Origin of the sequence: Phreatobacter sp. (assembly GCF_027532945.1) — a bacterium.
GTDB lineage: Bacteria > Pseudomonadota > Alphaproteobacteria > Rhizobiales > Phreatobacteraceae > Phreatobacter.
Window position 1 is genome coordinate 1 of sequence record NZ_JAPZTZ010000003.1, and the last position, 56,943, is coordinate 56,943.

Sequence of the window (56,943 nt, forward strand, 5' to 3'; positions counted from 1 at the left end):
CTAGAGCGCCATTCGATCAGGCTGCATCGTACCCTGCTGCGTTGAAGTAGTTCCGGCATTCGGCGGGCTGGAAGTGGTCGATGAGGCGGCCGATCGCGGCCCATAGCCCGTCCACGGTTCGCTCGGCGGCCTTTCTGAGCAGCGCCTTGAGTTTGGCGAAGGCGTTTTCGATTGGATTGAAGTCGGGGCTGTAGGGCGGGAGGTATTTGAGCTCGGCGCCGGCGGCCTCGATCATCTCTCGTACGCGCGGGCCCTTGTGGCTCGACAGGTTGTCCATGACGACGATGTCGCCTGGCCTCAGCTCCGGCACGAGGATCCTGGCGACATAAGTCTCGAAGGCGTCGCGGTTGATTGGCCCGTCGAGCACCCAGGGCGCGATGAAGCCGCGAAGGGTCAGCGCGCCCATGAAGGTCGTTGTCTTCCAGTGGCCATGAGGAACGCCGATCCGAAGCCGCTCACCGCGCCGGCAGCGACCGTGCCGACGAGCCATGTTGGTGGAGGCCCAGGTCTCGTCGATGAAGACGAGGCGCTCCGGATCGAGGTCGAGTTGGCCCTCGAACCAGGCCTCGCGTTGCCTCAGGATGTCCGGGCGGTTTTGCTCCGTGGCGTGCGCCGTCTTTTTTTGCGCGTGACGGCGTGGCGTTTGAAGAAGCGCTGGATCGCGCCGAAGCCGAACACCAGGCCCTTTTCGTCACGCAGGATGGCACGCACTTCATCGATCGTACGGTCACGCTCCGGGCCGAGAGCCGCGAGTATCGCCTCCTTGTGGGCGTCGACGCGATGAGATCTCTGATCCCCACCCATGGCCTTGGGCCGGGCGTCGCCTTGCTCGCGCTCCAAAGCGCGCCAGCGGCTGATGCTCGCCGCGCTCACGGCAAAACGCTCGCCCGCGGCACGATGCGACAGCCCTTCGGCGACCGCGGCCAAAACCCTGCGACGAAGATCAAACGAAAGCGAAGCTGCCATCCCTGCTGGCCTCCGCCCAGCAGGAAGCTTGAATCAGATCGTCACCGATTTGGGAATCTCGAACGATTCAGCCAGGACGATTCCGGCTCTAGTGCGGCTGGCCCGCGTCCTGCACTTCTTGCATGGCGAGGAACTGGGAAACTGGAACCGCAGCAAAGACGGTCTTCAGACGGCTATTGCGGCATCCGAAGACGACGCTAGCCTTAAGGCGCACCTTGGAAACCTCAAGATCCGGCAGCTCGACCTTGATGTCCCATTGATGTCGGTCGATGACCCCAAGAAGTCTGGGGATGTCGAGGTTTCCGCTAAAGCTTGTTCGGCGCGGACTTTGCTGCGCCTCGTGAACATGTACGAGGCCGGGGGACGAAACGCATCCGCGCTCTGTCCGCGGTTCCCCGCCCGCGGCAACCGGCGGATGCGCGTTCACCCCATTGCGCATGCAGCCGCCCGCAAGATCGCGGCTCTGTACCTCGACCCGAAGAAGCCCTCGAAGAAGGCGGTCTACGTCCTGCTGAAGGACGAGATCAGGGATATCAACGAGGTGCGGCTCCAGAACGGCGAGGAGGCGCTGCCGGTCCCATCGAGAACCTACCTTTCGCAGCTGATCGACGAGTTCGATGCCTACGAGGTCACCTTCTACCGCGAGGGCAAGGAGGCTGCCGACAAGAAGTTTGCGTCCGTCGGTGCCGGCAAAATGGTCGAACGGATTGGCGAGCGGGTGGAGGGCGACGAGTGGAAAATCCATGCGTTTGCCCTGCTGGTCAGGCACGACCTGTGGCGTCATCTCAACGCAGAGCAGCGCGAGAAGGCGCTCGTCGCCAGGTACTCCCTGACAGTCTTCATCGATGTGGCCAGCCGGGTCATTCTCGGCATCCACCTGTCCCCGTCGCCAACAACTGAGGCGGCGCTCCGCGCCTTCTCGCTGATCGGCCAGGACAAGACGTCTCTCGCCAACTCGTTCGGATGCGCTGCCGAATGGGACTTTGCATGCGGGGTCGAGAAGGTTGTCGTCGATAACGGCAGTCAGTTCCTGTCTTACGAGTTCCAGGAGGCCGTCACTGGCCTCGGGACGGAAATCCAGTACGCGATTGCGGGTATCCCTCGACTGCGTGGAACGATCGAACGGTGGTTTCGCCGGATCCATGTTGACCTGATCGGCCGTCTCCCTGGCAAGACCTTTTCGAAGGCCAGTGAGCGCGATGAGTACAAGTCAAAGGAGCTCGCCAGCCTCTCTGTAGAGGAGATACTGCGTGTCATCTTTCGCTGGATCGCTGACGAGTACCATCACACTCCTCACGAGGGCCTTGGGGGGCGAACCCCCGCCCAGGAATTTCAGCGGCTCGCCGACAAGTACGGGGTTCCTGCCCCGCCGTCTTACGACCAGCGCCGGCTCGCGCTCGGCCGCCGCCTGACGCGGACGCTCGGGGCCACCGGCGTTCGCGTGGCGAACATTGACTACAACTCCGAGGAACTCGGCGATCACTTCAGCAAGCATGATCGCTGCAAGGTCGAGGTCTGTCTCGATACAGACCGCCTTGACGAAGTGTCCGTTCTCATCGGCGGCCGATGGGTAACCGTACCTCAGCGGGTGCCGGGGCTCGCAAGCGGCCTGTCGCTGGAGCAGTGGAACGAGGTGCTTGCCGAGGTGCGGCGCCGCTACGGCGAAAACATCGAGATCCACTACGACCAGGTCCGCAAGGCTCGGGAGGACGTGGCGGCGATCATCCACCAGTCCCGCACCCGCGCCGTGCTCCTCGAGGAACGCCCGACCGCAAAGGCAATCCGGTTCCACGAGGCTCAGATGGGCAGCGGGTTCCGTGTGACCGGGGATCCGACGCTGGTGGAAACCATGCCCGCCCTTTCCATCGGCAAGGTCTTCAAGACCGGTGCGCTGGCCCCGAAGACCCCGGTGAAGCCGCCCACGGGCCACGATGACACGCCGTCTGATGCCAACCCGGCTCCCGCTCCGCTGACGACGACCGTCCGCATCGAGTCCGAAGGACCCGATGTTCCGGCCCCGGGATCGGACGACGTGACAGTTTCCCAGCCCAGCACCGAGGAGGATGACGGTGACCTCAACTTCATTTGACGGCGAGCCGATGCCGATGCCGCCCAACATCAACGAGATCGTGGGGGGCCTCAGGGCCCTCCATGTCCAGTCACCGCTGGATGACAAGGCCAGGACCGCCTTGGATCAGGCCCTGAACAACCACGCCACCGGCTCCCGCAAGCTGGTGCTGGCGGCTCTCGGCCCGTCTGGGGCTGGCAAGACGAAGACGGTGAAGCGCCTTCTGTCGGAGGAGCGCTTCGCGGGAAAGGTGCTCTCCGTCGTTGCGACGTCTCCTGCCTCGGTCAAGACGCTTGCCCGTGATGCGCTTCATGCCCTGGGCCATACCATCGTGCGCGGTCAGATGGATGAGCAGGCGTACCTCAATCAGTTGAAGCTGGGACTGGGCGCTTCGGGGACGATGATTTTCCACATCGACGAGGCTCAGCATCTACTGACGTCCAATGGTGAAGTTACCATCGCTCGGACGCTCGATACCCTGAAGCTCCTCGTGCAGGATCCCTACAAGGTCGTGCTGATCCTTACCGGCACCGACAGGGTGGCCGAAGTCTTCGAGCGCGACGACCAGCTCCATGAGCGCACCATCTACGTGGAAGCCAAGCGGCTTTCGATCGATGCCAACTCGGTCCTGACAGGAAAGATGCTTCGCAACTTCTGTCAGAGGGCTGGCCTTGAGCAGGGCTGGGTGGATGCTGATCGACTGCCTCAGCGCATCACGCACGCTGGTCGAACGTTCGGCCTGGCTGTCAGCCTCATCATTGATGCCATCGAACTCGAGCTGAGGTCTGGCGGGAAAACCCTTTCCCCGGAGAGCTTTGCCAAGGTCTACGCGCGAGACCGCGACGTGGGGGCCTACCTCAACCCCTTCGTGGCGGAGGATTTCATGGATATCGATCCTTCCCGGCGCACCGAAGCTACGGAAGAGGATGCATGTCGTCCGGCGAGGAAGAGCCGCGGCCGCAGGAAGAAGGGGGCGAGGCGATGAGCCGCCTCTTTCTCCCCCTGCGCGTCTTTGAGACAGCCTATTCCTATGTGGGGCGCCTGGCTGCTCGTTTGGGCCGGGCGATGGGCGAGTATCTGGTCGACGTTGGTCTCCCAGCGGCAGAGTTCACTGCCGGTGAGCCAAAGGTCTTGCAGCGGATCGCCGAGATCGGCGGGTGCGATGTGGAGATGCTCGCGTGGAGTACACCGCGCCGGGCGTCCGACGGCACGGATTCCGTGTTCCTGGGCCATACGTGGCCTCGCTCGTCGCTTCTCCGCGAAACCGTCCGCTGGTGTCCCGTCTGTACCGCGGAGGATCGCAAAAATGCCTCCGGTAACGTCTGGCCTTCCTTCGCGGCGTACGGTCGGGCTTCCTGGCTCTGCTCCTCGATCCGAACCTGCGTCGAACACGGGGTCGAGCTTGCCGAGCAGCGGCTCCCCCGGGTCCGGCAGCTCGACGTCGTATTCGCCATGGCGGCGCCGCAGGCGGCAGAACCGGTTCATCGGAACCCATCCCCACTGGAGATCTACCTTGTCGAGCGTCTGACGGGTAATGGCTCGACCGCCTCGTTCCCCGACGCCATGCCGCCCTGGGCCGTCGCAAAGTTCTCCGAGCAGTTCGGAGCGACCATCGCGTTCGGCCGCGATGTGGGTTTCGACACGTTGACGGAGGCGCAACTGGCCCTCGCTGGAGGCGCTGGTTTCACGGCGGTCGAGACTGCTGAGAACCTGCGTGCCCAACTCGCTTCCTTGGTCGCGACTTTCAAGGGCCCATCGAACGCCGGCCCTCAGGCGATCTTCGGCCGCAGCTTCTGGGTTTGGCTCTCAAAGGAAGCCGACAACCCCGCATATGCGCCACTGGTTGAAATCATCCGCGATTTTATCGTCGACGCGCTGCCGCTCCCGCCGGACGCCATCGTCCTCGGTGAGAAGGTGACGCCAAAGCACATGTCGGTGGTGGCGGCGGCCAAGCACTATGGGCTGCATCCCAAGACGCTCGGGAACGTTCTCGTCAGTGCTGGTATCCTGCCCGAGCGCGCAGAGGTCGGCGTCGCCCCTTCGATTGACGTTTCGGCACTCCACCAGTCCCTCTGTGACCTGAAGGACTCGCTCGGACCGAAAGACCTTCAGACCTATCTGAATTGCCCCAGGGTCCAGACCAAGCTTCTGATCGAAGGGGGCCACCTGAAGCCGGTTTTCGAGACTGCCGAGGCCGAGCGCAGATACGCCCGGAGGATGGCCGATGAGTTCATGGCATCGATCTGTTCGGGCGCCCAGGCAGTCGACATCCCCTCGCCCGGCTGGTTCCACCTGGTCGCCGCCACCAAGCGAGCGAACTGCAAACTCGTCGAGACCGTCGATCTCATCCGGTCCGGACAACTGCCTGTTCAGGCAGTGAAGGTGATGCCCGGCTTCATGGGCGCCCACGTTGAACTGGAAGCACTGAAGAAGCTCACCCGCGGGGAGCCTCTCCCTGGTTTCACCAAGCGCGAGTTTATCCAGTTGCTCTCGCTCAGCGATCGCGTGGCCAACGCACTCATCGAGAATGGGATCGTTCCCACGATCCCGGCGCGGCATCCGGTGCACCGCGGAACCATCGACGTTGTCCCAACCGAAGCGGTCGAAGCCTTCGCCCAGACTTTTGTCACGCTGCACAACCTCGCCGCGGAACGGGGCCAACATTTCCTGAGCGTCAAAAAGGACCTCGAGCAGCGAGCTGTCGCTCCGGCCTTTGATCCCGCGACTGTCTTCGCCACGATCTATCGCCGATGCTAAACATGAAGCCGCAGCTCGTTGTGTCTCTCCCAAAACGCCCGCGTACCTCGCGGGCGTTTTGCGCTTTTGGGGCAATCGATGGCATGGCCTGGCGCCAGGTTATGGGTGGATTCTGCCCCACGCTAAGTGAAGCGAGCCGACCGCCAGTGACAGGTTATGCCTGCGGTGCGCCACCATTTGCTTCGAGAATCGGCCCAAAACCCCGGTTTTTGGTGACAAGAATTGCTTGCCTCTACAGGGGTGGAGCTGTGGAGCGACGCATAACTTGGCACCAAAAGCCGGGTTAGCGTGGCGCCATCCACCCATAACGTGACATTCTCATCAATGGGCCTCGCCGAACGGCGGGGCCTTTGTCATTTCAGAAAGCTAGTGGCGGTGACGTTGCCCCTCTGAGCTAATCCAGCTTGAAGTTCGTTCTGGCTCGTGGTGGTGGGGAAGGTCGAACGTCAGCTCTTGGGCTAGAAGCAAACGACGGCAATGGCGGCGCCAAGCTGACTCTGCATCGCATTCGCCTCTTGGGCCCATTGCCGACATCCCCAACGTCCGCTTCGAGCGGCCCGACGGGACATAGCTGGTAACCGGTCAAGGCAGCGAACGATACGGCATCCTCAGGTTTGATCCCCTCAAAGAATACCTGCAAGGGACCCGCTGATGGCGGCTGGCCGTTTTGTGCTGCTCACTAAAGCTAGACAAACTGAACGGAGACGCTGCCAAGCGGACCGAAATCAGCGTGCAGCGTATCACCTTTCGCCGCCCAGACCGGCCGGGTGAATGATCCCGACAGCATCAGATGGCCGGGCTCGAGCACCGTCCCGAATCGCCCGACCTTGTTGGCGAGCCATGCGATCGCCATGGCGGGATGGCCAAGGACACCAGCCGCCAGGCCCGTCTCCTCGATCTCGGAATTCCGGTAGAAGATGGCACCCACCCAGCGCAGATCCACGGCGTCCGGCCGAACGGGGCGCCCACCGAGGACGATCCCTGCGGCTGCGCCGTTATCGGCCACGGTGTCCTGGATCTTGCGAGGGTTCTGAACACGCGCATCGATGATCTCGATGGAGGGCACCACCCACTCCGTCGCCCGCAGAACATCGACGAGGCCGATCCCCGGCCCTTTGAGGGGCTCCTTCAGGATGAAGGTGAGTTCCGGCTCGACCCGCGGCACGCAGTAGTTCTCGAACGGGACCTTCGCTCCATCATTCAGGAGCATCGTATCCAGGAGGTGCCCATAGTCAGGCTCGTCGATCTGCGAGGAAGCCTGCATGGCCTTGGATGTGAGGCCGATCTTGTGGCCGATGAGGCGGGCACCGTCAGCGATCTTCCGCTCTGTCACGAGCGAGGAAATGGCGTAGGAATCCTCGATCTCGATATCAGGCATGGTCTTGGTGAGCTGGAGCGCAGGCGTGCGGATGCGCTCGGCTTCGAGCAGGATATCTGCGGCTTTGCGGCGATCGGCATCGGACAGCATGACGGTGGCTCAGGGCTTCTCAAAGGTTGTTGCGTGGTCCGGGAAGAGGCCCGTCAGGACCTCACCGGCAAGATTGAAGGCCGCGACGCCGCGAAACAGTGCAGCGACGCCCGCGGCAGCGTGAAGTTCGTCGAGGCTGGCGCCCGCCTTGATGGCCGCCTTTGCGTGATTGGTGGCAGCTTCCGACGTCTGAGTGAGCAGGATGGCAAAGGCCATCAGCTGGACCGTCTTCTGGTCGAGAGCGTCAGGGGTCAGGGCCGCAATTCGCCAGTCCTCGAGTGCTGTCACGAGCGCCGGGTCGACATTCATCCCAAGCTCAAGCCGCTTGGCGATCCGTGGAGGCGTGAAGCCAATCATGTCCTCGTATCGCTTCTTGAGTTCGCTGAGCGTGGGCAAGGACTTGCCTGGTTCCGACATGGGACGATCTCGTTCGGTTGCGTTTCTGCAGCGCTGGCTTCACTGCGGATTGAGACCCGCGGTCTTGGCGATGGCTGACCACTTGTCGGCCTCGGATCGCAGGTAGGTGGCGAAGGCGGGGCCAGCCAAGGACCCGGGTTCTGCGCCGAGTTCGGCGAACTTCGCGACCATCGCGGGTTCCTTCAGGAGACGCTCTGTCGTCTCGACGAGGACCTTCATGATGGCGGGAGGCGTGCCAGCGGGTGCGACGAGGCCAAACCAGGCACTTGCCTCGAAACCCGCAACACCTGCCTCGGCCATCGTAGGCAGTTCGGGATAGAGCGATGAGCGGGTTGCACCTGCGACGGCAAGGGCGCGCACCTTGCCGCCTTCGACCTGGGGGCGAACCGCCGGCATGTTGTCGAACATGAACGGGATGTGGCCTGCAACGAGATCATTCATGGCGGGGGCAGCGCCACGATAGGGGACGTGGACAATGTTGATGCTGGCGCGCGCCTTGAAGAGTTCCCCCGCCAGATGGTTGGTTGATCCGGCGCCAGAAGACCCGAAATGCAGCTTTCCCGGCTCGGCTCTCGCAAGCACGATGAGCTCGGCGACCGAATTGGCGCGAACTTGGGGGTGAACGGCAAGAACGATGGGCACAGAGGCGATGAGCGACACGGGCGCAAAATCCTTCGCCGGATCGAAGCTCATCTGCTTGAACAGCGAGGTGTTGATCGCCAGAGGCCCGGGCGCCGAAAGCAGCAGGGTATATCCATCAGGATCGGCCTTTGCGACGACCTCCGCGCCAATATTGCCCCCGGCCCCTCCCCTGTTCTCGATGACGACAGGCTGGCTCCAGACCTCGGACAGCCGCTGACCGAGAATGCGGGCAATCACGTCGTTGGACCCACCTGCTGGGAACGGCACAACGATCCGCACTGCGCGTTCTGGAAACGCTGCCAACGGGGTGTGGGACACGGCCAGTCCGAGAAGCGCGAGACCCATCGCGCACCACCGAGCCAACATCACTAACCTCCCTAAAATCGATTTTACTACGATCATCGATGATTTATAAGGACACACCTGATGAGGTCGGTCAATGCCGGCTGGTCGAAGGATGGAGGCGACATTGGCTCAGACAGCAGGGGGCAAGGCGGCGCCTGTTTGTGCGGGCCCAGACCGATCGCCCCGCGAGCCGCGCTACCGCATGCCCCGGGGTGCCTGTGACACCCATGTGCATGTCTTCGGCCCCTCGGATCGTTTCCCGTTCAGCACGGAGCGGAGCTACACCCCCGAGGACTGCACCTTCGAAGACCTGAACGCCCTCCACGCCGTTCTCGGCATCGATCGGGCCGTCATCGTGCACGGGGGAGCACACGGTACCGACAATCGCGCCACCCTCGACGCCCTCGGACGCGACCCGGTCCGTCTGCGCGGTGTTGCCGTTATTCCGTCGGGCCTCTCCTTTGCCGAGCGCGAGAACATGCATGTCTCGGGCATACGAGGATGCCGGATGTCGACGGTCGTCGCAGGAGGTGCATCGTTCGACCATCTGCCGCGGCTTGCGGCAGAGGCCGACGAGTTTGGCTGGCACCTCGTCCTGCATTTCCATCGCGCCGCCGAACTTCTGGACGTCGAGAATGAGCTTGTCGCCTGCAGGGCGGACTTCGTCCTCGATCACCTTGCGCGGATCACCGCCCTGGAGGGCACGGGCTCAGCGCCGTTCCAGGCCGTCCTGCGATTGCTCGACACCGACCGGTGCTGGGTGAAGCTCGCAAGCCTTTATCGTCTGTCGGCCGAGCCCTACCCCCACCGCGACATGCTCCCCCTGATCCACAAAGTCGCTACACACCGGCCTGACCGGATCATCTGGGGGAGCAATTGGCCGCATCCGATCTGTCCCGTCGCGATGCCGGACGACGGTGACCTGGTCGACCTCATTCCGATGTGGCTCCCCGAGGTCGCCCAGCAACAACAGGTCCTTGTCGATAACCCGGCAAGGCTCTACGGCTTCGAAGCGATCGCCGAACCACATCACGCCTCATGAGCCACCGCAGCGGCCCCCTGCCCTCCAGCGCAACGTTGACGACAACCCTTTCCGCGAGGCTGAGAGGGGCAATCCTGCGCGGAGAATTCGAGCCGGGGTCAAAGCTCGTCCTTGATCGCGTCCGGGAGGCCTACCAGGTCAGTCTGAGCCCGCTTCGCGAGGCCTTGTGCAGACTTGAGAGCGAAGGGCTTGTGGTCGCCGAGGATCAGCGCGGCTACCGGGTCACGCCGGTCTCTGCCGACAATCTCACGGAAGTCATTCGTCTGCGCTGCGACCTTGAGGCCATGGCAGCAAAGGAGGCCATGATCCATGGCGATGCTGCTTGGGAAGGCCGTATCCTCGCAGCGCTCCACCAATTGAACCGCGTCAAGCGGATCGAAGGTGGAGATAGCGCACGGGAAGAGTGGGAGCGCTGCCATCGCGCATTCCACGCCGAACTCATCGCCCCATGCCGGATGCCGATCCTCCAGAGCTTCTGCGAGACGCTCCACGATCAGAGCGATCGGTATCGTCGCATCTTCCTGAAGAACCATACGCCCGATCGTGACGTGCCTGCCGAGCATGCGGCTATAGCGGAAGCCATGATCGAACGGCGAGCCGATCAGGCCGTGCAGATGCTGCGCGATCACATCGAACGAACCGGCCGCAATATCCAGCTGGCCTTGGGCGGAAAATACGCTCGCTAACAGCCCGTGATTGCGCTGATCAAAGGCTTTCCGACGCCCCCGCCGGCGCGAGCCTTAACCCCGCAAAATTCCAGCTCAGGCTGGTCTAGGATCGGGTAGCGCTTCAGCGAAACCCAGCACTCTCCCTCAGGCCGGGGAGAAGAGGGTCTCAGGTCATTCCCCCCTACACTTTTCGCCCCGAAGACCCCACTGCAAACCCTCGCTGGGTTACTGCTGAACTGGAGTCGAGGAGCTTTGTGCCCCGTGCCTTGGCTCGAAAAGAAGACGCTTGGGTATGGGCCGACGATGACAATCGCCGCAGCTTTTCTGGCAAGCGTGACAGCGTGGATCGCTCGTCCGGAGAAGACATCGATCAATCAGCACTTTGCCAAAGACATCGCCGGCTGAGGGGCAACTCGCAGACGAGACGAGACGTCAAAAACGGGAGGATGACCAATGCGCAAGATAATGCTCGCCGCCTTCTCGGCCTTTGCCATGTTATTGCCAGGCTCTGCCATGGCACAGGGCAATCCACCCATCAGGATCGGCATCCTGGTCGCGCTGGAAGGCGCCTTCGCCGCCGGTGGCGCAGATGGTGTCCGCAACGTCGAACTGGCACTGAAGCAGATCAACAGCACGGTTGGCGGTCGGCGTATCGAGACCGTCGTCGCGCCGACAGATACCAGGCCAGACACCACCGTCCGCATGGCGCGCAAGCTCATCGAGCAGGATAAGGTCGACATCATCATCGGGCCACTCTCCGGCTCCGAGGGCATCGCGATGCGCGACTTCGCCAAGACGATCCCGGGCAATGTCGTGATCAACGGCATTTCCGGCGCGCTTGAGACGACCTGGGTCGACCCGGCACCGAATTTCTACCGCTTCAACCTGGACGGCGCCCAGTGGGGTTTCGGCCTCGGCAGCTACGTGGTCCGGCAGAAGAACTGGCGCCGCGTGGTGAGCATCGCGGGCGACTATTCGTTCGGCTACACCAACTTCATGGGCTTTGCGATCGACTTCTGCAGGGCCGGCGGTGACATCGTCCAGCGCTTCTGGCATCCGCTCGGCCAGGCTGATTTCGGCGCCATCATCGCCCAGCTTCCCGACAACGTCGACGCGATCTATCTCGGTCTCGGCGGCACCGATGCCATCAACTTCCTCAACCAGTATCAGCAGGCAGGCGAGCGCACGCGCCTCATCGGCGGCACCATCATGGCCGACCAGACGGTGCTGACCGCCCGCGGCCGCGCGAAGGACGTGCTGCGGGGCACGCCGACCTCCGGGCCCTTCGCCGTCGACAATCCCGACGCCGCCTGGCAGGCCTATGTGAAGCTCTATCAGGACAGCTTCCCGGCCAACCAGCGTTTCCCGACGCCCTCGCTCTTCGGCCTCGGCTACTATATCGCAACCCTCGCCGCGATCCGGGGTCTGGAAGCGGTCGGTGGTGACCTCAGCAACAGCCAGGCGCGCTTCAAGGAGGCGCTGAACAAGATCCAGCTGGACAGCCCGATCGGCCGGATCACCCTCAACGAGAACCGCCAGGCCACCGGCACCGTCTTCATCAATGAGGTGGTCGAAGGCACCGATGGCAACCTGACGAACAAGATGGTCGGCAGGACGGACAACGTGACCCAGACTCTCGGCATGACCGCCGAGCAGTACCGGGCGATCGGACTGCCTTCCCGCAACGTCGTCGACTGCGCCCGGTTGCGCGCCGGCGGCTGAAACGCCTCCGTCAAGGCAGGGGCCGGCGTCATGCCGGCCCCACTTCATCGGCTCTTCATGCGTCTGCCCACGGGCAGCGAGGACCGACGGGGCGACCTCGATGACGTTGATCGGGTACCTTGCGCCAACGCTGTTCGCGGACGGCGCCATTGATGACGCACTGCCGGAAGAAGCCTCTCGATTGGGCAAGGCTCTGGTGGTCATCGACTCCGAGCCGGGAGCGGCGGAAGCCCTGGCGCGCGTCGTTGATGCCCTGCCGCGCACACGGCTCGCATCGCTGCAGATTGCCGGCGGCGCACCGCGACGCAGCGACGCTGGCCAGGTGCTCGTCGCACTCGACCGCGCCGAGTCCTCGACCATCATCGCCATAGGCGGAGCAGGGGCGATCGGCCGTGCCCGCCTCGCTTCGGCAGCTGCCCAGAGGCGCGGAACGGATTGCTCCGTCATCGCGATCCCCGTCGGCCTGTTCGACCTTGGGCTCGGCAGGCATGTACGGCTGCGCGACGGCGAACCCTTGCTGTGCCCCCGCCCCCACCGGGTCATCGCCGACCCGACGACCCTGGCCCATGCCCCACCGCGCCGGCTCGCCGCAGCCGGCATGGAGCTCCTTGTCCATGCCATCGAGGCCTATGCCAGCCCGAGCTACAATCCGCCTGCGGACGCGCTGGCGCTGGACGCGATCCGTCGCCTCGCGCGCTGGCTGCCAATCGTCGTGGAGCGGCCTGGTCAAGCGGAGGCGCGGCGCGAGACTCTCGCCGGCGCACTGACCGCGGGCCTCGCACTGGAGAAGGCCGTGGGCGGTGTCGACGCCCTCGCCCACCCGCTGGAGGACGCACTGGCTGAACGGGCCCTGCCGGGGGAATTGCATACTCCCGTCCTGGCGGCTTTCGTCGGCTTCAACGCCCGCGCCGTCGGCGAGCGATACGGCGCCCTGTCCCAGACCCTCGGCGAGAGCGTGTCGTCAGGGGGCCTCGACATCCAGGTCACCGCCTTCGCCCGCGCGCTTGGGCTCCCCGCCGCCCTGCGCGAAACCGCAACGGATCCCCGTCACTTCGCTGGCGTCGCGGAGCAGGCGGCCAATACGCCCGCGGCGCTGGCCAACCCGCGCCTTCTGACCCCGGGCGACTGCCAGCAAATCCTGGAGGCCGCATGGTGATGCCCGGCCCCATGCCTGCCCAGACCCTCTGTTCGGCGGCACAGGCGGCGTCCTCGCCGGTGTCTCTGTGCCGCGTCGAATCGTCCGTTGCCAGCCGGGCGGGCTGCGATAAGGTCCAAAAGAAAAAACGGACACGACACCAAGAAAAAACGCCCGTTCATCAGGGAGGAGCGTTGTGAGTGTTGCTCACGCTGTTGCGCACGGCGTGTTTGGTCGCGCCTGTCTCTACGTGATGGACAAGGCCATGGCGCCACACGCCCATCGGGAAGGACATCTGATCTTTCACCTTCTGGGCCCCCCGGCGGAACTAGTCGTGGACGGTCGCCCGTTCCCTTTGTCACCCGGCCGAGCGGTGGCCATCAGCCCGTGGCAGCCCCACTTCTACCGACCGCTGACGACGCGCGACAACGTCCTGGTGCTGGTGCTCTACATCCGTCCGGGCTGGTTCGTTCACGCCAGCCGCCAGGCGTCGGAAATACTTCGCTTCGGCCGCGTCGGCGTTGAGGTCTCGGATCGTCTGGCACGCCTTGTGTGCGACACCGGGCACCTGCTCGGCGCGCATGGTGGAACCGATGGCGGGTTCGAGGATCGCCTGAGTGCCCTGACCCAGGCCTGTTTCGACCAGACATGGCAGTGGACGGCGGAGGGGTCCCAGTTCATTGGGCAGGAGCGCTCGTTGCGCGACTTTCGCATCCGCAGGGCCCTGCGTCTGCTCGACGAGTGCCTGGGCGAGCCGATCGACCTCGCCCGCCTTTCCCGTGCCGCCGGTCTTTCCAGGCCTCACTTCTTCAAGCTGTTTCGTGAGCAGATCGGTTTGCCGCCGAACATCTACTTCAACGCCCTGCGCATGGAGCGGGCGATCGAGAGATTGGCCCTGGGCAAGGAGACGGTCGCCGATATCGGGCTCGACCTCGGCTTTTCCACACCGGCCAGCTTTTCACGGTTCTTCATCGCCAACGGGGTGGTGCCGCCAAGCACCTATCGCCGCAGTGTCCTGGCTCACGCGATGCAGTGATGAACCGCGAAAGAAAAGACCCTCGGTAAAGCCCCGCTGCGCGCGGCGGGCCTAGCCTGTTCAAGCGGCACCCCCGCCGCAGAGCTGCAAGTGTCGACGGTGCGATGGACAAGTTCGCGAAGACCAATCCTGCCTGGGCTTTGGTGATCGCGCTCGTCGTGGTGGCTTTCCTGTGGCTCGTCCTGGCGCCTTGGCCCACCGAACTGGAGGCCGCGATCGGCCGCAAGCGGGTCTTTCTGAACGCCCTCCTCGGCGGCATTACCCTCGGTGCGCTCTACTTCCTCGTCGCCTCGGGATTCACGCTGATCTTTGGCCTGTTGCGCATCGTCAATCTGGCGCACGGTTCGCTGTTCCTGCTTGGGGGATATATCGGCTACGAGGTCACCAACTACACCGGCTCGTGGTTCCTGGCCTTCCCCATCGTCTTTGTCGCCGTTGGCCTGGTAGGCCTCGCGATGCAGCGCTTCATCTTCGCCTACATGGAGGGCGAGGAGCTCCGCCAGACCTTGGTCAGTATCGGGCTCTCCGTCGTGCTCGCGGATGTCATGCTCTGGTACTGGGGCGGCCAGTCCTACACGACGCTTGCGCCCGGCTTCCTGCGCGGGCCCATGGAACTGCCGCTGATCTCGTCCATCAACACGACCAGCGGCGAGGCCATCTTCATCCGCTATCCCTCGGTCCGCATCTGGATCCTGATTGCGGCGATCGTGATCGGCGTAGCGATGTGGCTCGTGCTCAACCGCACCTCGCTGGGCATGCTCATCCGCGCTGGCGTCGACGATCGCGAGATGCTGGCGGCCTCCGGCGTTCGAATCCAGTTGGTCTTCCTCGCTGTCTTCGTCTTCGGCGCAGGCCTCGCCGGCATGGCCGGCGTGGTTGGCGGAACCTTCCAGTCGCTGTCGCCCGGAGAGGACACGCGCTTCCTGCTGGCCAGCCTCGTCGTGGTCATCGTCGGGGGAATGGGGTCGATCGTGGGCGCGGCCATCGGCGCCCTCGTCATCGGCATCGCGGAGCAGATGGGGCTCGTCTATGCCCCGACCTATTCGGTGGTCTTCACCTTCCTCATCATGGCGGCTGTGCTGGCCTTCCGGCCGCAGGGCTTTCTCGGCGCGGGGCGGTGAGCGATGGCACTGGCTGACCAGGCCCCCAGAGCGGCGCGCATGGCCCCCGCGAGGGCGCCGGACCGTCTCTGGTTCGAGCGTATCCCGATGGCCTGGTGGATCGTCGTCGCCGTCCTGCTCACCATGCCTCTGTTCGCCAATAACTTCTGGCTATTCCAGGTGATGGGCTGGAGTTTCATTCTCGGCACCATCGCCGTGAGCCTGACCTTCCTGGCCGGGTATGGCGGGATGGTGAGCCTGCTCCAGATGAGCATCGCCGGCCTTGCGGGCTACATGGTGGCCATCCTCGGCCCCTCCGGCACGACCTCGATCAGCCTCGGCCTCGCATGGTGGATCGTGCTGCCCGCGGCCTTCCTCATCGCAGCGGTTTTCGCCACGCTTTGCGGCGCGCTCGCGGTGCGGACCGAGGGCATCTATACGATAATGATCACCCTGGCGATCGCCGCTGCCTTCTTCTACTTCACCCGCCAGAATTACACGATCTTCAATGGCTATTCGGGCTTCAACCTGGTTCTGCCGCCGCAGCTCTTCGGCGTGAATTGGCGCGACCCTGCCCCGTTCTACTACCTGTGCCTGGGCTGCGCTGCGCTTTGCTACGGCGCCGTGGTCTATATCACCCGCTCGCCCTTCGGCCTGGCCTTGCAGGGGGTCCGAGACAACCCCCGCCGCATGGCGGCGCTCGGCTTCAACGTCACCGCCCACCGGGTGGCGGCCCATGCTCTCGCCAGCGTCTTCGCCTCGGTCGGCGGCATCCTTCTCGTGTGGCAGAACGCCCAGATCGCGCCTGGCACCATCGGCATTCCCGCAGCCATCGACATCCTCGTCGTTGCGGTGATCGGTGGCATCAGGCGCCCCCTCGGCGCCTTCGTTGGCGCCTTCATCTACGTGATCCTCCAGGTCTTCTCGCCGGACATTCTGGGCACCTTCGGCTTCTCCGCCGAGCGCTTCAAGCTGATCATCGGTCTTGGCTTCCTGGCGGTGGTTCTGTTCTCGCCAGACGGAGTGCTGGGCCTGTGGGACCGCTGGCGGGCCCGTCGGGCGCGTCGCGTCGATCCATTGACAGGAGCGCCGCGATGACACTCGCCGCGCCCGACGATCGCCTGACGCAGATGAACAGCGGCAATGCGCTGGAACTGCGCGGCATCACCAAGATGTTCGGCGCACTTGCGGCCATCGCCGACGTGACGCTGACGGTTCGCCCGGGCGAGCGACGGGCCGTGCTCGGGTCCAACGGCGCCGGCAAGACGACGCTGTTCAACTGCATCACCGGTGACTTCCCCGCCACCTCGGGCATCATCCGCTTCTTCGGCGAGGATGTGACGGCCTTCCCGCCATACGAGCGCATCCGCCGTGGTCTGCGCCGCACCTACCAGATTTCGTCGCTTTTCGCCGGCTTGACGGTCATGGACAACGTCTACCTGGCGTGCCGCGGCGTCTCCCGGAACCGCTACTCGCTGCTTCGCCCGCGCAGCGACGACGCTCTTGTTCACGCCGCCGAGACCCTGGTGGAGGCGGTGAACCTGACCGCCGTGCGCGACCAGCTCGTGGGTGAACTCGCCTATGGCCAGCAGCGCCAGCTCGAGATCGCGCTAGCGCTGTCGGGTGCGCCGCGCTTCATCCTTTTCGACGAACCAGCGGCAGGTCTGTCCCCGACCGAGCGGCGGGACCTCGTCACCATCCTCACGTCGCTACCCTCCCATATCGGCTACATCATCATCGAGCACGACATGGACGTTGCACTGCGCGTCGTCGAGAGCGTGACGATGATGCACAACGGGCGCATCTTCAAGGAAGGCCTGCCGAGCGAAATCGAAGACGATCCGGAGGTACAGGAACTCTACCTTGGGGGCGGCCATGGCTGAGCGCTTCGCCCCGCCGCCCAAGGCCGGTGTCCCCGTGCTGCAATTGCAGGGCGTCAACGTCTTCTACGGCCGCAGCCACGCTGTGCAGGGCATCGACCTGACGCTGCAATCCGGCGTGCTGTCGGTGGTTGGCCGCAATGGCATGGGCAAGACGACCATGTGCAAGGCGATCATGGGTCTCGTACCCATCGCCTCCGGGTCGATCCGCTTCATGGGCGAGGAAATCGGCGGCCGGGCGCCCGCCGAGATTGCCCGCCTCGGCATCGGCTACGTGCCCCAGGGCCGCCGCCTGTGGCGATCCCTCACCGTGCACGAGCACCTTCGTCTCATGGCTAAACCCAAGGGGCGCTGGACACCGGAGCGGATCTACGAAGTGTTCCCCCGCCTCGCCGAGCGCCGCAACAACGGCGGCGCCCAGCTCTCGGGCGGCGAGCAGCAGATGCTGGCCATCAGCCGAGCGTTGCTGATGAATCCGCGGCTGCTGGTGATGGACGAGCCGACGGAGGGTCTCGCGCCGGTCATTGTGGCCCATGTGGAAGAGACGCTGGTTCGCCTCGCGGCGGAGGGCGACGTCTCCATCCTGGTCATCGAGCAGAACATCGGCGTGGCAACGCAGATGTCTGACCCCATCGCCATCATGGTCAATGGGCGGATCAACCGTGTCATCGCTTCGGCGACGCTCGCCGCCGACCGTGACCTCCAGCAACGCCTGCTTGGCGTCGGCCGTCACGGCCATGACGAAACCGAGCCCAAGAGCCCGGACCCTGGAACCGGTCGGCCACAGGCCACCGCAGCCCCCGCGGCCAGTCAGGGCCCGATCCGGGTCTACATGGCCAACCCCACGCCACCAACCCGCTGGTCGAAGGACGTCCCTGCCGCCCAGATCGAGGCCGCGGCGCGCACCGTCTCCCGCCCGACCCTGGCCACCATCGACGGCCGGCGGATCGGTGATACCTCGGCCATCGCCGCGCGCGGCCCGACCGAACCTCACGTCGTCATTGCCGGCACGCTCGACACCAAGGGCGATGAACTGCGCTACATCCGCGACATCATCCGCTCCACGGGCCTGCGCACCCGCCTCGTCGATCTGTCGACGCAAGGCCGGAACCAGGGAGCCGACGTCTCGGCCCAGGAAGTGGCGCTCGCCTCGCCCCGCGGTTCGGCCGGCCTCGGCTCCGGCGACCGGGGTACGGCCGTCGCCGCCATGACCGAGGCCTTCCGCGCCTGGACAGAGGCGCAACAAGGCATCATCGGCCTGATCTCGGCGGGAGGTTCCGGAGGAACGGCCATCGCCACCGCGGCAATGCGGGTTCTCCCGGTCGGCGTCCCGAAGCTCATGGTCTCCACCATGGCAGCCGGAAACATCGCCGATTATGTCGGCTCCACCGACATCACCATGATGCATTCGGTCACCGACGTTCAGGGACTGAACCGCATCTCGCGCACCGTCCTCGGCAACGCCGCCCATGCCATGGCGGCGATGGCCTCTGCTCATCTGGCGAGCGCGTCGGGCACCCGCCCCGCCGCCGCGCAGGACCGCCCGCTCGCCGGCCTCACCATGTTCGGGGTAACGACGCCCTGCGTGCAGCAAGTGGCGCGGCTGATCGAGGCGGAATGGGAGCCGGTCGTGTTCCACGCCACCGGTGTCGGCGGCCGGTCGATGGAGACGCTGATCGACAGCCGTCTTCTTCAGGGCGTCATCGATGTCTCGACGACGGAAGTCTGCGACATGCTGATGGGCGGCATCCTGCCGGCCACCGAGGATCGCTTCGGCGCGGTGATCCGCACTAAGATCCCCTATGTCGGCTCGGTCGGCGCCCTCGACATGGTCAACTTCGCGGCGCCCGAGACGGTCCCAGAGCGCTATCGCGGCCGCAAGCTCTATCCCCACAATCCGCAGGTGACGCTAATGCGCACAACCGCGGACGAGAACGCACGGATGGGCCGCTGGATCGGCGAGAGGCTCAACCTGATGGAAGGTCCCGTTCGCTTCCTCATCCCCGAGGGCGGTGTGTCGGCACTCGATGCGCCGGGCAAACCGTTCCATGACCCCGATGCCGATGCCGCGCTGTTCCAGGCCCTCGCCGCGACCGTGCGGGTCACCGCCAGCCGCCAGCTCATCCGTCTGCCCCATCACATCAATGATCCCGCCTTCGCCCAGGCCCTGGTGCGCGAGTTCCTCGCGCTGCATCAGGGCCGCCGCGGCACTGCGCGCAGGAGGACCTGACCCATGGCCCGCTTTGCGAAGCAGGACCTCCTCGCGCGTTACCGCGCCATGATCGACCGGGGCGAGGCCATCGTCGGCGGCGGCGCCGGCACCGGCCTCTCCGCCAAATGCGAGGAGGCCGGCGGCATCGACCTCATCGTCATCTACAATTCCGGCCGCTTCCGCATGGCCGGCCGCGGGTCCCTTTCGGGCCTCATGCCCTATGGCGACGCCAACCAGATCGTCATGGAGATGGCGGGAGAGGTTCTGCCGGTGGTGAAGAACACGCCCGTCATCGCGGGGGTCTGCGCCACCGACCCCTTCCGCCAGATGGATGTCTTCCTCGACGAGGTGAAGCGCATCGGCTTTGCGGGCGTGCAGAACTTCCCGACCGTCGGGCTGATCGACGGCGTCTTCCGGGCGAACCTCGAGGAGACCGGCATGGGCTATGGGCTCGAGGTCGAGATGGTGGCGCTCGCCAATGCCAAGGGCCTCCTGACCACACCTTACGTCTTCTCCGAGGACGACGCGGCGAAGATGGCCGGCGCAGGCGCCGACATCATCGTCTGCCATCTCGGACTGACGAGCGGTGGCTCCATCGGCGCCGAGACCGCGCTGAAACTGGCCGACTGCCCCGCCATCGTCGACGACTGGGCGGCGGCGGCGCGGGCCGTGAAGCCCGACGCCATCATTCTCGTCCACGGCGGCCCAGTGGCCCAGCCGGCCGATGCCGACTTCATCCTGAAAAACACCCGCTACTGCCACGGCTTCTACGGCGCGTCATCGATGGAACGTTTGCCTGTCGAGGTGGCGATCCGTGACCAGACGCGGGCCTTCAAGGCGATTAGCCGCTGATGTGGCGCAGCACGACCAACGACGAGACCGGAAAAGAAGCGTCGGGAGGAACATGACATGACGGGACAGCTCATCGGAGCCCTGATCCTCTGGCTGATCGTCGCGGTCATCGCCATCGCGATCATCGTTTATCTCGTGAACTGGCTGTACCGGCGATCCTCGAAGGAGGTGTCCTTCGTCCGCACGGGCCTGTTCGGCGAGAAGGTGGTGATCAATGGCGGCGCCTTCGTGCTGCCGATCATTCACGACGTCACACCCGTGAACATGAACGTCCTGCAAATGGCAGTGACCCGGGCCAAGGACACGGCGCTGATCACCCGGGACCGGATGCGGGTCGATATCGACGCCGAGTTCTATGTGCGGGTGAGACCCGACAAGCCCTCCGTCGCGATTGCTGCCGCCACGCTCGGCAGGCGCACATTGCAGCCGGATCAACTCAACACGCTGCTCTCCGGCAAGTTCATCTCGGCGCTACGCACGGTTGCTGCGGCGATGAGCATGGAGGAGATGCACGAGCAGCGCGGCGACTATGTCCAGCGCGTCAAGGACGCTGCAGCCGAAGCGCTCGATCAGAATGGCCTTGTGCTCGAATCCGTCGCCATCACCGACCTCGACCAGACAGACCTGCAATACTTCAATCCGTCCAACCGCTTCGATGCGGAAGGCCTCACCCGGATCATCGAGGAGATCGAGGAGAAGCGGAAGGTGCGCAACGACATCGAGCAGGATTCGATGATCCGCATCCGCACACGCAATCTCGAAGCCGAGCGTCAGGCGCTGGACATCGAGCGGGAGAGCGAGGCCGCCCGTCTGGAACAGCAGCGAGAAATCGAGATCAAGCGCGCCATGCAGCGGACCGAGATCGCGCGCGAGCGCGCCGTCCGCGACACCGAGGCCGAGCAGGCGCAAATCTCGTCGCGCGAGGAGATCGAGAAGTCGCGCATCGCCAACGAGCGCGCCATCAGCGAGGCGCGCATCGCCTCCGAGCGCGACATCCGCCAGCAGGAGATCGCCCGAACGAAGGCGGTGGAGGCGGCCGAGATCGCCGCGCGCGAGGAGATCGAGAAGGCCCGGATCGCCAACGAGCAGGCCATCCAGACCGCCCGCATCGCCTCCGATCGCGACACCCGCCAGAAGGAGATCGAGCGGACCAAGGCCCTCGAGCAGGCAGAGATCGCAGCACGCGAGGCGGTGGAGCGGTCGCGCATCCTGCAGGAGGCCCAGGTCAGCGCCGAGCGCATCGACCGCGAGAAGGAGATCAAGAACCTCGAGATCGCCCGCAACAAGGCCCTCGACGAGGCAGAGATCGCCGCACGCGAGGCGGTGGAGAAGGCCCGCATCGCCCAGGACATTGCGCTCACCGCCGAGCGCATTGCCTCCGACGAGGGCAAGCGCAAGCTCGAGATCGCCCGCAATCGCGCTCTCGAGGAAGCCGAGATCGCCGCCCGCGAGGCCACGGAAAGCGCCCGCATCGCCCAGGAGAAGGCGACGGCCGCCGAGCGGATCGCATCGGAACTCTCAACCCGGCAGCTGGAAATCGAGCGCGCCGAGCAGCTGGAGGCTGCCGAGATCAAGCGGCGCGACGCCGTCGAGCGGCAGCGCATCGCCGCAGAGCTCAAGATCGAGGAAGAGCGGATCGCCTCGTCTCGCGCGCGCGAAGTCCTGCAGATCGAGCAGAAGAAGGCTGTCGAGGTGGCGGAAGAGGATCGCGCCATCGTCATCGCCGCCAAGCGCGCCGAGCGCACGGATGCCGACAAGACGCTGCGGCAGACGGAGATCGTTGCCAAGCAGGAGGTCGAGAAGGCCGACGTCGCCCGCGAACAGGCGCTGGAAGCGGCCCGGCTGGAGCGCCGTCGCGCCATCGAGCAGCTTGAGGTCGCCCGCTCTCAGGCCCTGCAGGAATCGCAGATCGCCTCCAACGAGGAGATCGAGCGCGCCCGCATCGCCGCCGACCGCGGCCTGGACGAGGCGCGGGTCGGCCGCCAGCGCGACCTGCGCCGCCTCGAGATCGAGCGCGAGCGCGACGTCGAGAACGCCGCCATGGAAAAGGCCATCGCGCTCTACGCGAAGTCGCTCGAGGAGAGCGCCGCGGCCGTCAAGGCGGAGATGGCGAAGGCCAAGGCGGTCGAGGCCGCCGAGCTCGTCCAGACGGTCAAGGAGAGCGAGGGCGCCAAGCGCCGCAAGACCGTCGAGGTCATCAATGCCGAGCGCGAGGCCGAGGAGGTGCGCATCGCCGCCGAGGCCGACAAGCTGCGCAAGGCGGTCGATGCCGAGGCGCAGAAGCTTCTCTACGAGGCCGAGAACGTGCTCACCGACGGCGCCCGTTACGGTCTCTTCCGCCGCCGGCTGCTCGACCGCATCGAGGGCATCGTCCGCGAGAGCGTCAAGCCCATGGAGAAGATCGAAGGCATCCGCATCCTCCACGTCGACGGCCTCCAGGGCATGGGCGGCGCGGGCGGTGGCGGCTCGTCCCGCACCCCCACCGACGAGGTGATCGAGTCCGCGCTGCGCTACCGCGTGCAGGCGCCGCTCATCGACCAGGTGCTGAAGGAGATCGGCATCGAGGGCGGCAACCTCGCCAAGATGGGGGGCCTGATGCGCGAGGCCTCCGACATGCAGCGCGTCGCCAAGGACGCTCAGCCTCCCAAGCCGAAAGACGGCGGCGAGAAGAAGTGAGGCAGATCGATCATGGCCCGCGTCTATGTCTCCAGCGTCATCAACGCCCCCGCCGCCCGGGTCTGGGCTCGGGTTCGCGACTTCAACGGCCTGCCGAACTGGGTCCCCGCCGTGGCGGAGAGCCGGATCGAGAACGGCGAGCCGGCTGACAAGGTCGGTTGCGTCCGGGCCTTCTCGCTGCGCAACGGCGACAAGCTGCGCGAGAAGCTGCTGGGCCTGTCGGATTTCGACATGTTCTGCACCTACTCGATCCTCGACAGCCCCATGCCGCTAACGGACTACGTGGCGACACTCCGGCTCACGCCCGTCACCGACCAGGACCGCACCTTCGTCGAGTGGTCGGCCGAGTTCGACTGCGCCCCCGACAAGGAGCAGGACCTCGTCTCCAACATCGGTGCGAATGTCTTCCAGGCGGGCTTCGACTCGCTCAAGCGCGCTTTCGGAGGGTGATGTGCCGAAGGTCGTGCGCAGCACCATCATCGACGCGCCGGTGGACCGCCTCTGGTCCGTGCTGCGCGACTTCAACGGCCACGACCAGTACCACCCGATCGTGGCGGAGAGCGCCATCGAGCGTGGCTATTCCTCCGACAAGATCGGCTGCGTCCGCCGCTTCACCCTGGCCGACGGCAGCGAGTTGCGCGAGCAGCTCCTGTCCCTGTCCGACCTCGAGATGACCTACAGCTACTGCCTGCTCGACACGCCCATCCCGCTGTTCAACTACGTCGCCCATATTCGCCTGCTGCCGGTGACCGATGGCAACCGCAGCTTCTGGCATTGGGAAAGCCGCTTCACGACGCCTCCGGGCCGTGAGGCGGAACTGGCGGAGAAGGTCGGCAACGACGTCTATTCCGCCGGCATGGAGGCCGTCCGCCGCCTGCCGGAACTCGAAGGTGCGGGGATCTGAGCCATGCCGATCGAGATCCGCACCGCCTCCACCGCATCGGAAGCCGCCGGGCTCCTCGCCGGCGACAGGCAGGCGCGCCTCCTGTCCGGCGGCACCCTGCTGATGCGCGATCTCAACGAAGGTCGCCTGACGGATGGCGTGCTTGTGAGGCTCACGGACCCGGCCTATCGCCAGATCGGCGTGTCCGGCAGCCGGGTCGAGCTTGGTGCCGGTGTCACCATGGCGATGATCCTGAAGCGCCGGGAACTCGCCTGCCTCCATGGCGCCGCCCGCGCCATCGGCGGGCCGGCCGTGCGCAACATGGCGACCGTCGGCGGCAACCTCTTCGCCGAGACGCCGTATGGCGATTTCACCGTCGCACTCCTCGCGCTCGACGCTCAGGTGATGGTTCTGCAGGGCTATGGCGCGCCGCGCGCCGTGGGGCTGGAGGAGTTCCTGGCGGGGCGCGGGCGGGCGTCCTCGGGCCTCGTGACCGCTGTGCAGGTAACGCTTCCCCAAAACCCCCTGGACTTGCGGTTCCGGAAAGTCAGCCGCGTGAGGCCCAAGGGCATTGCCGTCCTGTCGATCGCCGCCCTCCTGCCAACGTCCGGAGGCCGCGTGACCGGCGCGCGCGTCGCCTACGGCGCCATGGCGCCGACGCCTATCCGCGCCAAGGCAGTGGAAAGGGCCCTCGACGGCAAGGCGCTGGACGCCGCCACCATCGCGGCGGTGCGCGCCGTCGCGACCGAAGGCACACGTCCTGCGACGGACGCGGTCGCCAGCGACTGGTACCGCCGCGAGGTTCTACCGGTTCATCTGGCGCGGCTCCTGTCCGGTCAAGAGTGAGGAGAGGCACGTGGCGAAAGTACCCGTCCAGTTCCGCCTGAACGGCTCCGACCGCGCCGCCTTCGTGGCGCCGGCCGACAACCTCCTCACCCTTCTGCGCCGGGGGCTGAACGAGTTCGGCCCGAAATATGGCTGTGGTCAGGGAACCTGCGGTACATGCACCGTGCTCATCGACGGCGAGTTGCAGCTCTCCTGCCTCACCCTCGCCGCCACCTGCGAGGGCCGCCACGTCGAGACCGTGTCAGGCATGGCGAACGGGCCGACGCTCCATCCGATCCAGCAGGCCTTCATGGAGCATTTCGCCGCCCAGTGCGGCTTCTGCACGCCGGGCATGCTCACCGCCGCCCGAGCGCTCCTCGAAGCCAACCCTACCCCCTCGCGCGAAGAGGTCATCGACGGCATATCCGGCAACATCTGCCGTTGCACCGGCTATGAGGCGATCATTGAGGCCATCCTGGCCGCCGCCCGGTCTGGGCAGGTCAGGCGCGCCTGAGGAGGGCACCATGCTGGAATTCCGCAAGGACCTCTTCGCCGCGGAACGGGACGACAACCTCAACGTCGTGGGCAAGGGCGCGCAGCGCCAGGACATGCCCGGCCATGTCACCGGCCGCTCGCCGTTCTTCGATGATCACGCCTTTGAGGGGCTGCTGCACCTGAAGGTGGTGCGCAGCCCACACCATCACGCCCGCATCCGTCATATCGACACATCGGCCGCCGAGCGCGCACCGGGCGTCAAGCGCGTCCTGCGCGGCGCCGACGTGCCGGTGAACAAGAACACCCTGCTCAGTCTCATCAATTTCGGCAAGGACGACGAGCCGACGCTGGCGGTCAGCAAGGTCTCCTACAAGGGCGAGCCGGTCGTCGCGATCATTGCCGAGACCGAGCATCAGGCTCTCGCCGCGCGGGCGCTGGTGCGGGTCGATTACGAGGTCATCCCGCACGTTTTCGATGTTGAGGAAGCGCTGAAGCCCGGCGCACCCGTCGTCAACGAGACCTACCCGAACAACTACTTCGATTATCACGACCGTTACGACCATTCGAAGCTGCGGTTCGGCGATGTCGAGCGGGCGTTTGCCGGCGCCGACTTCATCGTCGACGACCGCTACCAGATGTCGCCGATCGAGCACGCGCCGACCGAGACCAACGGTTCGATCGCAGCGCCCGAGCAAAACGATCGGTTTGTCGTCCACTCATGCGCCCAGGGCTTGTTTTTCTCGCTTGGCACCGCCGCCAAGATCCTCAACCTCGAATCCAACCGTCTCCACTTCGTTGGCGGTACCGTCGGCGGCGGTTTTGGCGGCAAGGTCGATTCTCTTACCGAACCGCTGTCGATCCTCGGCGCGATGATGACGGGCCAACCGGTCCGCTACGTGCTCGATCGCGAGGAGGAGATGCTCTACGGCTCGCCGCGCGGCGCCGAGCGCATCTACATCAAGGATGGCATCATGCGCGACGGGCGCATCGTCGCCCGCCGCATCCGCAGCTACTTCGACGCCGGTGCCTATACGCGCCTGTCGAGCTACGCCGCCATCAAGTGCACCGCCCACCTGCCCGGCCCCTACACGATCCCGAACGTCAGCGCCGACATCTACGTCGCCTATACCAACCGCTGCCCGTCCACCGCCATGCGCGGCTTCGGTATCACTGCGGTCGACTTCGCGCTGGAGGTCCACATGGACAAGGGCGCCGAGGCCTGCGGCATGGACCCGATGGAGTTCCGGATCCTGAATGCCTATCGCGACGGCGACATGAAGGCGCATCGCCGCGTCGCCAAGAACACCGCCCTCATCGAATGCGTGCAGGTGGTGGCGGACAAGACCGGCTGGCCGCTTTCGGATCAGGCGCGACGGCAGAGCTCGCTGACCGGGGGCGGCGGCGCCCGCGCCGACATTCCCGCGACCGTCCTCGACGACAACGGCCGCATCGGCCGCCCGGAGACGCGCACCGGCCCTGTGACCGAGACGCTGCCGGCGGGCACCATGCGCATTCCGATGACGAAACAGCCGATCATGGAAGGCTCCGCCGAGGCCCGGCCGACACCGCCCGCCGTGCCGCAATACGAGCCCTATCGCCCGACCCCGCCGGCGAACCAGCCCGCATATCAGCCTCAGCCCTATCAGCCGACACCGACGGCCCCGCCGCCCACCCAGGCGGCGCCTCCATCGCCGCCCTCGGCACCGCCGCCCGCATCCGCGCCGCCGACGCAGCATGGCGCGGTGCGGTTTTCCTCCGTCTTCGGCACGAGGAGGCGCTGACATGGCCCGCCACCGGGGACGCGGCATGGCGTCCGTCAACTATCCCATCGGCATGAACCTCGGCGGCGATCCGAGCCAGGCGCTGATCCACTCCAATCCCGACGGCAAGTTCACCGTCGCGCTGTCGGCCATCGATCTCGGCCAGGGGATGAAACAGGTGACGCGGCAGGTGGCCGCCGAGACCCTGGGCGTCCCCATGGAAGACGTCTATGTCGACACCGCCGACAGCGATACCGGCCCGCACGACATGGGCAGCTTCGCCTCGCGCGGCACCCACCGCATGGGCAATGCCGTCATCGCCGCCGCCCGCGAGGCGCGCGGCGTCCTCCTGGAGGCCGCCGCTGAGGAACTCGAGGTCAATGCCGGCGACCTCGTCACCGACGGGCGCGGCAACATCCACGTGAAGGGCGCGCCCTCGCGCTCCATCACCGTCAAGGCCACCGCCCAGGCGGCGCAGTTCAAGCAGGGCAAGACCATTGCCGGGCGCGGCATCTTCCTGATCCCACTGTCGACCGTTGACCCGCAGACCGGCGAGATGAATCCCAACACCGCCTTCGCCCATGCGAGCCTCGTCGCCGATGTCGAGGTGGACGACGAGACCGGCGAGGTGACGGTCCTGAAGATGGCCTCGGCCTATGAGCTGGGGCGGGCGATCAATCCGAAGATGGTCGAGCAGCAGCTCGTCGGCGGGGCCTGGATGGGCATCAGCCACGCGCTCTACGAGACGCCTGAGCCCTACTATCCGGACCCGAGCCACGGGCCGCGCGACTTCAACGAATATCTCATGCCGGGCCCCGGCGACATCGCGCCCTATTCCATCACGGTGCTGGAGCGGCCGGCGCCTGACGGCCCCTTCGGCGGCAAGGGTCCGGGGGAGATGTGCGCCAACCCCGTGCTCCCGGCCATCGCCAACGCCGTCTACAACGCGGTTGGCGTGCGCGTGAACGACCTGCCGATCACACCGGAGAAGATCCTGCGCGGCATCAAGGCCAATGGTGGAGCGCGGCCACAGCCGCGCCGCGGCGGGGGCTGACGGCCATGGCGCTGCAACCGCCCATCGCCGGCCTGTCGAGCCCTGAGGCGCTGGCCGAGGCGCTGCGCTCGGCGCTCTATCTCGCCGACGACGGCATCGCCACCGCAGGCTTCCTGTCGCTCGCCCTCGGCAAACCGCTGCTGCTGGAAGGCGCGCCGGGCGTCGGTAAGACCGAGGCCGCCAAGGCGCTCGCCGGGATCCTCGGGCGGCAGCTCATCCGTCTGCAGTGCTTTGAGGGCATCGACGCCTCCGCCGCCCTCTACGAGTGGAACTATCCGCGCCAGATGCTCGCCATCCGCCAGGCGCGCGAGGGCGAGAGCGTCGACATCTATCGGGACGACTTCCTCATCGAGCGCCCGATGCTGGCGGCCCTGCGGCGGCCCGACTCCACCGTGCTGCTCATCGACGAAATCGACCGCTCTGACCACGAGTTCGAGGCCTTCCTGCTGGAATTCCTCTCCGATTTCTCCATCTCCATCCCCGAGCGTGGCACGCTAAGGGCCGCCGACCGGCCGGTCGTCGTGCTCACCTCCAACCGAACCCGCGACCTCCACGAGGCTCTCCGGCGTCGGTGCGTCTACCACTACATCCCCTACCCCGACCCGGCCCGGGAGGCGGCCATCATCATGCTGCGGTCCTCGGCCGTCGCCGAGAGCACGGCCCGCGCCATTGTCCACGCCGTCGGCCTCCTGCGGCAGGAGCCGCTGACCAAGCCGCCGGGCGTCGCCGAGGCCGTCGACTGGGCGGAGGCGGCCACCGCCCTTGCCCGCACCGGCGCATCCTGGCCCGAGGCCTTCCGCCGCTCCATCGGCACGGCGCTGAAGGACGAGGAGGATCTCGCCCTGATGCGCCCGCGCATGGACGCCTTCATCCGTGCGGTGGCGGCATGAGCGAGCGCCCCGCCAACGCGAGGTTGCCAGCTGCGACGCGGCCGCTCGTCGCCTTCGCGACGCTCCTGCGCGGCAACGGCTTCGCGGTGGCGCCGGAACAGACGGTCGCCTTCCTCGCTGCCGTGGACCTGCTCGGACCGCGGTCGATTGAGGACATCCGTCGCGCGGCGGCCGCGACGCTCGCCCCGCCCCACGAGCGGCGAGACATGTTCGACGCCCTTTTCGACGCGCATTTCCTCGGCGCGGCGGGCGAGCCCGGCGAGGATGACGACTTCCAGCCGGACGACGAGATGAAGGTCGAGGAGGAAGGCGCCCACCAAGAGATCCTGATCGGCGAGGAGATCCACGAGACCGGCCGCGAGGCGACGGCGGCGGAAGCCCTCGCCGTCCGCCGGCTCACTCCGCCGGACGACGGCGAGATGCTGCGCCGGTTCACCCGAGACCTTCCCGACGCCCTGCCCCGCCGCCGCGGCTATCGCCGCCGCCGCGCCCGGCGCGGCCCTGGCTTCGACCTGGCGGCGAGCCTCAAGGCCGCGATCCGCAACGACGGCGAGGTCATGTCTCTGAAGCGCTGGCGTCACGCTACGCGGGTGCGGCCGATCCTGCTGCTCGTCGACGTCTCCGGCTCGATGAAACAGCGCACCGATGCTCATCTCGCCCTCGCCCATGCGCTTGTTCACGGCGCACCGCGCGTCGAGGTCTTCACCTTCGGCACCCGGCTGACGCGCCTCACCACGGTGCTGAAGCACCGAAACCGGGCCCGCGCCCTGGCGCTCGCCGCCGATCTCGTCGCCGACTGGGACGGCGGCACCCGCATCGGCGACGCGCTGCAGGCCTTCCTCGGCGTGCCGCGCTTTGCCGGCTACGCCCGCGGCGCCGTGGTCGTCGTCCTGTCCGATGGCCTGGAGCGGGGCGACCCCCGCGCCATGATCCAGGCGGTGGGGCGCCTCGCCGCCCGCGCCCACCGCATCGACTGGCTCTCGCCGCTCGCCGCCGACAGCGCCTACCGGCCGGAAACCGAGGGTCTCGCTGCCATCAGGCCGCTCCTCGGCTCCCTCAGCAATGGCGGCACGACCGCCGCCGTCTGCCGGCACATCCTTTCACTCGGCAGGGAGCGCGCGGCATGATCGACGCCCATTTCCACATCTGGCGCCAGGCGGACCTGCCCTGGCTGACCGGGCCGATGCAACCGCGCATCTTCGGCCCCTACGAGCCGATCCGCCGGGACTATCCGATCGCCGAATACACGGCCGACGCCAACTCCGCCGGCATCACCGGCGCGGTCTATGTCCAGGCCAACTGGCCGGTCGACCGCTATTGCGACGAGGCAGCCTTCGTCTCGCAGGCCTCCGAGGAGAGCGGCTTTCCCATCGCCATCGTCGCCTATGCGGACATGCTGGCAGCTGACGCGCGACCTCAACTCGACGCGCTCGCCCGCAACGCGCTCGTCCGCGGCGTGCGCATGCAACTTCACTGGCACGAGAACCCGCTCTACCGCTTTGCCAGCGGGCCCGACCTCGCGCGCGATCCTGTTCTGCAGCGCAACGTCGCGAGCCTCACCGCCTATGGCTGGAGCTTCGACCTGCAGGTCTTTGCAGGCCAGATGGCGGGGGCCGCCGCCCTCGCCGAGGCCTGTCCCGGGGTGACCTTCGTGCTCCAGCACGCCGGCATGCTGGAGGATATCTCGCCGGCCGGCATCGCCGCCTGGCGCTCGGGCATGGCGCTGCTCGCAGCCCGCCCCAACGTCGTCAGCAAGCTGTCGGGCCTTGGCACCTTCCTGCGCCGCAACGACGAGGCCCACGTCGCCATGATCGTCCGCGAGACGCTGGGGCTGTTCGGCGCAGACCGCTGCCTGTTCGGCTCGAACTTTCCCATCGAAAAGCTCTGGACGAGCTATCCCGCGCTTTTCGCCGCCCATTGGGCCGCTGTTCCGCCTGGGGACCGGTCCGCCGTCTTCTCTTCAACCGCCAAGCGGGTCTACCGGCTGGCCTGACACATTCGGAGGAAACCATGCCACTCGAGATCAAGGTCCTCGACTACGGCGACATCGAACTGGAATCGAGCTTCCTGGTGCTCGGCCGGGGCTGCGGCCAGGTACGCCGCACCTACACTTACGGTTTCCTCATCCTCGGCGGCCCCTGGCCGGTGGTGGTCGACACCGGCTACCGCCACAACCAGATCATGGAGAGCCTAGGCATGCGCGGGCTCCAGTTCCACGAGAACATGATCGAGAACCAGCTGATGAAATTCGGCGTCCGCATGGGCGATGTGCGCTATGTCGCGCACACCCACCTGCATATCGACCACGCCGGCAAGGACGAACTCTTCCCGATGAACACGACGGTGATCATCAACCGTCGTGAACTCGAATACTCCGTCTCCGGCCTCATGCACCCGCAATATCCGGCGCCGGACATCAAACACCTCATCGACCGGCTGCACACCAAGCACGCGCTGCGCCTCGAAGATCTGGAGCTGACCGGCATGGTCGAGCTCTTCCCCGGTTGTTACCTGGAGGCGGCCGGCGCTCACACCGAGGGCTCGATGAACGTCCACGTCGACACCGCCGAGGGCCGGGCGACGATCTGCGGCGACGTCATCTATGACTTCAACGACCAGATCGTGAACCCTTTCCACGAGATCCACGCGAATGAGCCGCGCGTCACAGGCAACCACGGCACCTCCAAGCGCGCCGAGAAGGCCGCGATCAAGAAGCTGCTGAACTCCTCGCGATTCCTGCTCCCTGTCCACGACAAGCCGGCGAAGATCGAGGCCGGCCAAGTCGTGGCGCGGCTCGATATGGCCGTTCCGGGACCCATCACCCAGACCCTGCCGTCACGGCCCTGGTTCCCGGTCTGACGCCAGCCTCGCAGTCCATGCCTCACGGAGCCCAGCTGAGCGAGAGCCCCCCATGACAACCCATGTCGCCATAAGGCCGGCCTTCGAAGACCTCATCGATCTCTGGGCGCCGGTGCGTCAGCTCGGCACGGGGTTCCAGTTCACCGAGGGGCCGATCTGGAATCCGAAGGACGAGTTCCTGCTGTTCTCGGACATGCCCGGTGACGTACGTCGGCGCTGGGACAGGACCGGCATCCGCGAGGTCATGCGCCCCGCCAACAAGTGCAACGGCATGACCTATGACGGCGATCTCACCCTCGTCGTCTGCGAGCACGCGACCTCGACGCTGGTGCGCGAACGGCCGGACGGACGGCGTGAGGTTCTGGCCTCCCACTTCGACGGCCGCGAGCTCAACAGCCCCAACGACGTCGTGGTGAAATCCGACGGTGCCATCTATTTCTCCGACCCCTGGTACGGCCGCATGCCGGTCTATGGCGTCGAGCGGCCGCGCCAGCTCGGTTTCCAGGGTGTCTATCGCATCGCCCCGGGCGGTGGTCCGCCGCAACTGCTGGTCGACCGCTACCTGTTCGAACAGCCGAACGGCCTCTGTTTCTCGCCCGACGAGAAATGGCTCTACGTCAACGACACGGTGCAGCAGCTGATCCGCGCCTTCGAGGTCCTGCCGAACGGCAGCCTCGGAGCCGGCCATGTCTTCGCCTCTGGCATCGCCTCGCCGTCGGAACCCGGCGTGCCGGACGGCATGAAGTGCGATGCCGGTGGCAATATCTGGGTCTGCTGCCCCGGCGGCGTCTGGGTCTATGCGCCGGGCGGCGACCTCATCGGCAAGGTCAGGGTGCCGGAACTGGTCGGCAATCTCACCTGGGGCGGTCCGGGTTTCCGGACACTCTTCCTCACCGCCACCCATTCCCTCTATGCCGTCGACACCAAGGTTGGCCCGCGCGCCGAGCCCTACATGGTCGCTGGCGGTGCGCACCGCGCCGCGGCGGGTGGCGCGCCGAAGACCACAGCCGCCGCATCCGTTGGGCGCAACGGCGCGCTGAAATGCGCCCCCGGCTACGTCCTCGACGCCAGCCGCTGTGCCGTCATCGTCCAAGACATGCAGAACGACGTGGTGATGGAGGGCGGCGCCTTCGCCTCCTCCGGTTCGCCCGCCCATTGCCGCGAGCAGAGCGCCATTGCCAATGGCGTCCGCCTGACAGCGGCTGCCAGATCCAAAGGCGTGCCCGTCATCCATGTCTGGTTCATCGTCGAGCCGGGATGCCCGGGAGTGACGATGAACGCGCCGCTCTTCGAAGGGCTCGCCGACGCCAAGGCCATGGTGCGCGGCACCTGGGGAGCGGCGCCTGTTCCGGGGCTGGAGGCGCAGACCGGCGACCACGTCGTCGAGAAGCAACGCATGAGCGCATGGGAGGGTTCGCGGCTGGAGACGGTGCTCAAGGCTCTCGGCCGCGACATCATTATCGTCACCGGCGCCTGGACCAACATGTCCATCGAGCACACCGCCCGGACGGGGGCGGATAAAGGCTATTACATGGTGGTGCCTGAGGATTGCTGCTCGACGATGAACGCCGAATGGCACACCGCCTCGGTCAATTATGCACTGCAGAATGTCTCTGTGGTCACCGATGCTGACGCGGTCATCGCCGCCTGGGCCTAGAATGGCGTCACTCTGAGGTCTTAACCTTAGGCGACTCGTCGCAATCGTCTTCAGGGCGCAAGCCGGCTCAAGCTTAGGTCCGGCGCCCGTAAGTGGACCCTATTGAAGCCGGGCCCGCTTCTGTGCGTCGGCAGGAGGTCTCGTTCTGAGGCAAAAAACTCATGGGCAACGAGCTGACCGGCCGGGAGATTTTGCGGGTCGGCACCAAGGGCTTCCTGACACACATATCCGCTTAGGGCGCCATGACAAACGTCCACTATGCAGGGCGTGAAGCGGACACTCGCAGACGTTTGCGGGTCCTAGTCGAGAGGTGAGACATCGAGCGGAGCGGTTCACCTTACTCCGCGGCGTCTCGTGGATCGAAAACGCTACGCCACGCTTCCAGGCTTGGGGATGAAGGGCCCCCTGCAGCAAGCTGCCTGAGCGCGACCCGTAGAGCGTGACGTTCGAACTTCCCCAAGGGCGCAGCGAAGGTGTGCGGATCCTGCGCGGCCGATACCCCTCGGCGGGCAGCGTTCTTCACGTCTTGCAAGCTGGGACATCCGAAGCGGGAGAGCAGGTCTTCAAAGCACCCATGTGCAGCGGCGTTGTATGGGCGGGCATAGCCCATGGCGTCCCTGACGGGATGAGCGGGAATGAGATGAGCGCAAGGCACGAAGCCCTCGGGAACCGGCTCCGTTGCTGCATGAGTGCGACCGCTTTTGATCAGCTCCGGCAGGACATGCGTGTGCGGCCCCGGGGGGCTCCGGCCCTCGGCGGGAGGAATCCCCTGATAGACCTCGCAGCGCGCGAACCGAGCGATGAAGACCCGATGTGGACCCGCAGCGATGACAGCGCTCATGACGGGATTGCCGGGTTCGAACAGGGACCTCCCCAAATGGTCCCGAAGCAGCCCACAAAGAGTGGAATCGGACACGCGGATGCAGACATCAACCTGCCGCGTTCCGAGCCCCATGTCGAAAAGGATAGCGGCCCGGTCCTCCGGTCGGATGGCTGCGTCATCGGCTCCCATCTCGGTCAGGACGGTGCGGCGGCTCGTCTCGCATTGAGCGTCCCGCAAACACAGGGAGACGCGATGGCCCCACATGGAGCCGGTCGCTGACTCCGAGGCAAATGCCTTCACGCCGTCGAGTGAACCAAAACTGATGCCGCCACGGCTGGTGGATACCGACATCTGACGCGGCTCGTCCACGATGACGACGGGCTCGCTTTGATCACGCATGAATTCGGCGATAGCGCCAAACGTGCCGACAGTCCACTGGCTATCGGGATCGCCAAGGTGGTCCCGAACGAGCTGCCGAACATCTTCCGGATCATTCATCGGGAGCCACCGCCGCGTTGAGGCTGAGTTGGTCAAGGCAAGCCGGCGACAATGGCATCCGAGTCGCTGACGGCACCGAAAACACCGCCCTGCATCTTGACCATCTTGATCGCAGCCAGGTGGTTTCCATGGTCAGTGGCACCACAGCAATCTTCCAGCAACAGACACTCGAAGCCGCGATCATTGGCCTCCCGCATCGTGGTGTGCACGCAGACATCAGTCGTGATGCCCGTCAGGATCAGGTTGCGGATGCCCCGCTGGCGCAGGATCAGTTCGAGATCCGTGGCGCAGAACGAACCCTTGCCGGGCTTGTCGATGATCGTCTCGCCGGGAAGCGGCTTGAGCTCGTCAATGATCTCCCAGCCCGGCTCACCACGGACCAGGATTTTCCCGCAGGGCCCGGGGTCGCCGATTCCGGCGCCGATCTGCTGCGACCGCCATCGCTTGTTGGCGGGTAGGTCGGCCAAATCAGGGCGGTGTCCCTCGCGGGTGTGGATGATCCAGTAGCCCTTCTCACGCATGACCGCGAGCACCCGCTTGATGGGCTCGATCGGCGCCCGGGTGAGCGACAGGTCGTAACCCATGGCATCGACATAGCCACCCTTGCCGCAAAAATCGGTCTGCATATCGATCACGATCAGGGCGGTGTTGGCAGGCCCGAGAGCGCCGTCAAACGGCCAGGCATAGGGGTCGGAGGGGATGGTCGGCATGGGGCGGTCCTCGATGAGGCGGCATTGTTCGTGACCAGCGAGCAAGGGCCATGCCTGTTGGCATCCCTCTTGCGGACCTCAGCAATCAAGCACTGCCCAACTGTATGCACCGGGCCGCCGATGCACAACATTTGCGCGGAATCGCAAAATTCAAGGAGCAGTTGTATGCAATCTGACCGACTCACACGCTATGCCTGGATGGCGGTGGGTCCGCTCGCACTGTTCCTCGTCTGGTATGCCGTCCATCTCGCCGGCCTCGTGACGCCGAAGCTTCTGCCCTCCCCTGTGCGCACTCTGCAATCCGTGTGGACCAATGCCATCTCCGGCGGTCTCGGTCCGGATTTCCTCCGCACGCTGTGGCGGACATTGCAGGCTTTCGGCATCGCTGCTGCCTTCGGGGTTCCCATCGGTATCGTCATCGGCGCGAACGAGAAGCTCTATCGCTCGATTGAATTCCTCATCGACTTCTTTCGGTCCACGCCGGCGACCGCGATGTTCCCGCTTTTCATGATCATCTTCGGCCTTGGGGACTTCTCGAAGATCGCGGTGGCTGCCTTCGCCGCCTGGCTCGTTGTGCTGTTCAACGTCGCCTACGGGGTCATGAACGCCCGGCAGACGCGCATTCTGGCGGCCAAGGTGATGGGCGCGTCCCGGGCCCGCATCTTCAAGGACGTGATGTTCTACGAATGCCTGCCGCAGACCTTCGTTGGTCTGCGCACCGCAGTGTCGCTGGCGCTTGTCGTCATCGTCGTGGCCGAGATGTTCATTGGCTCGGACGACGGCCTCGGCAAGCGCATCATCGACAGCCAGATCACCTTCGACCTGCCGCAGCTATACGGGACGATCCTCGTCAGCGGCATCCTCGGCTACGGCCTCAATCTCATCTTCCTCGGCCTCGAGAAGTGGCTGGTCCATTGGTCCGGCCGCGCCTGATCCGCACGTCATCCCCAGGAGCGAACCATGACGAAGAGACGCGAATTCATCCTTGGACTCGGTGCCGCCGTGGTCGCCACGGGCGCCCCGCAGGCGCCTGCCCTCGCGCAGGCGCGCGACAAGGTGGTGGTGTCCTGGCTGCCGATCATGCAGACCATGGCCTTTTATGTGGCGCAGGAAGAAAAGCTGTTCGAGAGAGCCAATATCGAGATCGAAGCCGCGCGCTTCCAGGCGCCGAACCAGATCATCGACAGCCTCGTCTCGAACCGGGCGGATGTCGGCGCCCCCGGCGCGGCGGCAGGCATCTCGGTCCTCGCCGAGAGCCAGTTCCCCGGCACGTTCAAGGTCTTCGGGCTGCAGGGCGGCGGCATCGGCGTCAACCGCATCAATGACGGCCTCATCGTCGCCAATGCGTCCCCCATCAGCTCGTTCGCGGACCTCAAGGGCAAGACCCTCGGCCACCTGCCGGGCATCCAGTGGCGCACCATCTCCCGCCACATGGTCCGCAAGGCCGGGCTCGACCCTGACAAGGATGTGAGACTGGTGGAACTGGCCGTCGGCCTTCAGGTCCAGGCCGTCATCGCCGGATCCGCCGATGCAACGCTCTCGCTGGAGCCGGTCGGCTCCATCGCCGTCGCCCTCGGCGAGGCCAAGCGCGCCATGACCAATCCGGTGGCCGCGGTGATCGCCGATCCCTTCTATTCCGGCTGCTCGCTGCTCACCACCAAGTTCATCAAGGACCGGCCGGCTGTGGCCCGCCGCGTGGTGGAGGTGCTGGACGAGGCAACCCGGCTCGCCGAGACGCAATACGAGAAGTACCGGCCGATCCTGCCGAAATACACGCCGGTCCAGGCGAACCAGGTGGGCATCGTCGCCCAGCCCTATCTGCGTGCCTGGCGGGACCTGAACGAGACCGACCTCAAGTCCTACCAGGCCCTGGTCGATGTCTTCTCCGCCGAGGGCGCGCTGAAGACCCCAATGAAGGTGCAGGACATCATCCTGAAGCCTGCGGATCTCGCCTGATGACACTGGCGCAGAGGACGCCCGCGGAGGAGGCGCCAGCCGGTGCCTCTTATCCAGACCTGCGGTGGTTCCCGCCGGGGACGCACATCACCGTGCGCGGGCTGAAGAAGGCCTTCGATGGCAATCCCGTCTATGTCGGCTTCGACATCGACCTGCCGAAGGGCAAGATCGTCTCGGTCTTCGGGCCGAACGGTTGCGGCAAGTCGACCTTCATCAACATGGTGGCCGGCCTCCTGCCGATCGACGCGGGACAGATCCTGTTCGAGGGCAAGACCATCGCCGAGACCCGGATCGGCTACGTCTTCCAGAACTACCGAGAGGCCCTCTTCCCCTGGCTCCGCGCCATCGACAACATCCACTATCCCCTGCGGCTGATGGGCATCGGCAAGGCCGAGCGCGAGCGGCGGATCGAGGAGCTGGTGGCGGGGTTTGACCTCAAGTTCGACCTTCACCGCTATCCCTACCAGATGTCGGGAGGGCAGCAGCAAACGGTATCTATCATGCGATCCCTGGTGATCGAGCCGGAGGTGCTGTTCCTCGACGAGCCCTTCTCCGCGCTCGACTATGAGATGACGCTGATCATGCGCGACCAGCTTCAGAAGGTGCTGGTGGCACGCGGCGTGACGACCGTTCTCGTCAGCCACGATCTCGAGGAAGCCGTCTACCTCGCCGACAAGGTTCTGATGCTGACCCGCCGTCCGTCGCGAATCGCCGACTACATGGATGTGGACTTGCCGCGCCCGCGCGATCCGTCCACGCTCACCGATCCGCGCTTCATCGATCTCAAGGCGCGCACGCTCGAGGTCTTCCAGAACGCCGTGAGGGCCAGCTGACCATGACGGACCAAGCCGACAGCGGGCCGCCCTATCGCGGCTACCATGATATCGGCGGCCTGCCGGGCGGCCCCGTGGCCTGTGTCGAACGGCCGTTCGACGACTGGCAGAAGCTGTCGGAGGCCATCCGAGGCGCGCTGGAGCAGAAGAACCGGACGGTGTCGCTCGACGAAATCCGCCGCGTCTTCGAGAGCTTCGGCGAACAGCTCTACGAAACGCTCGGGTTCTATGAGCGGCGCGCCGAAGCGCTGACGATCCTGCTCACCGAGAAGGAGATCGTCACGCGGGAGGAAGTGCTGTCGCGCATGGACGCCATCGCCGCCGGTCGCGGCCAGCGGGTGGACCATGCGGCCCGGACGGTGGAGCCGCTGTGATGCCGCGCTTCACTGCAGGGGACCGCGTCACGGTGCTGGATCTCGGCAAGCCCGGCCATGTGCGAATCCCCTGGTTCATCCGACACAAGACCGGGCGGATCGAACGCTATTGCGGCGCCTATCCCAATCCGGAGGACCTCGCCTTTGGCCGCCCTGGCCTTCCCGCCATCGACCTCTACCGTGTTCATTTCCCCCAGACCGAGCTGTGGCCCGACTATCCCGGCCCACCCGGCGACACGCTGGAAATCGAAGTCTACGACCACTGGCTGGAGCCGGCGGAGCCCCTGACATGACACCCGAGCCCATCGGCTACTCTGCGGATGCCGTCGACCCCTCGCGCCTTGTCGTCGAGGGCCACGAGGGTGCCGACTACTACGCCCTCATGACAGAGGCTATCCACAAGATCCTGTTGGAGAAACAGGTCCTTGCCCCGTCCGACACCGATCGCGTCATCGCCGCGCTTGAGGCCCCGAACGTCACCTGGGGCGCACGGATCGTCGCCCAGGCCTGGAAAGACCCGTCCTACAAGGCGCGCCTGCTGGCCGATGGATCGGCTGCTGCGAGGGAGATGGGTTATGCGATCAAGGAGGCCAAGCTCGTGGTGGTCGAGAACACCTCCTCCCTCCACAATATCATCGTCTGCACGCTCTGCTCCTGTTATCCTCGCTCGCTCCTCGGCCAGCCGCCCTGGTGGTACATCTCCAAGAACTACAGGGCGCGGACGGTTCGGGAGCCGCGCGCCGTCCTTGCCGAGTTCGGCGTGGCGATCCCTCCGCCGATGGAGGTCCGCGTCCACGATTCCAACGCTGACATGCGCTACTTGGTGCTGCCGAAAGCCCCGGCCGACGCCGCCGAACGGCGCTTCGACGATCTCGTCCGGATCGTCACCCGCAACATGATGATTGGCACCGAACTGGTCGAACCGTATCGCGATCGCGGATGACCGCTTGACGCCATCGGCGGCGCCGAAACCACCGTTGGACGGCGGGCGAGGGAGTCCAGCAAATGCCCCATGCATGTTGCGGCAGCCCAGAACGATCTTCGCGTCTCGGGCGCAGCGCGGCGTCCCCGGGGCATGGTGACCAGGGACCTCCTCAAGTCACGGCGCGGAGGCCTGTCGACCGGCGGACGACAAGATCCACCGGTATCTGAACCTCTGCGTCGATGTCCTTTTCCTCGATGAGGTCACAGAGCATCGCGGCACAGGTCGCGCCGATGCGGGCGGTCGGAACGTGCACGGTCGTCAGCGGTGGCGACAGATGGGCCGACATGTCGAGGTCATCGATGCCAACAACGGAGAGGTCGTCGGGGACGGTCAGCCCGCGGGCCTGTGCCTCGATCATGCAGCCGATGGCGATGAGGTCGATGCCTCCGATGATCGCTGTGGGCGGCTCGCCGAGGCCCAGCAGGCTGGCGCAGCCCGACCGCCCACCGGCCAGCGTGGTCGGAACCTGGATGGCGAGCCAATCCGGCACCGCGAGGCCCTCAGCGGCCAGGAAGGCCCGCGCGCCGTCCTGACGGGCTCGCTGGCGATCATTGAAGGCGTGGCTGCCGGTGATGATGCCGATCCTGCGGTGGCCGAGTTCGACCAGATGCTTCGCCGCGAGCTCCCCTGCCCGCTCGTTGTCGACCACCACGGCCGCATGACCGGGAATGCCGCGCCAGGTCAGGACCACCGGCACCTCAGTATCAGCGAGTAGCGCCTCGGTTTCGGGGGCCCGCTCGGCCCCGACCAGCATGAGCCCGTCGACGCCACGGCCGACGAGCATCTTGACCGCTTCGGCCTCCGCTGCCGCGTTATAGTCGTGGGAGGCAACGAGGAGCTGATAGCCCCTTCCGGCGAGCACCGCCTGCATGCTCTGCAAGGCGCGCGAGAAAATGGCGTTGTCGAGCGTCGGCACGACAGCGCCGATCGTCATGGAGCGCCCCGAGGCCAAAGCCCGCGCGGCCGCATCCGGACGATAGCCGAGGCGAAGCGCGCTCTGACGAACGCGGGCCAAGGTCTCGGCATTGAGCAATTGGGGCTGCGACAGGGCCCGCGAGACGGTCGCCGCGGACACGCCGGCGTCGCGGGCGACATCGATGATGCGAGCCTTGCGCGTGGATTTCATGCCCCATCCATGACTGAAAACTTTTTCATCCGCAATCGCACCGCGAACGAACACGATCCCGCGCCGCCCAACGTTGACATGGCCAGCCTGGCATGCAGCTATAGATGTAAGCGCTTTCATAAATTGCGCACCAAGGGAGGCGACCCGCATGGTCGGGCGCAGGGCAGGCATCGGACTGACGACAGTGGCGTCGGTCGGCGTCACGTGGTGGCTGCTGACCTCCGTCACCGGAATCGTCGGCTCGGCCCGCTTCCCCTCGCCTGCGGAGTTTGGGGTCTCCCTGAACCAGATCCTGACCCGCGGCTATGCAGGGGCAGGCCTTGCCCAGCATGCGGTGCACAGCCTGAAGCTGGTCGTGATGGGGTTCGCCGTGGCGGTGGTCACCGGCATCCCGCTCGGGCTCTGGATGGGCTGGGACCGACGCGTCGAAGCCTGCGTCAACCCGATCTTCCTCGTGATCCGCCCGATCCCGCCGCTCGCCTGGATTCCGCTCGCGATCCTCTGGCTGGGGCTCGGCGATGCGGCCAAGATCATGGTCATCTGGTTCGCCGCCTTTGTGCCCTCGGTGATCAACGCCTTTGCCGGCGTGCGCAACATTGACCGGCCGGTCATCGAGGCGGCCCGCATGCTCGGCACCCCGCGCTGGCGGATGGTCCGCGAGATCATCGCCCCGGCGGCCGCTCCGATGATCTTCACCGGCCTGCGGCTGTCATTGCAGGCGAGCTGGACGACGCTCGTCGCGGCCGAACTTGTCGGCGCGCTCGTCGGCCTCGGCTTCATTCTGAACATGGCCCAGCAGGACATCTATCCCGGCATGATCCTGGTCGGGATGGTGGCGGTCGGCATCCTCGGATGGGCGACAACATGGCTCCTCGGACAGGCGGAGCGCCGCGCGCTCGCCTGGAACGTCGCGGCGAGGGACTAGGCGATGACGCAGGCGCCGCTGTCCCTTTCGCAAAGGCTGGGCTGGGGCCTCCTCGGCGTCACGCTGCTGCTCGGCCTGTGGACGCTGCTGACCGCCACGGGCTTCGTCCCGCGGCAATTCCTGCCCTCGCCGCTGGAGGTCGCAACCCGGTTCACCACATTGCTGACGTCGCCCTTCGCGGGAGCCACCCTGCCGGTCCATCTGGCTTCAAGCTTCCAGCGCTATGCCTATGGTGTCATCCTGGCGGCGGCGGTCGGCATCCCGCTCGGTCTGCTCATGGGCTGGTTCCGCCTGCTCGACGACATCGTCACGCCCATCTTCGATGCCCTGCGCTTCATCGCGCCCATCGCCTGGGTGCCCTTCGCCGCCCTGTGGTTCGGCACCGGCATGGGCGGCCCGGTCATGATCATCTTCGCCGGCGCCTTCCCGCCCTGCCTCATCAACGCCTATCGCGGCGCGCGCTTCGTCGAGCCGCGACTGATCGAGGCGGCGCGGATGCTCGGCACCGGCCACATCCGGATGATCCTCGAGATCCTGCTGCCGGCGGCCGTTCCGTCGATCATCGCGGGCTTGCGCGTCTCGGCAGGCCTCGGCTGGCAGTCACTGGTCGGCGCCGAGCTGATCGTCGCCGCTGCCGGCGTCGGCTTCATGATGGTGCAAGCCCAGGGCAGCGTGCAGACCGCGACGGTCATGAGCGGGATGATTGCCATCGGCGTCGTCGGGATGGCCATCGACGTCGCCCTGCGACAGGGCGAAAGCTGGCTGCGCCGCCGGCGCGGGCTCGAAAGCTGAGGGTGCGCCAGATGGGTTCGATCCGCTTCCAGGGCGTCAACAAGGTCTTCGGCCCGGCGAGTTCCGGCGTGAAGGTCCTCGACGACATCAACCTCGACATCGCGGAGCGGGAGTTCGTGGCGATCGTCGGCCCCTCGGGCTGTGGCAAGACCACCTGCCTGAGAATGGTCGCCGGCTTCGAGGCCCCGACGTCGGGGATCGTCAGTGTCAGCGGCAGGACCGTCACCGAGCCCGGACCGGACCGCGCCGTCGTTTTCCAGCAGTTCGCGCTTTTCCCGTGGAAGACGGTACGCGCCAACATCGACCTCGGCCTGCGCAACAAGAACCTACCGAAGGACCAGCGCGACGACCTGATCGCCAACGCCCTCAAGCTGATGAACCTGGAGAGTCATGCGGAGGCCTTCCCGCACCAGTTGTCAGGCGGCATGCAGCAGCGCGTCGCCATCGCCCGCGCCTATGTGCTCGATCCCGAGGTGCTGCTGATGGACGAGCCGTTTGGCGCCCTCGATGCGCAGACGCGCGTCGTCATGCAAGAGGAGCTGGTGCGGCTCGCGCGGGTCAATCCGCGCACGGTCCTCTTCATCACCCATGCCGTCGAGGAGGCCGTCTACCTGGCTGACCGGGTGGCGATCATGACCAGGCGCCCGGGGCGCATCAAGGAGATCCTCGACGTCAGGACGGTCCGTCAGTCGGAGAACTGGGACAGGTTCAACAAGATCGAGGACGTGATGGACCTCGAATCCTTCGTCCACCTGCGCACCCACATCTGGCGGTCCCTCCGCGAGGAGAAGGGGGCCCAGGGTGTCTGAACCCCGCCGGCTGATGCGTGACCTCACCGACCCCGCCCCCGTGCCGGAGGCCGGAATCGCGCGCGCGGTCGAACTGATGCGCTCGGGTCGGCTCTTCCGCTATGGCGAACTCGGCGCGGACCAGGCCGATGCCGCCCTGCTTGAACGGGAATTTGCCGCGCTGGTCGGGCGGCGGCACTGCATCGCGGTCAATTCGGGCGGCGGCGCGCTGTTCCTGGCGCTCAAGGTTCTCGACGTGCGTCCCGACGAGCCTGTCCTGGTCAATGCCTTCACCCTCGCGCCGGTGCCGGGAGCGATCGTCCACGCGGGCGCTCGGCCCGTCATCGTCGCCATCGGGCCCGACTACAAGATCGACGTCGAGGACCTGCGGCGGAAGGCCGCCGACAGCGGCGCGCGCGTCCTCATGCTGTCCCACATGCGCGGGCACCTCGCCGACATGGACGCCGTGATGGCCGTCTGCGACGAGCTCGGCCTGCTGCTGGTCGAAGACTGCGCCCATGCGCTCGGCGCCCGCTGGGGCGAGCGCATGATCGGAACGTTCGGCGTCGCCGCAGGCTTCAGCGCGCAGACCTACAAGCACCTGAATGCCGGAGAGGGCGGCTTCCTCGTCGTTGACGATCCGGATCTCGCGGCCCGCGCCATCCTGCATTCCGGCAGCTACATGCTGCACCAGCAGCATCTCGATCCGCCGCCGCCTGAGACCATGGCGCGCTGGACCGAGCGGACACCCAATTTCAGCCTCCGCATGACGGCACTGGCGGCGGCGCTGCTGCGGCCGCAGCTTCACGACCTGCCCGAACGCGTCGATCGCTGGAACGCCATTTACAGGCGGATAGCGGCAGGCCTTGCCCGCGCGCAGGCCGTGCGGCTGCCGGTGCGCCCGCCCACGGAGCATTTCACCGCGACCTCGATCCAGTTCTCCCTGCCCGGTCTCTCGGCTCGGGAGATCATGGCCGTCCTCGACCTCGCGCGGGCTCGCGGCCTGCCGATCAAGTGGTTCGGAGCGGCCGAGCAGGCCGGCTTCACCAGCGCGCCGCGCCACTGGCGCTATGCGCCGGGCCAGAGCGGCCTGGACGACACTCACCGCATCCTCGCGACCCTCTGCGACATCCGCACCCCGGTGTCGCTGACGGACGAGGAATGCGACCTGATTGCGGACATCGTCCGTGAAAGCCTCGAAGCAGTGACTTGCGGATCAACCGCAGCCGAACGGCACGGCGCCGCCCCGGAACGGAGCGGCTCCCGCCACCAACACCCGGGAGGAACACCATGAAGAAGACCCTGGCCGCACTGGCCCTCGCCCTTGGCCTCGCCGCAGCCCCCGCGGCGGCACAGGTACCCGCCGCCATCGGCGTGAGCTACCAGCCATCGCTCTACTGGGCGCTGCCGTTCCACTACGCCACGGTGAAGGGCTGGTGGGCCCAGGTCGGGCTGAACCCGAACTTCTCGACCTTCCCGGCGGGCGCGCCGCAGGTCGCCGCCGCCGCGGCACGGTCCTGGGATGTCGGCGGCACCGGCTCGGTGCCGGCCGTGCTCGGCGCGGTGCGGTTCAACCTCATGACCATCGGCATCACCAACGACGAATCGAAAACCAACGCCGTGATGGTCCGCGGCGACCGGTTCGACGCGATCCGCGCCAACCCGGCGTCCCTGCGCGGCCAACGCCTGCTGCTGACCACCAATTCGACCGTCCATTTCGCGGCGCGCCGCTGCCTGGAACGCCTCGGCGTCAACCCCGCCGACATGCAGTTCGTGAACCTTGGCCAGGCGCAGATCATTACCGCCCTGACCTCGAACAACGGCGACATTGCCGGCGTCTGGGCGCCGAACACCTACACGCTGGAGGAGCGCGCAAATGCCCGCTACCTCTGCTCGGGCGCCGAGGCCAACGCCATCGTTCCCGGCGCGCTGATCGTCCGCTCCGACTTCGCGCGGGAGCGGCCCGACGACGTCGCTAAGTTCCTCGCGGTCTATCTGCGCGGCTGGTCCTGGGCCAAGGCAAACCCGGCCGAGGCCCGCCGCCTCGCCCTCGATTTCTACAAGCAGGGTGGTCTCGAGGTCTCCGAGCGGGCGATGGACCAGGAGTTTGCGTTGCGGCCGACCTTCGGCCTCGACGAGCAGCTGAGGATGATGGCCCGTAGCGGCGGCGCCGCCTCCACTGTCGACGGCTGGTTCAGCGAGATCGGCAAGTTCGCGACCGAGGTGGGCACTATTCCCGCCAACCCGGAGGCCAGCAGCTACATCACCGACGACTTCCTCAAGCGGGTCGCCGCCAATCCGCAGCTGCGCGCCTTCGCCACCGAGTTCGATCGGCGCTGACCTCGCCTGCCATATGCCGCGCACGGGCCAACAAGGGCCCGTGCGCCTGCAGAATGACGATTCCGGAGACAACCCGCCATGGCCATCACCCACCTTAAAACGGCGACGAAGACGCCGGAAACGGAGACGGACACGGCGCGCAAGGTGGTCACGGACATGCTGGCGGCGATCGAGGCCGGCGGCGAGCGTGCCGTCCGCGACTATTCCCTCAGCCTCGACAAATGGTCCGGCGACATCGTCATGAGCCCGGAGGCCATTGCCGCACGGATCGCCGAGGTGCCGGCTTCGGTGAAGGAGGACATCGCCTTCGCCGCCGCCCAGGTCCGCCGGTTCGCCGAGGCCCAGCGCGCCTCGGTGCAGGACTTCTCGCTGGAGATCACGCCCGGGCTGACGCTCGGCCAGAGGCTGGTGCCGGTCAACACCGCCGGCTGCTATGTGCCGACCGGCCGCTACGCCCATATCGCCTCGGCCTACATGTCGATCGCCACCGCCAAGGCGGCGGGCGTTAAGACCGTCGTCGCCTGTTCGGCCCCCTATCGCGGCGAGGGCATTCATCCCGAGGTGCTTTACGCCATGACCGTGGCCGGCGCCGACGTGATCATGTGCCTCGGCGGTGTCCAGGCCATCGCCGCAATGACCTACGGCCTTTTCACCGGGCGCAAGGCCGACATCATCGTGGGTCCGGGCAACAAGTTCGTCGCCGAGGCCAAACGCATGCTGTTCGGCAAGGTCGGCATCGACGTCTTCGCCGGCCCATCGGAGGTCTGCGTCATCGCCGACGACACCTGCGACCCGATGATCGTCGCGACCGACCTCGTCGGCCAGGCCGAGCACGGCCATGAGAGCCCGGCCTGGCTCATTACCAATTCGCGCTCCGTCGCCGACGAGGTGGCGCGGCTGATGCCGCTGCTCATCGACAAGCTGCCGCCGACGGCGCGCGATGCCGCCGCGGCTGCCTGGCGAGACTATGGCGAGATCGTCCTCTGCGACAGCCGCGACGAGATGGTTCAGGTCTCCGACACCTATGCCTGCGAGCACCTTGAGGTCCATTGCGCCGACCTGGCCTGGTGGCATCAGAACCTGACGAATTATGGCTCGCTCTTCCTCGGCGAGGAAACCAACGTTGCCTTCGGCGACAAGGCCTCGGGACCCAACCACATCCTCCCCACCAAGTTCGCTGCCCGCTACTCGGCAGGGCTGTCGGTGCACAAGTTCCTCAAGCCGCTGACCTGGCAGCAGATGACCCGCGAGGCCTGCACGGTGATCGCGCCGCTGTCGGCGCGGATCTCGCGGCTGGAGGGCATGGAGGCCCATGCCCGCACCTCGGACGTACGGCTGGCGAAATTTTCCCCGGGGCGCAGCTTCGACCTCGGCCGGCCGGTCGAGAGCTGATCCATGTTCCGTCTCGCCGGGCTCTTCGACCTCACGGGCCGCACCGCGCTGGTGACGGGCGGGAACAGTGGCATCGGCCTCGCCATGGCCCGCGCCTTGGGGGAAGCGGGGGCCGGTATCGTGCTCGCCGCGCGCCGGGCTGCAGAGACCGACGCAGCGGTCGCCGACTTGATGGCGGAGGGGATCGCGGCCAAGGGCCTCGTGGTGGACCTCGCGACGCCCACCTGCGCGGTCACCGTGACCCACGCACTCGCGGCGCTTGGCCTGTCGCCCGACATTCTCGTCAACGCCGCGGGAGTGAACCTCCGCCAGCCCTTCACCGAGGTCACGGCAGAGGGCTTTGACCTGCACATGGCCCTGCACCTCAGGGCTCCCTTCCTGCTCGCCCAAGCGCTGGCGCCGGCCATGGCCGATCGCGGCTGGGGCCGCATCATCAACATCGCGTCGCTGCAGAGCTATCGCGCCTTCCCCAACAGTGCCCCCTACGGCGCCGGCAAAGGCGGCGTGGTGCAGCTCACCCGCGCCATAGCTGAAGCCTGGTCGCGCCGCGGAATCACCTGCAACGCCATCGCGCCGGGGTTCTTCCCGACCCCCCTCACCGCCCCCGTCTTCGCCGATCCCGAGCGCGCCGCCCGCAATGCCGAGCAAACCGCGATCGGACGGAACGGAGAACTGTCCGACCTCACCGGGGCAACGGTGTTCCTCGCCTCCGACGCATCAGCCTATGTGACCGGCCAGACCCTCGCGGTCGACGGCGGCTTCACCGCCAAATGACGGAAGACTGTCCATGAAGGCGCTCGTCTACACGGCACCCCACAGCCTCGCCTTCCGTGACGAGCCGGACCCGGTCCCGGAAGACGGAGAGGTTCTCGTCCGTGTCGAGGCGGTCGGCATCTGCGGCTCGGACATGCATGCCTATCACGGGCATGATGCCCGCCGGCCCGCGCCGCTCATCCTCGGCCACGAGGCTGCGGGTCGGATCGTTGGCGGACCACGTGATGGCGAGCGCGTGACGATCAATCCCCTCGTCGTCGATCCGACCTGCCCCAGCGCCATCGCCGGCCGCCCTCACCTGTCACCCTCGCGCCAGATCATTTCCATGCCGCCGCGCGCCGGCGCCTTTGCCGAGTTCGTGCGGATCCCCGAGCGCAATGTCGTCGGAATCCCTGACAGCCTGCCGATCGAACATGCGGCGCTAGCGGAACCCATCGCAGTCTCGTGGCATGCGGTGTGGCTGGGGGCCCAGAAGCTTCAGCAACCTTTCGCAACCGCTCGCGTGGCTATTCTGGGCGGCGGCGCCATCGGCCTTGCCGCCGCCCTCGTAAGCCGTCTGTTCGGCGCCTCGGACATCCGCATCGGCGAACCCAACCCGCTGCGGCGTCAGACAATCACTAAGGGCGAAGGTTTCACCGTCTATGAGCCCGGATCGGCCGGAGAACCCACCGAAAACAGCGTCGATCTGGTCATCGATGCCGTCGGCGCCCGCGCCAGCCGGGCCGCAGCCTGTGCCATGGTGCGACCGGGCGGCGTGATCGTCCATGCCGGGCTCCTGCCGGGCCATGATGGTCTCGACATCCGCAAGATCACACTCCAGGAGGTCACGCTGACCGGCACCTATTGCTACACGCCGGTGGATTTCGCCCACACCGTCGCCGCTCTCAGCGCAGGGCGTCTGGGCGGCTTGGGCTGGTTCGAGGAACGACCGTTGAGCGCGGGCTCGTCAGCCTTCGAAGCCATTGACGCCGGCACGACACCGGCCGCCAAGATCGTCCTGCGGCCCTGATCGCGACCGTTCCCTCTGGAAGGCGCCTCGGCAAGATATCGCGCTAGCGTCTGGTTTCGGCAGGCTGTTGAATGTCCGCTATGGTGGCGCTCTGCCACGTATGATGACCGACTGTGCCGCCATTCTTTGCAATACCTTTTTCCAGCATCGCAACGGCACGATACAAGAGCGCCGGATCCTTGCGAATGTGCTCTGCATAGATGCGGTGATGGAGAAGGCTAGCCCGCTCCGAGATCTCATCAGCGTTCATCTGATACTCCTGCTGCTGGATCACCACATCCGGGACGACGGAATTGTCCGTTCGCTTGATAATGCCTCATTCCATCAGGAGGAAAAGCAATGCGCATCGCCTCCTGCCTACTGGCCCAGACGAGCGGCATTATCGCAAGTCCGCTCGTAGCCCCTGGTCGGATGTCTGCTTTTGAGGCGCGAAGCGGACGAGTGCCGCGGACCGGTAATGGGCCCTGAGAGCGGACATCGGCAACGTCTGCGACTGGTCCCATCAGAGTCCACGCCATAGGCGGGCGCCTGTCGATGGTCGAGGGGCTTCCGACGGCGGCAAGATCCATGACCTGACGGGCGATTGCGCTGTGGTCACCGGGGCGTGGCTTTGGGGGTCTTGCAGCTGATGAGCCACCAGACGCTCTTCTGCTAGCTCATCCTTACGAGGTACCCGACGTCTGACGGAGTGACGATGCCCCGGACCATCTCGATGCGATAGACGGCACGGTCGAGAGAGAGAACCAGGTGCTCGCGCAGCGCGTCAGCGGCCTCATCGACATGACCTCCGACCAAGCGATCGAGAACACGACGATGCTCGGGCAGGAACGGCTCGGTCGGAAAGATCCGGGGGGCGGTCATGTAGAGGAAGCTATGGGCGCTGAGCAGCGACTGATAGAGGGCGATGGCCTCGACCATGGTGCGATTGCCGCAATGGCCAAGGAGGTCGACATGCAGCTCGCGCTCCAACCGATCGAGTTCCGGTCCGTCGAGTTCCTCGGCGCGGCCGATCGCTTCGTCGATGCTGGCGAGGAGCGATGAAGCCATGGACGGGGGAAGGCGCGGCGCGGCGTTGATCAAGGCCTGGGGTTCGAGGGCCCGGCGCATCTCATAGAGATCGGCCATATAGTCGCGCCCGAGACCCGGCACATACCATCGCGACCGCTTGTCCTGTTTGACGATGCCGCGCTGTTGCAGGCGACCCAGCACCTCACGGGCAACCGTCCGCGATACCCCATAGTGCTCGGCAAGCTCGGCCTCGACGATGCGCCAGGAGCCGAACGACATCCGGGCCACGAGGGTCGCCTCGACATCGCCGTAGATTCGCGCCCAGCTCGCCTCGGCGGCGATCCGCACCGCGCTTTCCCGGCCAAAAGCGGGCCGCGCTCCCTCCGGCTGAGGCGCAGACGCACCAACCACATAGGTCAGGCCACGGCCAGAGAGCCAGCCGGCCGCCTTCAGCTCCTCCAATGCCCGCCTCACCGGCCCCCGGCTGGTGCCGAATTCGCGAGCCACCGCAGCGGTGCGCAGAACAGTGCCGGGGGCCAGGGCGCCGGACGCAAGACGCTCCGTCAGCGCGCCCACGAGCTGTTCGAACACACGCGGTGCCTTGCCCTGAAATGCCTGCTGCGACACGTCCAGCACTTTGCGAGCCCCGCGGTCCATCGACCCTCCCTCCAGTCTAGCGCGACCGCCGGTCGCAGAAACAGAGGTTGTCCGGCACATAAAAATGTCTAGTGTATACACAAAACAAGAATGGCATCGGGAGTGCGTCGTGACAGGAAGGCTGCAGGGCAAGCGGGTTCTGGTGACCGGCGCCGGCCAGGGTATCGGTCGGGCCATTGCACTCGCCTGTGCCGGCGAAGGCGCCAGCGTCCTCGCCACGAGCCGGACGTTGGCGAAGCTTCAGGATCTGCCCGGGCTGTCATCCGCCATTGTCATCGCCGCGCTCGACGTGACGGATGACCGGGCCATTCCACCCGTGATCGCTGAGGCGGGTGCCGTTGACGTTCTGATCCATGCTGCGGGCTGGGTGCATTCCGGCACCATCCTCGATTGCTCGCCGGACGACTGGGCGCGCAGCCTCGACCAGAACGCCACCTCCGCCTATCGCATGATGCGCGCCGTCCTGCCGGGCATGCTGGATCGGGGGCACGGCACCATCGTCAACGTGGCCTCCGTCGCGTCCAGCCTGACGGGCGTCGCCGGCCGCACGGCCTATGGAGCCAGCAAGGCGGCGCTGATCGGACTCAGCAAGGCCGTGGCCCGCGACTTCATCAGCCGCGGCATCCGCTGCAACGTGTTGTGCCCTGGCACGACGGACACCCCCTCGCTCGCCGAGCGCATCTCGGCCAATTCCGACGCCGAGGCCGCGCGCAAGGCGATGATCGCCCGCCATCCCATCGGCCGGCTCGCCTCAGTGGACGAGATGGCGGCTGCCGCCGTCTTCCTCGCCAGCGACGAGAGCGGGTTCATGACCGGGCAGTTGCTCGTCATCGACGGGGGGCAGACGCTGTGAGCACGGCCTCCGTCACCCCGGCCCCATCAGTCGATTCCGTGGTCCGTGTCGCGCCGTCTGCCCTTGAGCGCTTCTGCCAGGGTGTCCTTGCCGCGGCGGGTGCCGATGCGGCGACGGCTGTGGCTGCGACCCGGGCGATGATGCACGGCTCGCTCTTCGGCATCGACAGCCACGGCGTCCGCCTCACCGGCCATTACGTGAAGGCCATCGAGGGTGGCCGGGTGATCGGCAAGCCCCACATCGAGGTGACCCGCACCGGGCCGGCGGCCGCCGTGCTCGACGGCGGCGACGGTCACGGCGCAGTGGTCACCTTCGCCGCCATGGAGGCGGCATGCGACATGGCCACGACGGCCGGGATCGCCGCGGTGGCGATCCGCCGGTCTTCCCATTTCGGCGCGGCGGGCGCCTATGCGCTGGCTGCCGCGGAAGCCGGCTTCATCGGCATCGCCGTCTGCAATTCCGACAGTTTCATGCGGCTGCATGGCGGCGCTGAGCGGTTCCACGGCACCAATCCCATCGCGGCGGGCGTGCCCGTGGCTGGCGGCAAGCCCTGGCTTCTGGACATGGCCACAAGCGCCATCCCCTACAACCGTGTCCTGCTCTACCGCAGCCTCGGACTGCCGCTGCCCGACGGCGTCGCCTCGGATGGCGCCGGCATCGACATCGCGGACCCCCACGGGGTGGAGATGCTCGCCCCCCTCGGGGCTGCCTTCGGCCATAAGGGAGCGGGCCTCGCCGGCCTCGTGGAGATCCTCTCCGCCGTCCTGACGGGCATGCGGCTGTCCTTCGACATCGCCCCCATGGGCGGGCCGGATTTTTCCACGCCGCGCGGCATGGGGGCCTTCGTCGTGGCAATCCGGCCCGACGCCTTCATCGACCGGGACAGCTTCGACGCAGCGATGCGGCGCTATCTCGACCGGCTGCGCGGTTCGTGCACGGCACCGGGGGCCGCCGTCATGGCGCCCGGCGACAGGGAATGGGCGGAAGCCGAGAGGCGCCGCCAGGACGGGATCCCGGTGGACCCCGTCACGATCGAGGATTTCACCGCGTTGGCGAAGCGCCTCGGCGTTCCGCTGCCGGTCTTCGATCGCAATTGATGACGCATTGGACACCACGACCGTTCCCCAGAGGACGGCACACCAGGGAGAAGGAACGATGAAGACGGGTCTCAAGACCATGGCCGGCCTGCTTGCCGGCGTGGCGCTCTCGCTCGCCATGCCGGCGCCGGCGGCCGCCCAGCAGTTCACGCTCAGGCTCAACCACGTGCTGGCGCCGACCGAGCCGTTCCACGAAGGATTCCAGCTCTGGGCGCGTCGCGTCGAGGAGCGCACCCGCGGCGCCCTGCGCATGCAGATCTTCCACTCCGCCCAGTTGGGCGTCGAGGAGGACATCATCGAGCAGATGCGCCAGGGCGCGAATATCGGCCAGAACACCGATGCCGCGCGCCTCGGCACCTATGTCCGCGGCATCGCGGTGATGAACGGTCCCTATTTCGCCGAGACTCTCGACGAGGTGGCGAAGCTCAGGGAGTCGCCCACCATCAAGCGCTTCGTCGACGAGCTCGCCAATCAGCACGGCCTGCGCGTCGTCTGCTTCGACTGGGTGCAGGGCATGCGCCACTTCTACACCAACAAGCCCGTGCGCAAGCCTGAGGACCTCGCAGGCCTGCGCATCCGCACGCCGCCGGCCCCCATCTGGCAGGAATCGATCCGCGCGCTCGGCGCCTCGCCGGTCGCGATGGCCTTCGGCGAGATGTATCCGGCGCTCCAGCAGAAGGCGATCGACGGCGTCGAGCTCGTGCACAACAACATTCCCGGCCGCCGCTTCTGGGAGGTGCTGAGCCACGCCAACGAGACCTCGCACATCCTGCTGATCAACTTCCAGGTCGTCGGCTCCCAGTTCTTCAACCGTCTGCCGGCCGAACTCCAGACCGCGCTGGTGGAGGAGTGCCAGAAGGCCGGCCGCGAAACCTCGGAGAAGATCCTCGCCTCGGAGGCGCAGGTGCGCCAGACGCTGCGCGAGCGCGGCATGACGCTGGTCACCGACATCGATCTCGCCGCCTTCCGCCGCGCCGGCGAGCGCGCCTATCAGACGCTGAACCTGCTCGAAGTGCGCGACGCCGTGCACCGCGAGATCGGCAAGCAGCGCTGACACGGCTCCAGCACGAGGGCATGACGATGCGATCCTTCCACCATCACCTCGGCCGCGCCGAGGCCGTGATCGCCGGCAGCTTCCTCGTGCTGATGGTCGTCCTGATCTTCGCCGGCGGCGTCGGTCGACTGATGGGCTATCCGCTCAATTGGTCGGGCGATGCCGCCACGGCGCTCTTTGCCTGGGCCTGCTTCCTCAGTGCCGATATCGCCTGGCGCCACAACGCCTTCATGTCGGTCGATCTCCTGATCGACCGACTCACCCCATCGGCGCGCCACGCCCTGGTGATCGCCAACCACCTGATCGTCCTCGCCTTCCTCGCCTTCATCGTGGTCGCGGGCCTGTGGCTCGCCTGGATCAGCCGGGCCCGGACGTTCCAGGGCCTTCCCAACGTCAGCTATTCCATCGTCACGCTCAGCCTGCCGATCGGCTGCGCGCTGATGTTCCTGACATCCGCTTTCAAGCTGCTCGACCATCTCAAGGCCGGGCCACGGCCGGCGACCGAGGAAGAGTGAGGACCGCCCATGCTCACAGTCTTCATCGCCTTCCTCGTCCTCACCCTCGTCGGCGTACCCGTGGCCTTCGCGCTGGGCATTTCGGGCGCCATCTTCTTCATCCTCAACCCGGACATCCCCTTCACCGTCCCGGTCCAGCTGACGGTGTCGCAGACGCAGAACTTCGCGCTGCTGGCCATCCCGCTGTTCATCATGGCGGGCAATTTCCTCAACCAGTCGGCCATCACCGAGCGGATGATCCAGCTCGCCACCGTGCTGGTCGGCCGGCTCAAGGGCGGCCTCGCGCAGGTCGACCTCGCGCTCTCGGGCCTCATGGGCGGTGTCTCGGGCTCGGCCATTGCCGATGCGGCCATGTCGGCGCGCATGCTCGGCCCGAACATGATCAAGCGCGGCATGTCGAAGGGCTTCGTCGCCGGCATCATCTCCTATTCGTCATTGCTGACGCCGGTGATCCCGCCGGGCATCGGCATGATCCTCTACGGGACGGTGGGACAGGTCTCGATCGGCCGGCTGTTCGCAGCGGGTTTCGTGCCGGCCTTCCTGCTCTGGGCGGCCATGGCGGCGGTCATCTGGGTGGTGGCGCGGCGACGCGGCTATGATGCCGAACTCAAGGAACGGCCGACGGTTCGCCAGATCGGCAGCGCCTTCAAGGCCAGCATCTGGGCGATCCTTTTTCCCGTCTTCCTGCTGCTTGGTCTGCGCTGGGGCGTCTTCACGCCCTCCGAGGTCGGCGCCTTCGCGGTGGTCTATGCCGTGGGCGTCGGGATCTTCGCCCATCGAGCGCTCACCCGTGCCGGCTTCCTCGAAGGGCTCGAGATGAGCCTCAGGGACGTCGGCTCGGTCATGTTCCTGCTCTCTCTCGCTGCGATCTTCAGCTACGGCATCGTCTACGAGCAGGTGCCGGACACCATCTCGCGCTGGGTGCTGGGGGTGAGCCGCGACCTTGAGACGGTGATGGTCATCATCGTGCTCCTGGTCATCGTCGCGGGCTTCGTTGTCGACGGGGCCATCCTCATCGTTATGCTGACGCCGATCTTCCTGCCGCTGATCCTCAGCCTCGGCGGCGACCCCGTCCATTTCGGCATCATCTTCATCATCGCGGCAACCATCGGCAATTTCACACCGCCCGTCGGTGCCGCCATGTTCGCCGTCTGCACGATCCTGAAGGTGTCGATCGCCGACTACACACGGGAATCCCTGCCCTTCTTCATCGCGGTCTGTGCCATCACGCTGCTGATGATCTTCACACCCGCCCTGGTGTTGTGGATCCCCGACCTCATGTTCGCGCGTTAGCGTCTGCTGAAGCGACGGTTCTCCAGCTCCAGAGAAACCGAGCCTTTGCCTTGATGGCCGGATGCAAGCTCGCATGCCCTTCGCGGCGACCAGGTCGCGAAGGCTCCCGGCGAGACCCGTCTCGTTCCGACGGTCTCGGCCCGTCATCCCCTGCACCGCGTGACGGTTGACGTCTTTCCAACCGAGGCCGTCGAGACCTTCGCCCGAATTCTCGTCACGATCGACAATCTGGCGGCAGGCCAAGGAGCCTTGGCCGCCAAGGAAGCGTAACCGAATATCCCTCATCAGCCTGTCTCCATCGACCCGAGAACGAGGCGGACTTGCCATTGGCCCGCAAATGAAGGAGGCCTCGTCGCTCCAAGGGGGACCGGGACGATCCATGGCGAAGACGCGCTTTCCGGTCTGGAGGCTCATCCAGAGCGATCTCGAGGCCGAGATCCGCGCCGGCCTGATTGGCCCCGGCGACCAGCTCCCCTCCGAACACGATCTTGCCGAGCGCTTCGGCGTGAACCGCCACACGGTGCGCATGGCGCTCGCCAATCTGGCCATGCTCGGGCTGGTGCGGGCCCGGCGCGGGCGCGGCGTCTTCGTTGAGGACAGGCCGCCGGAATATCGCATCACCCGCGATTCCAAGTGGAGTGAGATCGAGCGGCAGATGAATGCCGGCCCCTCCGGGCGTGTGGTGGGGACGGAGGAGCGGATCGCCACCGCCGCCATCGCCGGACATCTCGGTGTCACCGAAGGCACGCCGTTGATCCTGATCGAAACGGTGCGCGGCGCCAGCCCCTCCCTGCTCATCTACAGCTACCACCTGTTCGAGCGCAGTCGCTTTCACGGCATCGGCGAGGCGGTGGCCAATTCCGGCAGTTTCACCCGTGCGCTCGCCGATTTCGGCGTCGACGCCTTCTACCGTGCCTCGACCTGGCTCGACTGTCGCATGCCGCGCCCCCGCGAGGCCGAAGCGCTGTCGATCCCGCTCGATGCGCCTGTCATGGTGATGATGTACGTCGACAGCGACGCGGACGGCCGTCCCCTGCTCTACGGGAACGCAGTCATTCCTTCCGGCAGCCTCATCGTCCGGATCGACACGCTCTGAGCCATTCGTCACATGTCCGTTAACTTGTCGAGTTAAAGGCGACAAGTGAGGCGCCGCTGGCGTCGTTGGGCAGGACGCCATGGCCGGGATCTCGCTACGCGCCATCCGCAAGAGTTTTCGCGACACGTCCGTGCTGCAGGGCGTGTCGCTCGATATCGCCGATGGCGAGTTCCTGACGCTGGTCGGTCCGTCGGGCTGCGGCAAGACGACGATCCTGCGCATCATCGCCGGCCTGGAAACGCAGGACGACGGCGACGTCGCGATCGGCGGCGCCGTGGTGGACGACCTGCCACCCAAGGCGCGCGACATCGCCATGGTGTTCCAGTCCTACGCGCTCTACCCCTACATGACGGTGGCCGAGAATATCGGCCTGCCGCTGGAAATGCGGCGCCTGAACGCCGCACAGCGCCTGCCGGTCCTCGGCCGCGCCATGCCGGGTGCAGGGGCTCTTCGCGCCGGCATCGCAGCGGACGTTACGGCGGTCGCGGAGGGGCTCGGCATCGGCCATCTCCTGGCGCGCCGGCCCGCCCAGCTCTCCGGCGGCCAGCGCCAGCGTGTCGCCCTGGCGCGGGCCATGGTGCGCCGCCCCAAGGCCTTCCTCATGGATGAGCCGCTGTCAAACCTCGATGCGAAGAT

At 66.3% G+C, this 56,943-nt stretch carries 56 protein-coding genes (1 of these 56 only partly in view); 47 read left to right on the forward strand and 9 right to left on the reverse strand.

The window, feature by feature from the left end; genetic code table 11:
- Positions 1-16 precede the first annotated feature (16 nt).
- Positions 17-966, reverse strand: a protein-coding gene (locus tag O9344_RS01070; RefSeq protein ID WP_298471812.1) for an IS630 family transposase whose coding sequence is annotated in 2 segments (ribosomal slippage) — positions 17-615 and positions 615-966 — 951 coding nt in all. Because the reading frame shifts where the segments join, the coding sequence is not laid out codon by codon here.
- A 28-nt stretch (positions 967-994) separates the two neighbouring features.
- Here O9344_RS01070 and O9344_RS01075 point away from each other — a divergent pair.
- From O9344_RS01075 to O9344_RS01085, 3 genes are read left to right on the forward strand one after another with little or no spacing between them, the layout of a single operon-like run.
- On the forward strand, positions 995-3,055 hold the full coding sequence (locus tag O9344_RS01075) for a Mu transposase C-terminal domain-containing protein (protein WP_298471815.1): 2,061 nt from the start codon (positions 995-997) through the stop codon (positions 3,053-3,055).
- Entirely contained in the window at positions 3,030-4,019 is a 990-nt protein-coding gene (locus tag O9344_RS01080) for an ATP-binding protein (protein ID WP_298471819.1), read from the forward strand. Before O9344_RS01075 ends, O9344_RS01080 begins: the two co-directional genes overlap by 26 nt.
- Positions 3,965-5,791 carry a TniQ family protein gene (locus O9344_RS01085; RefSeq protein ID WP_298471821.1) on the forward strand — a complete coding sequence of 609 codons (1,827 nt, stop codon included), beginning with the start codon at positions 3,965-3,967 and terminating at the stop codon, positions 5,789-5,791. Before O9344_RS01080 ends, O9344_RS01085 begins: the two co-directional genes overlap by 55 nt.
- A gap of 685 nt (positions 5,792-6,476) precedes the next feature.
- Here O9344_RS01085 and hpaH read toward each other — a convergent pair.
- From hpaH to O9344_RS01100, 3 genes are read right to left on the reverse strand one after another with little or no spacing between them, the layout of a single operon-like run.
- A complete protein-coding gene (gene hpaH, locus O9344_RS01090; protein ID WP_298471824.1) occupies positions 6,477-7,259 on the reverse strand; it encodes a 2-oxo-hept-4-ene-1,7-dioate hydratase in 783 nt (260 codons plus the stop codon).
- Between the two features lie 9 nt (positions 7,260-7,268).
- A complete protein-coding gene (locus tag O9344_RS01095) occupies positions 7,269-7,676 on the reverse strand; it encodes a carboxymuconolactone decarboxylase family protein (RefSeq protein ID WP_298471826.1) in 408 nt (135 codons plus the stop codon).
- Positions 7,677-7,715: 39 nt separating this feature from the next.
- Entirely contained in the window at positions 7,716-8,663 is a 948-nt protein-coding gene (locus tag O9344_RS01100; protein WP_298471829.1) for a tripartite tricarboxylate transporter substrate binding protein, read from the reverse strand.
- Between the two features lie 229 nt (positions 8,664-8,892).
- On the opposite strand from O9344_RS01100, the gene O9344_RS01105 reads away from it, so the two are divergent.
- The 23 genes from O9344_RS01105 to O9344_RS01215 all read left to right on the forward strand — a co-directional run bounded on the left by O9344_RS01105 (position 8,893) and on the right by O9344_RS01215 (position 33,409).
- Complete coding sequence (locus O9344_RS01105; RefSeq protein ID WP_298471832.1) at positions 8,893-9,705, forward strand: amidohydrolase family protein; 813 nt, start codon at positions 8,893-8,895, stop codon at positions 9,703-9,705.
- Complete coding sequence (locus tag O9344_RS01110; RefSeq protein ID WP_298471835.1) at positions 9,702-10,391, forward strand: FCD domain-containing protein; 690 nt, start codon at positions 9,702-9,704, stop codon at positions 10,389-10,391. Before O9344_RS01105 ends, O9344_RS01110 begins: the two co-directional genes overlap by 4 nt.
- A gap of 243 nt (positions 10,392-10,634) precedes the next feature.
- Positions 10,635-10,778 (forward strand): hypothetical protein, encoded by a 144-nt coding sequence (locus O9344_RS01115; protein WP_298471838.1) that lies wholly within the window; start codon positions 10,635-10,637, stop codon positions 10,776-10,778.
- A 48-nt stretch (positions 10,779-10,826) separates the two neighbouring features.
- Positions 10,827-12,095, forward strand: a complete 1,269-nt coding sequence (locus tag O9344_RS01120; RefSeq protein ID WP_298471840.1) for an ABC transporter substrate-binding protein — start codon at positions 10,827-10,829, stop codon at positions 12,093-12,095.
- 100 nt (positions 12,096-12,195) lie between these two features.
- Positions 12,196-13,251 carry an iron-containing alcohol dehydrogenase gene (locus O9344_RS01125; RefSeq protein ID WP_298471843.1) on the forward strand — a complete coding sequence of 352 codons (1,056 nt, stop codon included), beginning with the start codon at positions 12,196-12,198 and terminating at the stop codon, positions 13,249-13,251.
- Positions 13,252-13,495: 244 nt separating this feature from the next.
- Positions 13,496-14,266: an AraC family transcriptional regulator gene (locus O9344_RS01130; protein WP_298472405.1), complete on the forward strand. Its 771-nt coding sequence runs from the start codon at positions 13,496-13,498 to the stop codon at positions 14,264-14,266.
- Positions 14,267-14,370: 104 nt separating this feature from the next.
- Positions 14,371-15,387, forward strand: coding sequence for a branched-chain amino acid ABC transporter permease (locus O9344_RS01135; RefSeq protein ID WP_298471846.1), 1,017 nt, complete (start codon positions 14,371-14,373; stop codon positions 15,385-15,387).
- A gap of 39 nt (positions 15,388-15,426) precedes the next feature.
- Positions 15,427-16,464 (forward strand): branched-chain amino acid ABC transporter permease, encoded by a 1,038-nt coding sequence (locus tag O9344_RS01140; RefSeq protein WP_298471848.1) that lies wholly within the window; start codon positions 15,427-15,429, stop codon positions 16,462-16,464.
- Positions 16,461-17,249, forward strand: a complete 789-nt coding sequence (locus O9344_RS01145) for an ABC transporter ATP-binding protein (RefSeq protein WP_298471849.1) — start codon at positions 16,461-16,463, stop codon at positions 17,247-17,249. The genes O9344_RS01140 and O9344_RS01145 overlap by 4 nt, the downstream gene beginning before the upstream one ends.
- Positions 17,242-19,476, forward strand: a complete 2,235-nt coding sequence (locus O9344_RS01150) for a Tm-1-like ATP-binding domain-containing protein (RefSeq protein ID WP_298471850.1) — start codon at positions 17,242-17,244, stop codon at positions 19,474-19,476. Before O9344_RS01145 ends, O9344_RS01150 begins: the two co-directional genes overlap by 8 nt.
- Before the next feature lie 3 nt (positions 19,477-19,479).
- On the forward strand, positions 19,480-20,310 hold the full coding sequence (locus tag O9344_RS01155) for a phosphoenolpyruvate hydrolase family protein (protein ID WP_298471851.1): 831 nt from the start codon (positions 19,480-19,482) through the stop codon (positions 20,308-20,310).
- Between the two features lie 57 nt (positions 20,311-20,367).
- Complete coding sequence (locus tag O9344_RS01160) at positions 20,368-22,986, forward strand: flotillin domain-containing protein (protein ID WP_298471852.1); 2,619 nt, start codon at positions 20,368-20,370, stop codon at positions 22,984-22,986.
- Positions 22,987-22,998: 12 nt separating this feature from the next.
- A complete protein-coding gene (locus O9344_RS01165; protein WP_298471854.1) occupies positions 22,999-23,436 on the forward strand; it encodes an SRPBCC family protein in 438 nt (145 codons plus the stop codon).
- 1 nt (position 23,437) lies between these two features.
- The gene (locus tag O9344_RS01170) at positions 23,438-23,890 is read left to right on the forward strand and encodes an SRPBCC family protein (RefSeq protein ID WP_298471855.1); all 453 of its coding nucleotides are present in this window, start codon (positions 23,438-23,440) and stop codon (positions 23,888-23,890) included.
- 3 nt (positions 23,891-23,893) lie between these two features.
- Entirely contained in the window at positions 23,894-24,715 is an 822-nt protein-coding gene (locus O9344_RS01175; protein WP_298471856.1) for an FAD binding domain-containing protein, read from the forward strand.
- A 10-nt stretch (positions 24,716-24,725) separates the two neighbouring features.
- A complete protein-coding gene (locus O9344_RS01180; RefSeq protein ID WP_298471858.1) occupies positions 24,726-25,208 on the forward strand; it encodes a (2Fe-2S)-binding protein in 483 nt (160 codons plus the stop codon).
- 10 nt (positions 25,209-25,218) lie between these two features.
- Positions 25,219-26,970, forward strand: coding sequence for a molybdopterin cofactor-binding domain-containing protein (locus tag O9344_RS01185; RefSeq protein WP_298471861.1), 1,752 nt, complete (start codon positions 25,219-25,221; stop codon positions 26,968-26,970).
- A gap of 1 nt (position 26,971) precedes the next feature.
- Positions 26,972-28,003 (forward strand): molybdopterin cofactor-binding domain-containing protein, encoded by a 1,032-nt coding sequence (locus O9344_RS01190; RefSeq protein WP_298471863.1) that lies wholly within the window; start codon positions 26,972-26,974, stop codon positions 28,001-28,003.
- A 5-nt stretch (positions 28,004-28,008) separates the two neighbouring features.
- Entirely contained in the window at positions 28,009-28,893 is an 885-nt protein-coding gene (locus tag O9344_RS01195; RefSeq protein WP_298471865.1) for a MoxR family ATPase, read from the forward strand.
- Positions 28,890-30,020 (forward strand): VWA domain-containing protein, encoded by a 1,131-nt coding sequence (locus O9344_RS01200; protein WP_298471866.1) that lies wholly within the window; start codon positions 28,890-28,892, stop codon positions 30,018-30,020. Before O9344_RS01195 ends, O9344_RS01200 begins: the two co-directional genes overlap by 4 nt.
- A complete protein-coding gene (locus O9344_RS01205) occupies positions 30,017-30,886 on the forward strand; it encodes an amidohydrolase family protein (RefSeq protein WP_298471868.1) in 870 nt (289 codons plus the stop codon). Before O9344_RS01200 ends, O9344_RS01205 begins: the two co-directional genes overlap by 4 nt.
- A gap of 17 nt (positions 30,887-30,903) precedes the next feature.
- Complete coding sequence (locus tag O9344_RS01210) at positions 30,904-31,752, forward strand: MBL fold metallo-hydrolase (protein ID WP_298471869.1); 849 nt, start codon at positions 30,904-30,906, stop codon at positions 31,750-31,752.
- 52 nt (positions 31,753-31,804) lie between these two features.
- Complete coding sequence (locus O9344_RS01215; protein ID WP_298471870.1) at positions 31,805-33,409, forward strand: isochorismatase family protein; 1,605 nt, start codon at positions 31,805-31,807, stop codon at positions 33,407-33,409.
- Between the two features lie 337 nt (positions 33,410-33,746).
- Here O9344_RS01215 and O9344_RS01220 read toward each other — a convergent pair whose 3' ends face one another.
- Entirely contained in the window at positions 33,747-34,730 is a 984-nt protein-coding gene (locus tag O9344_RS01220; RefSeq protein ID WP_298471871.1) for a hypothetical protein, read from the reverse strand.
- 32 nt (positions 34,731-34,762) lie between these two features.
- Positions 34,763-35,440, reverse strand: coding sequence for an isochorismatase family cysteine hydrolase (locus O9344_RS01225; RefSeq protein ID WP_298471872.1), 678 nt, complete (start codon positions 35,438-35,440; stop codon positions 34,763-34,765).
- Positions 35,441-35,605: 165 nt separating this feature from the next.
- Between O9344_RS01225 and O9344_RS01230 the strand changes: the two genes are divergently transcribed.
- From O9344_RS01230 to O9344_RS01255, 6 genes are all read left to right on the forward strand, one after another.
- Complete coding sequence (locus O9344_RS01230; RefSeq protein WP_298471873.1) at positions 35,606-36,373, forward strand: ABC transporter permease; 768 nt, start codon at positions 35,606-35,608, stop codon at positions 36,371-36,373.
- A gap of 27 nt (positions 36,374-36,400) precedes the next feature.
- Positions 36,401-37,396, forward strand: coding sequence for an ABC transporter substrate-binding protein (locus tag O9344_RS01235; protein ID WP_298471875.1), 996 nt, complete (start codon positions 36,401-36,403; stop codon positions 37,394-37,396).
- A 92-nt stretch (positions 37,397-37,488) separates the two neighbouring features.
- Positions 37,489-38,229 carry an ABC transporter ATP-binding protein gene (locus O9344_RS01240; RefSeq protein WP_298471877.1) on the forward strand — a complete coding sequence of 247 codons (741 nt, stop codon included), beginning with the start codon at positions 37,489-37,491 and terminating at the stop codon, positions 38,227-38,229.
- Positions 38,230-38,231: 2 nt separating this feature from the next.
- Positions 38,232-38,603, forward strand: coding sequence for an SH3-like domain-containing protein (locus O9344_RS01245; RefSeq protein ID WP_298471879.1), 372 nt, complete (start codon positions 38,232-38,234; stop codon positions 38,601-38,603).
- Positions 38,603-38,896 carry an SH3-like domain-containing protein gene (locus O9344_RS01250; RefSeq protein ID WP_298471881.1) on the forward strand — a complete coding sequence of 98 codons (294 nt, stop codon included), beginning with the start codon at positions 38,603-38,605 and terminating at the stop codon, positions 38,894-38,896. Before O9344_RS01245 ends, O9344_RS01250 begins: the two co-directional genes overlap by 1 nt.
- Positions 38,893-39,546 (forward strand): nitrile hydratase subunit alpha, encoded by a 654-nt coding sequence (locus O9344_RS01255; RefSeq protein WP_298471882.1) that lies wholly within the window; start codon positions 38,893-38,895, stop codon positions 39,544-39,546. The genes O9344_RS01250 and O9344_RS01255 overlap by 4 nt, the downstream gene beginning before the upstream one ends.
- 151 nt (positions 39,547-39,697) lie before the next feature.
- On the opposite strand, the gene O9344_RS01260 is transcribed toward O9344_RS01255, so the two are convergent.
- Positions 39,698-40,768, reverse strand: a complete 1,071-nt coding sequence (locus O9344_RS01260) for a LacI family DNA-binding transcriptional regulator (protein ID WP_298471883.1) — start codon at positions 40,766-40,768, stop codon at positions 39,698-39,700.
- Between the two features lie 94 nt (positions 40,769-40,862).
- Here O9344_RS01260 and O9344_RS01265 point away from each other — a divergent pair, with 94 nt between their 5' ends.
- From O9344_RS01265 to O9344_RS01300, 8 genes are all read left to right on the forward strand, one after another.
- Positions 40,863-41,639: an ABC transporter permease gene (locus O9344_RS01265; RefSeq protein WP_298471885.1), complete on the forward strand. Its 777-nt coding sequence runs from the start codon at positions 40,863-40,865 to the stop codon at positions 41,637-41,639.
- Positions 41,640-41,642: 3 nt separating this feature from the next.
- Complete coding sequence (locus O9344_RS01270; protein ID WP_298471887.1) at positions 41,643-42,431, forward strand: ABC transporter permease; 789 nt, start codon at positions 41,643-41,645, stop codon at positions 42,429-42,431.
- Positions 42,432-42,442: 11 nt separating this feature from the next.
- Positions 42,443-43,240, forward strand: a complete 798-nt coding sequence (locus tag O9344_RS01275; RefSeq protein ID WP_298471889.1) for an ABC transporter ATP-binding protein — start codon at positions 42,443-42,445, stop codon at positions 43,238-43,240.
- Positions 43,233-44,513 (forward strand): DegT/DnrJ/EryC1/StrS aminotransferase family protein, encoded by a 1,281-nt coding sequence (locus O9344_RS01280; protein WP_298471891.1) that lies wholly within the window; start codon positions 43,233-43,235, stop codon positions 44,511-44,513. Before O9344_RS01275 ends, O9344_RS01280 begins: the two co-directional genes overlap by 8 nt.
- Positions 44,510-45,559: an ABC transporter substrate-binding protein gene (locus O9344_RS01285; RefSeq protein ID WP_298471893.1), complete on the forward strand. Its 1,050-nt coding sequence runs from the start codon at positions 44,510-44,512 to the stop codon at positions 45,557-45,559. The genes O9344_RS01280 and O9344_RS01285 overlap by 4 nt, the downstream gene beginning before the upstream one ends.
- Positions 45,560-45,637: 78 nt before the next feature.
- Positions 45,638-46,951, forward strand: coding sequence for a histidinol dehydrogenase (hisD, locus tag O9344_RS01290; protein WP_298471896.1), 1,314 nt, complete (start codon positions 45,638-45,640; stop codon positions 46,949-46,951).
- Between the two features lie 3 nt (positions 46,952-46,954).
- Positions 46,955-47,725 carry an SDR family oxidoreductase gene (locus O9344_RS01295; RefSeq protein ID WP_298471898.1) on the forward strand — a complete coding sequence of 257 codons (771 nt, stop codon included), beginning with the start codon at positions 46,955-46,957 and terminating at the stop codon, positions 47,723-47,725.
- Positions 47,726-47,738: 13 nt separating this feature from the next.
- Positions 47,739-48,734: an alcohol dehydrogenase catalytic domain-containing protein gene (locus O9344_RS01300; RefSeq protein ID WP_298471900.1), complete on the forward strand. Its 996-nt coding sequence runs from the start codon at positions 47,739-47,741 to the stop codon at positions 48,732-48,734.
- 43 nt (positions 48,735-48,777) lie between these two features.
- On the opposite strand, the gene O9344_RS01305 is transcribed toward O9344_RS01300, so the two are convergent.
- Together O9344_RS01305 and O9344_RS01310 are read right to left on the reverse strand one after the other, a co-directional pair.
- Positions 48,778-48,984 (reverse strand): hypothetical protein, encoded by a 207-nt coding sequence (locus O9344_RS01305; protein WP_298471902.1) that lies wholly within the window; start codon positions 48,982-48,984, stop codon positions 48,778-48,780.
- Between the two features lie 401 nt (positions 48,985-49,385).
- Positions 49,386-50,399 (reverse strand): GntR family transcriptional regulator, encoded by a 1,014-nt coding sequence (locus O9344_RS01310; RefSeq protein WP_298471903.1) that lies wholly within the window; start codon positions 50,397-50,399, stop codon positions 49,386-49,388.
- A gap of 109 nt (positions 50,400-50,508) precedes the next feature.
- On the opposite strand from O9344_RS01310, the gene O9344_RS01315 reads away from it, so the two are divergent.
- From O9344_RS01315 to O9344_RS01345, 7 genes are all read left to right on the forward strand, one after another.
- Positions 50,509-51,252, forward strand: coding sequence for an SDR family oxidoreductase (locus O9344_RS01315; RefSeq protein WP_298471906.1), 744 nt, complete (start codon positions 50,509-50,511; stop codon positions 51,250-51,252).
- Positions 51,253-51,290: 38 nt separating this feature from the next.
- Positions 51,291-52,349, forward strand: coding sequence for an Ldh family oxidoreductase (locus O9344_RS01320; RefSeq protein WP_298471908.1), 1,059 nt, complete (start codon positions 51,291-51,293; stop codon positions 52,347-52,349).
- Between the two features lie 58 nt (positions 52,350-52,407).
- A complete protein-coding gene (locus O9344_RS01325; protein ID WP_298471910.1) occupies positions 52,408-53,403 on the forward strand; it encodes a C4-dicarboxylate TRAP transporter substrate-binding protein in 996 nt (331 codons plus the stop codon).
- Positions 53,404-53,423: 20 nt separating this feature from the next.
- Positions 53,424-53,918, forward strand: a complete 495-nt coding sequence (locus tag O9344_RS01330; protein WP_298471912.1) for a TRAP transporter small permease — start codon at positions 53,424-53,426, stop codon at positions 53,916-53,918.
- Between the two features lie 9 nt (positions 53,919-53,927).
- A complete protein-coding gene (locus O9344_RS01335) occupies positions 53,928-55,211 on the forward strand; it encodes a TRAP transporter large permease subunit (protein ID WP_298471914.1) in 1,284 nt (427 codons plus the stop codon).
- A gap of 379 nt (positions 55,212-55,590) precedes the next feature.
- Positions 55,591-56,307: a phosphonate metabolism transcriptional regulator PhnF gene (gene phnF, locus O9344_RS01340; RefSeq protein ID WP_298471916.1), complete on the forward strand. Its 717-nt coding sequence runs from the start codon at positions 55,591-55,593 to the stop codon at positions 56,305-56,307.
- A gap of 79 nt (positions 56,308-56,386) precedes the next feature.
- Positions 56,387-56,943: the start of an ABC transporter ATP-binding protein gene (locus tag O9344_RS01345; RefSeq protein ID WP_298471918.1), read on the forward strand. The gene runs 628 nt beyond the window's last position; only the first 557 of its 1,185 coding nucleotides appear in the window; the start codon lies at positions 56,387-56,389; the stop codon falls past the right edge of the window.

Excerpts from the sequence above, each read along its gene's own strand:
- O9344_RS01175 (WP_298471856.1), top strand. The coding sequence starts at position 23,894 with ATGCCGATCGAGATCCGCACCGCCTCCACCGCATCGGAAGCCGCCGGG.
- O9344_RS01250 (WP_298471881.1), top strand. The coding sequence starts at position 38,603 with ATGCCGCGCTTCACTGCAGGGGACCGCGTCACGGTGCTGGATCTCGGC.
- O9344_RS01190 (WP_298471863.1), top strand. The coding sequence starts at position 26,972 with ATGGCCCGCCACCGGGGACGCGGCATGGCGTCCGTCAACTATCCCATC.
- O9344_RS01135 (WP_298471846.1), top strand. The coding sequence starts at position 14,371 with ATGGACAAGTTCGCGAAGACCAATCCTGCCTGGGCTTTGGTGATCGCG.
- O9344_RS01325 (WP_298471910.1), top strand. The coding sequence starts at position 52,408 with ATGAAGACGGGTCTCAAGACCATGGCCGGCCTGCTTGCCGGCGTGGCG.
- O9344_RS01160 (WP_298471852.1), top strand. The coding sequence starts at position 20,368 with ATGACGGGACAGCTCATCGGAGCCCTGATCCTCTGGCTGATCGTCGCG.
- O9344_RS01145 (WP_298471849.1), top strand. The coding sequence starts at position 16,461 with ATGACACTCGCCGCGCCCGACGATCGCCTGACGCAGATGAACAGCGGC.
- hpaH (WP_298471824.1), bottom strand. The coding sequence starts at position 7,259 with ATGCTGTCCGATGCCGATCGCCGCAAAGCCGCAGATATCCTGCTCGAA.
- O9344_RS01225 (WP_298471872.1), bottom strand. The coding sequence starts at position 35,440 with ATGCCGACCATCCCCTCCGACCCCTATGCCTGGCCGTTTGACGGCGCT.
- O9344_RS01200 (WP_298471866.1), top strand. The coding sequence starts at position 28,890 with ATGAGCGAGCGCCCCGCCAACGCGAGGTTGCCAGCTGCGACGCGGCCG.
- O9344_RS01270 (WP_298471887.1), top strand. The coding sequence starts at position 41,643 with ATGACGCAGGCGCCGCTGTCCCTTTCGCAAAGGCTGGGCTGGGGCCTC.
- O9344_RS01245 (WP_298471879.1), top strand. The coding sequence starts at position 38,232 with ATGACGGACCAAGCCGACAGCGGGCCGCCCTATCGCGGCTACCATGAT.
- O9344_RS01110 (WP_298471835.1), top strand. The coding sequence starts at position 9,702 with ATGAGCCACCGCAGCGGCCCCCTGCCCTCCAGCGCAACGTTGACGACA.
- O9344_RS01305 (WP_298471902.1), bottom strand. The coding sequence starts at position 48,984 with ATGAACGCTGATGAGATCTCGGAGCGGGCTAGCCTTCTCCATCACCGC.
- phnF (WP_298471916.1), top strand. The coding sequence starts at position 55,591 with ATGGCGAAGACGCGCTTTCCGGTCTGGAGGCTCATCCAGAGCGATCTC.
- O9344_RS01195 (WP_298471865.1), top strand. The coding sequence starts at position 28,009 with ATGGCGCTGCAACCGCCCATCGCCGGCCTGTCGAGCCCTGAGGCGCTG.
- O9344_RS01080 (WP_298471819.1), top strand. The coding sequence starts at position 3,030 with ATGACGGTGACCTCAACTTCATTTGACGGCGAGCCGATGCCGATGCCG.
- O9344_RS01335 (WP_298471914.1), top strand. The coding sequence starts at position 53,928 with ATGCTCACAGTCTTCATCGCCTTCCTCGTCCTCACCCTCGTCGGCGTA.
- O9344_RS01165 (WP_298471854.1), top strand. The coding sequence starts at position 22,999 with ATGGCCCGCGTCTATGTCTCCAGCGTCATCAACGCCCCCGCCGCCCGG.
- O9344_RS01120 (WP_298471840.1), top strand. The coding sequence starts at position 10,827 with ATGCGCAAGATAATGCTCGCCGCCTTCTCGGCCTTTGCCATGTTATTG.
- O9344_RS01275 (WP_298471889.1), top strand. The coding sequence starts at position 42,443 with ATGGGTTCGATCCGCTTCCAGGGCGTCAACAAGGTCTTCGGCCCGGCG.
- O9344_RS01185 (WP_298471861.1), top strand. The coding sequence starts at position 25,219 with ATGCTGGAATTCCGCAAGGACCTCTTCGCCGCGGAACGGGACGACAAC.
- O9344_RS01130 (WP_298472405.1), top strand. The coding sequence starts at position 13,496 with ATGGCGCCACACGCCCATCGGGAAGGACATCTGATCTTTCACCTTCTG.
- O9344_RS01230 (WP_298471873.1), top strand. The coding sequence starts at position 35,606 with ATGCAATCTGACCGACTCACACGCTATGCCTGGATGGCGGTGGGTCCG.
- O9344_RS01295 (WP_298471898.1), top strand. The coding sequence starts at position 46,955 with ATGTTCCGTCTCGCCGGGCTCTTCGACCTCACGGGCCGCACCGCGCTG.
- O9344_RS01255 (WP_298471882.1), top strand. The coding sequence starts at position 38,893 with ATGACACCCGAGCCCATCGGCTACTCTGCGGATGCCGTCGACCCCTCG.
- O9344_RS01155 (WP_298471851.1), top strand. The coding sequence starts at position 19,480 with ATGGCCCGCTTTGCGAAGCAGGACCTCCTCGCGCGTTACCGCGCCATG.
- O9344_RS01265 (WP_298471885.1), top strand. The coding sequence starts at position 40,863 with ATGGTCGGGCGCAGGGCAGGCATCGGACTGACGACAGTGGCGTCGGTC.
- O9344_RS01235 (WP_298471875.1), top strand. The coding sequence starts at position 36,401 with ATGACGAAGAGACGCGAATTCATCCTTGGACTCGGTGCCGCCGTGGTC.
- O9344_RS01220 (WP_298471871.1), bottom strand. The coding sequence starts at position 34,730 with ATGAATGATCCGGAAGATGTTCGGCAGCTCGTTCGGGACCACCTTGGC.
- O9344_RS01095 (WP_298471826.1), bottom strand. The coding sequence starts at position 7,676 with ATGTCGGAACCAGGCAAGTCCTTGCCCACGCTCAGCGAACTCAAGAAG.
- O9344_RS01300 (WP_298471900.1), top strand. The coding sequence starts at position 47,739 with ATGAAGGCGCTCGTCTACACGGCACCCCACAGCCTCGCCTTCCGTGAC.
- O9344_RS01205 (WP_298471868.1), top strand. The coding sequence starts at position 30,017 with ATGATCGACGCCCATTTCCACATCTGGCGCCAGGCGGACCTGCCCTGG.
- O9344_RS01330 (WP_298471912.1), top strand. The coding sequence starts at position 53,424 with ATGACGATGCGATCCTTCCACCATCACCTCGGCCGCGCCGAGGCCGTG.
- O9344_RS01310 (WP_298471903.1), bottom strand. The coding sequence starts at position 50,399 with ATGGACCGCGGGGCTCGCAAAGTGCTGGACGTGTCGCAGCAGGCATTT.
- O9344_RS01210 (WP_298471869.1), top strand. The coding sequence starts at position 30,904 with ATGCCACTCGAGATCAAGGTCCTCGACTACGGCGACATCGAACTGGAA.
- O9344_RS01125 (WP_298471843.1), top strand. The coding sequence starts at position 12,196 with ATGACGTTGATCGGGTACCTTGCGCCAACGCTGTTCGCGGACGGCGCC.
- hisD (WP_298471896.1), top strand. The coding sequence starts at position 45,638 with ATGGCCATCACCCACCTTAAAACGGCGACGAAGACGCCGGAAACGGAG.
- O9344_RS01215 (WP_298471870.1), top strand. The coding sequence starts at position 31,805 with ATGACAACCCATGTCGCCATAAGGCCGGCCTTCGAAGACCTCATCGAT.
- O9344_RS01285 (WP_298471893.1), top strand. The coding sequence starts at position 44,510 with ATGAAGAAGACCCTGGCCGCACTGGCCCTCGCCCTTGGCCTCGCCGCA.
- O9344_RS01085 (WP_298471821.1), top strand. The coding sequence starts at position 3,965 with ATGTCGTCCGGCGAGGAAGAGCCGCGGCCGCAGGAAGAAGGGGGCGAG.
- O9344_RS01140 (WP_298471848.1), top strand. The coding sequence starts at position 15,427 with ATGGCCCCCGCGAGGGCGCCGGACCGTCTCTGGTTCGAGCGTATCCCG.
- O9344_RS01150 (WP_298471850.1), top strand. The coding sequence starts at position 17,242 with ATGGCTGAGCGCTTCGCCCCGCCGCCCAAGGCCGGTGTCCCCGTGCTG.
- O9344_RS01100 (WP_298471829.1), bottom strand. The coding sequence starts at position 8,663 with ATGGGTCTCGCGCTTCTCGGACTGGCCGTGTCCCACACCCCGTTGGCA.